Annotated in this window: 48 protein-coding genes, 8 tRNA genes and 1 pseudogene (2 of these 57 cut by a window edge); 40 read left to right on the top strand and 17 right to left on the bottom strand. The window is 61.3% G+C overall.

Annotated features, from left to right (window positions below; all coding sequences use genetic code 11):
- The 12 genes from gltX to HX855_RS06120 all read left to right on the top strand — a co-directional run.
- Positions 1-726, top strand: the final stretch of a protein-coding gene (gltX, locus tag HX855_RS06175; protein WP_177087682.1) for a glutamate--tRNA ligase. It extends 756 nt beyond the left edge of the window; the window shows 726 of its 1482 coding nt (coding positions 757-1482); its start codon lies off the left edge, out of view; it ends in the stop codon at positions 724-726.
- A gap of 147 nt (positions 727-873) precedes the next feature.
- Positions 874-949, top strand: a tRNA-Ala gene (locus tag HX855_RS06170).
- 79 nt (positions 950-1028) lie between these two features.
- A tRNA-Glu gene (locus HX855_RS06165) sits at positions 1029-1104 on the top strand.
- Positions 1105-1154: 50 nt separating this feature from the next.
- Positions 1155-1230 (top strand) — tRNA-Ala (locus HX855_RS06160).
- 79 nt (positions 1231-1309) lie between these two features.
- A tRNA-Glu gene (locus HX855_RS06155) sits at positions 1310-1385 on the top strand.
- Positions 1386-1569: 184 nt separating this feature from the next.
- Positions 1570-2109, top strand: a complete 540-nt coding sequence (locus tag HX855_RS06150) for a TetR/AcrR family transcriptional regulator (protein ID WP_177087684.1) — start codon at positions 1570-1572, stop codon at positions 2107-2109.
- Positions 2110-2137: 28 nt separating this feature from the next.
- On the top strand, positions 2138-2971 hold the full coding sequence (locus tag HX855_RS06145; protein ID WP_177087686.1) for an alpha/beta hydrolase: 834 nt from the start codon (positions 2138-2140) through the stop codon (positions 2969-2971).
- A gap of 50 nt (positions 2972-3021) precedes the next feature.
- Complete coding sequence (locus HX855_RS06140; RefSeq protein WP_177087688.1) at positions 3022-3471, top strand: thioesterase family protein; 450 nt, start codon at positions 3022-3024, stop codon at positions 3469-3471.
- A gap of 40 nt (positions 3472-3511) precedes the next feature.
- The gene (locus tag HX855_RS06135) at positions 3512-4489 is read left to right on the top strand and encodes a tRNA-dihydrouridine synthase (protein ID WP_177087690.1); all 978 of its coding nucleotides are present in this window, start codon (positions 3512-3514) and stop codon (positions 4487-4489) included.
- A gap of 568 nt (positions 4490-5057) precedes the next feature.
- Positions 5058-6224 carry a hypothetical protein gene (locus HX855_RS06130; RefSeq protein WP_177087692.1) on the top strand — a complete coding sequence of 389 codons (1167 nt, stop codon included), beginning with the start codon at positions 5058-5060 and terminating at the stop codon, positions 6222-6224.
- A gap of 158 nt (positions 6225-6382) precedes the next feature.
- Positions 6383-7249: a hypothetical protein gene (locus HX855_RS06125; RefSeq protein ID WP_256353044.1), complete on the top strand. Its 867-nt coding sequence runs from the start codon at positions 6383-6385 to the stop codon at positions 7247-7249.
- 180 nt (positions 7250-7429) lie between these two features.
- Positions 7430-9031: a hypothetical protein gene (locus HX855_RS06120; RefSeq protein ID WP_177087696.1), complete on the top strand. Its 1602-nt coding sequence runs from the start codon at positions 7430-7432 to the stop codon at positions 9029-9031.
- A 3-nt stretch (positions 9032-9034) separates the two neighbouring features.
- Here HX855_RS06120 and HX855_RS06115 read toward each other — a convergent pair whose 3' ends face one another.
- Both HX855_RS06115 and HX855_RS06110 read right to left on the bottom strand, forming a co-directional pair.
- Positions 9035-12313, bottom strand: a complete 3279-nt coding sequence (locus tag HX855_RS06115; RefSeq protein ID WP_177087698.1) for an EAL domain-containing protein — start codon at positions 12311-12313, stop codon at positions 9035-9037.
- 63 nt (positions 12314-12376) lie between these two features.
- The gene (locus HX855_RS06110; protein ID WP_177087700.1) at positions 12377-13267 is read right to left on the bottom strand and encodes a LysR family transcriptional regulator; all 891 of its coding nucleotides are present in this window, start codon (positions 13265-13267) and stop codon (positions 12377-12379) included.
- 145 nt (positions 13268-13412) lie between these two features.
- On the opposite strand from HX855_RS06110, the gene leuC reads away from it, so the two are divergent.
- From leuC to HX855_RS06015, 19 genes are all read left to right on the top strand, one after another.
- Entirely contained in the window at positions 13413-14831 is a 1419-nt protein-coding gene (leuC, locus tag HX855_RS06105) for a 3-isopropylmalate dehydratase large subunit (protein ID WP_177087702.1), read from the top strand.
- 10 nt (positions 14832-14841) lie between these two features.
- A complete protein-coding gene (gene leuD / locus HX855_RS06100; protein ID WP_177087704.1) occupies positions 14842-15486 on the top strand; it encodes a 3-isopropylmalate dehydratase small subunit in 645 nt (214 codons plus the stop codon).
- 133 nt (positions 15487-15619) lie between these two features.
- Entirely contained in the window at positions 15620-16384 is a 765-nt protein-coding gene (locus HX855_RS06095) for a class I SAM-dependent methyltransferase (RefSeq protein WP_177087706.1), read from the top strand.
- A 53-nt stretch (positions 16385-16437) separates the two neighbouring features.
- Entirely contained in the window at positions 16438-17520 is a 1083-nt protein-coding gene (gene leuB, locus HX855_RS06090) for a 3-isopropylmalate dehydrogenase (RefSeq protein WP_177087708.1), read from the top strand.
- A gap of 64 nt (positions 17521-17584) precedes the next feature.
- Complete coding sequence (gene asd / locus HX855_RS06085) at positions 17585-18697, top strand: aspartate-semialdehyde dehydrogenase (RefSeq protein ID WP_010175747.1); 1113 nt, start codon at positions 17585-17587, stop codon at positions 18695-18697.
- Between the two features lie 247 nt (positions 18698-18944).
- On the top strand, positions 18945-19955 hold the full coding sequence (locus HX855_RS06080) for an aspartate-semialdehyde dehydrogenase (protein WP_177087710.1): 1011 nt from the start codon (positions 18945-18947) through the stop codon (positions 19953-19955).
- A 162-nt stretch (positions 19956-20117) separates the two neighbouring features.
- Positions 20118-22664 carry a FimV family protein gene (locus tag HX855_RS06075; RefSeq protein ID WP_177087712.1) on the top strand — a complete coding sequence of 849 codons (2547 nt, stop codon included), beginning with the start codon at positions 20118-20120 and terminating at the stop codon, positions 22662-22664.
- Between the two features lie 207 nt (positions 22665-22871).
- Entirely contained in the window at positions 22872-23696 is an 825-nt protein-coding gene (truA, locus tag HX855_RS06070; RefSeq protein WP_017478802.1) for a tRNA pseudouridine(38-40) synthase TruA, read from the top strand.
- Between the two features lie 63 nt (positions 23697-23759).
- Positions 23760-24392 carry a phosphoribosylanthranilate isomerase gene (locus tag HX855_RS06065; protein WP_177087715.1) on the top strand — a complete coding sequence of 211 codons (633 nt, stop codon included), beginning with the start codon at positions 23760-23762 and terminating at the stop codon, positions 24390-24392.
- 243 nt (positions 24393-24635) lie between these two features.
- Positions 24636-25556: an acetyl-CoA carboxylase, carboxyltransferase subunit beta gene (gene accD, locus HX855_RS06060; protein ID WP_177087717.1), complete on the top strand. Its 921-nt coding sequence runs from the start codon at positions 24636-24638 to the stop codon at positions 25554-25556.
- Positions 25553-26860 (top strand): bifunctional tetrahydrofolate synthase/dihydrofolate synthase, encoded by a 1308-nt coding sequence (folC, locus tag HX855_RS06055; protein ID WP_177087719.1) that lies wholly within the window; start codon positions 25553-25555, stop codon positions 26858-26860. Before accD ends, folC begins: the two co-directional genes overlap by 4 nt.
- Complete coding sequence (locus tag HX855_RS06050) at positions 26844-27506, top strand: SPOR domain-containing protein (RefSeq protein ID WP_087693954.1); 663 nt, start codon at positions 26844-26846, stop codon at positions 27504-27506. Before folC ends, HX855_RS06050 begins: the two co-directional genes overlap by 17 nt.
- 288 nt (positions 27507-27794) lie before the next feature.
- Entirely contained in the window at positions 27795-28352 is a 558-nt protein-coding gene (locus HX855_RS06045; RefSeq protein ID WP_088422526.1) for a CvpA family protein, read from the top strand.
- 41 nt (positions 28353-28393) lie between these two features.
- A complete protein-coding gene (gene purF, locus HX855_RS06040; protein ID WP_003212683.1) occupies positions 28394-29899 on the top strand; it encodes an amidophosphoribosyltransferase in 1506 nt (501 codons plus the stop codon).
- A gap of 66 nt (positions 29900-29965) precedes the next feature.
- Positions 29966-31177: an O-succinylhomoserine sulfhydrylase gene (locus HX855_RS06035; protein ID WP_017478808.1), complete on the top strand. Its 1212-nt coding sequence runs from the start codon at positions 29966-29968 to the stop codon at positions 31175-31177.
- Between the two features lie 11 nt (positions 31178-31188).
- Positions 31189-31953, top strand: coding sequence for an SDR family oxidoreductase (locus HX855_RS06030; RefSeq protein WP_177087721.1), 765 nt, complete (start codon positions 31189-31191; stop codon positions 31951-31953).
- A gap of 107 nt (positions 31954-32060) precedes the next feature.
- Positions 32061-32136 (top strand) — tRNA-Val (locus HX855_RS06025).
- A gap of 55 nt (positions 32137-32191) precedes the next feature.
- Positions 32192-32268 (top strand) — tRNA-Asp (locus tag HX855_RS06020).
- Positions 32269-32373: 105 nt separating this feature from the next.
- Positions 32374-32450 (top strand) — tRNA-Asp (locus HX855_RS06015).
- A 163-nt stretch (positions 32451-32613) separates the two neighbouring features.
- On the opposite strand, the gene HX855_RS06010 is transcribed toward HX855_RS06015, so the two are convergent.
- Positions 32614-33897 (bottom strand): FAD-binding oxidoreductase, encoded by a 1284-nt coding sequence (locus HX855_RS06010; protein ID WP_177087723.1) that lies wholly within the window; start codon positions 33895-33897, stop codon positions 32614-32616.
- A 184-nt stretch (positions 33898-34081) separates the two neighbouring features.
- Here HX855_RS06010 and HX855_RS06005 point away from each other — a divergent pair.
- Positions 34082-34158 (top strand) — tRNA-Val (locus tag HX855_RS06005).
- 241 nt (positions 34159-34399) lie between these two features.
- Complete coding sequence (locus tag HX855_RS06000) at positions 34400-34822, top strand: hypothetical protein (protein ID WP_177087725.1); 423 nt, start codon at positions 34400-34402, stop codon at positions 34820-34822.
- A 346-nt stretch (positions 34823-35168) separates the two neighbouring features.
- Here HX855_RS06000 and HX855_RS05995 read toward each other — a convergent pair whose 3' ends face one another.
- On the bottom strand, positions 35169-35927 hold the full coding sequence (locus HX855_RS05995) for a hypothetical protein (RefSeq protein WP_177087727.1): 759 nt from the start codon (positions 35925-35927) through the stop codon (positions 35169-35171).
- Between the two features lie 111 nt (positions 35928-36038).
- Between HX855_RS05995 and HX855_RS05990 the strand changes: the two genes are divergently transcribed.
- Complete coding sequence (locus HX855_RS05990) at positions 36039-36416, top strand: Rap1a/Tai family immunity protein (protein ID WP_177087729.1); 378 nt, start codon at positions 36039-36041, stop codon at positions 36414-36416.
- Positions 36417-36686: 270 nt separating this feature from the next.
- Here the strand turns inward: HX855_RS05990 and HX855_RS05985 are convergent, their stop codons facing one another.
- From HX855_RS05985 to HX855_RS05955, 8 genes and pseudogenes are all read right to left on the bottom strand, one after another.
- Complete coding sequence (locus HX855_RS05985) at positions 36687-37310, bottom strand: recombinase family protein (RefSeq protein WP_177087731.1); 624 nt, start codon at positions 37308-37310, stop codon at positions 36687-36689.
- A 292-nt stretch (positions 37311-37602) separates the two neighbouring features.
- Positions 37603-37713, bottom strand: a pseudogene (locus HX855_RS33645) (site-specific integrase); the annotation flags it as partial.
- A gap of 232 nt (positions 37714-37945) precedes the next feature.
- The gene (locus tag HX855_RS05980) at positions 37946-39049 is read right to left on the bottom strand and encodes a carboxylesterase (protein WP_177087858.1); all 1104 of its coding nucleotides are present in this window, start codon (positions 39047-39049) and stop codon (positions 37946-37948) included.
- A 208-nt stretch (positions 39050-39257) separates the two neighbouring features.
- Positions 39258-40511: an FAD-binding oxidoreductase gene (locus HX855_RS05975; RefSeq protein WP_177087733.1), complete on the bottom strand. Its 1254-nt coding sequence runs from the start codon at positions 40509-40511 to the stop codon at positions 39258-39260.
- A gap of 3 nt (positions 40512-40514) precedes the next feature.
- Positions 40515-42086: an aldehyde dehydrogenase (NADP(+)) gene (locus HX855_RS05970; protein ID WP_177087735.1), complete on the bottom strand. Its 1572-nt coding sequence runs from the start codon at positions 42084-42086 to the stop codon at positions 40515-40517.
- 178 nt (positions 42087-42264) lie between these two features.
- Positions 42265-43212, bottom strand: coding sequence for a dihydrodipicolinate synthase family protein (locus HX855_RS05965; protein ID WP_177087737.1), 948 nt, complete (start codon positions 43210-43212; stop codon positions 42265-42267).
- Between the two features lie 38 nt (positions 43213-43250).
- A complete protein-coding gene (locus HX855_RS05960; RefSeq protein ID WP_177087739.1) occupies positions 43251-44177 on the bottom strand; it encodes a 4-hydroxyproline epimerase in 927 nt (308 codons plus the stop codon).
- A gap of 27 nt (positions 44178-44204) precedes the next feature.
- Entirely contained in the window at positions 44205-45821 is a 1617-nt protein-coding gene (locus HX855_RS05955; RefSeq protein WP_177087741.1) for an APC family permease, read from the bottom strand.
- Between the two features lie 211 nt (positions 45822-46032).
- Here HX855_RS05955 and HX855_RS05950 point away from each other — a divergent pair, with 211 nt between their 5' ends.
- Together HX855_RS05950 and HX855_RS05945 are read left to right on the top strand one after the other, a co-directional pair.
- A complete protein-coding gene (locus HX855_RS05950; protein WP_177087743.1) occupies positions 46033-46809 on the top strand; it encodes an AraC family transcriptional regulator in 777 nt (258 codons plus the stop codon).
- A 75-nt stretch (positions 46810-46884) separates the two neighbouring features.
- On the top strand, positions 46885-47361 hold the full coding sequence (locus HX855_RS05945) for a hypothetical protein (RefSeq protein WP_375140062.1): 477 nt from the start codon (positions 46885-46887) through the stop codon (positions 47359-47361).
- Position 47362: 1 nt separating this feature from the next.
- Here the strand turns inward: HX855_RS05945 and HX855_RS05940 are convergent, their stop codons facing one another.
- From HX855_RS05940 to HX855_RS05930, 3 genes are read right to left on the bottom strand one after another with little or no spacing between them, the layout of a single operon-like run.
- Positions 47363-48382: an SIS domain-containing protein gene (locus HX855_RS05940; RefSeq protein ID WP_177087745.1), complete on the bottom strand. Its 1020-nt coding sequence runs from the start codon at positions 48380-48382 to the stop codon at positions 47363-47365.
- A complete protein-coding gene (locus HX855_RS05935) occupies positions 48363-49391 on the bottom strand; it encodes an ROK family protein (protein WP_177087747.1) in 1029 nt (342 codons plus the stop codon). Before HX855_RS05935 ends, HX855_RS05940 begins: the two co-directional genes overlap by 20 nt.
- An 8-nt stretch (positions 49392-49399) precedes the next feature.
- Positions 49400-50803 (bottom strand): APC family permease, encoded by a 1404-nt coding sequence (locus HX855_RS05930; RefSeq protein WP_177087749.1) that lies wholly within the window; start codon positions 50801-50803, stop codon positions 49400-49402.
- A gap of 212 nt (positions 50804-51015) precedes the next feature.
- Between HX855_RS05930 and HX855_RS05925 the strand changes: the two genes are divergently transcribed.
- The gene (locus HX855_RS05925) at positions 51016-52218 is read left to right on the top strand and encodes an ROK family transcriptional regulator (protein WP_177087752.1); all 1203 of its coding nucleotides are present in this window, start codon (positions 51016-51018) and stop codon (positions 52216-52218) included.
- A 49-nt stretch (positions 52219-52267) separates the two neighbouring features.
- Here the strand turns inward: HX855_RS05925 and HX855_RS05920 are convergent, their stop codons facing one another.
- Together HX855_RS05920 and HX855_RS05915 are read right to left on the bottom strand one after the other, a co-directional pair.
- The gene (locus tag HX855_RS05920; protein ID WP_177087753.1) at positions 52268-53554 is read right to left on the bottom strand and encodes a CitMHS family transporter; all 1287 of its coding nucleotides are present in this window, start codon (positions 53552-53554) and stop codon (positions 52268-52270) included.
- A gap of 110 nt (positions 53555-53664) precedes the next feature.
- Complete coding sequence (locus HX855_RS05915) at positions 53665-54591, bottom strand: SMP-30/gluconolactonase/LRE family protein (protein ID WP_177087755.1); 927 nt, start codon at positions 54589-54591, stop codon at positions 53665-53667.
- Between the two features lie 324 nt (positions 54592-54915).
- Between HX855_RS05915 and HX855_RS05910 the strand changes: the two genes are divergently transcribed.
- The 3 genes in view from HX855_RS05910 to HX855_RS05900 are tightly spaced (at most 47 nt apart) and all read left to right on the top strand, a layout consistent with a single transcriptional unit that may run on beyond the window.
- Positions 54916-55857 (top strand): hydroxymethylglutaryl-CoA lyase, encoded by a 942-nt coding sequence (locus HX855_RS05910; RefSeq protein ID WP_177087757.1) that lies wholly within the window; start codon positions 54916-54918, stop codon positions 55855-55857.
- Positions 55854-57053 carry a CaiB/BaiF CoA-transferase family protein gene (locus tag HX855_RS05905; protein WP_177087759.1) on the top strand — a complete coding sequence of 400 codons (1200 nt, stop codon included), beginning with the start codon at positions 55854-55856 and terminating at the stop codon, positions 57051-57053. Before HX855_RS05910 ends, HX855_RS05905 begins: the two co-directional genes overlap by 4 nt.
- Before the next feature lie 47 nt (positions 57054-57100).
- Positions 57101-57671: the start of an MFS transporter gene (locus HX855_RS05900; protein WP_256353045.1), read on the top strand. Its footprint extends 749 nt past the window's final position; only the first 571 of its 1320 coding nucleotides appear in the window; the start codon lies at positions 57101-57103; the stop codon falls past the right edge of the window.

The raw sequence follows: 57671 nt of genomic DNA, 5'->3' as shown, positions 1-57671 counted from the left end.
TCCAAGCGCAAGAACCCGACCTCGGTGACCTTCTACGAGCGCATGGGCTTTATGCCGGAAGCGATGCTCAACTACCTGGGCCGCATGGGCTGGTCGATGCCGGACGAGCGCGAGAAGTTCTCGTTGCAGGAAATGGTCGATAACTTCGACCTGTCTCGCGTGTCCCTCGGCGGGCCGATCTTCGACATCGAGAAGCTGTCGTGGCTCAACGGCCAGTGGCTGCGTGACCTGCCGGTGGAAGAGTTCGCCAGCCGTGTGCAGCAGTGGGCGTTGAACCCCGAGTACATGATGAAGATCGCGCCGCTGGTGCAGGGCAGGGTAGAGACCTTCAGCCAGGTGGCACCGTTGGCGAGTTTCTTCTTTGCCGGTGGCGTGAACCCGGAGGCCAAGCTGTTTGAGTCGAAGAAACTCTCGGGTGATCAGGTTCGCCAGTTGATGCAGTTGATCCTGTGGAAACTCGAAAGCCTGCGCCAGTGGGAGAAGGATGCAATCACCGCGACCATCCAGGCGGTGGTCGAATCCCTGGAACTGAAACTGCGCGACGCCATGCCGCTGATGTTTGCCGCGATCACCGGGCAGGCCAGTTCGGTCTCCGTACTCGACGCGATGGAAATCCTGGGGCCGGACCTGACCCGTTTCCGTCTGCGCCAAGCCCTTGATTTGCTTGGTGGTGTGTCGAAGAAAGAAAACAAGGAATGGGAAAAGCTGCTGGGCGCTATCGCTTAAGCACGCTGTTGTAATGGCCAAACCCCGGTTTTCCGGGGTTTAGTCGGTAAGTGATTGTTATCTCGGCAAAAAATTTTTAAAATTGTTGAAAATAAATTTGACACGTTTCGAATACGCCATTAAGATTCGCCCCGTCCTCACCGACGAGGGGCTATAGCTCAGCTGGGAGAGCGCTTGCATGGCATGCAAGAGGTCAACGGTTCGATCCCGTTTAGCTCCACCAATTTACAGGTTCAAGGTCTGGCCACACCGTCCTTGAATTCGATCAGACTCAGCCTGATCACGTTGTATAGAAGGTTTGTGTCCCCTTCGTCTAGTGGCCTAGGACACCGCCCTTTCACGGCGGTAACAGGGGTTCGAGTCCCCTAGGGGACGCCAGTTTCAACAAGCAGCTCGCAAGGTCTGCTGCGCCGCGAGGCGAAAAATCCGGGGCTATAGCTCAGCTGGGAGAGCGCTTGCATGGCATGCAAGAGGTCAACGGTTCGATCCCGTTTAGCTCCACCAATTTACAGGTTCAAGGTCTGGCCACACCGTCCTTGAATCGATCAGTTCTCAGCGCTGATCAGTTGTACAGAAGGTTTGTGTCCCCTTCGTCTAGTGGCCTAGGACACCGCCCTTTCACGGCGGTAACAGGGGTTCGAGTCCCCTAGGGGACGCCACGATTACCCGCTCTGCGGGATTTTTAAGGGTCATTCAATTATTGAATGGCCCTTTTGTTTGTCTGGCGTTTGGCCAATCCCTCCTTTCTCTTTCCGCGCTGTTCTTCTGACCAATGGTCATGCCGGTGGCTTGCGAAATATTATTATGGTAATAATATTCGAAGCATGAGATTCGGAGGCAACGATGAACGATAAAAAAGCACAAACCCGCGAACGTATTCTGCAAGCTGCCGGCGCCGCCTTGATCCAGCGTGGCCCGGCCGAGCCGAGTGTCGGCGAAGTGATGGGCGCGGCGGGGCTCACCGTCGGTGGTTTCTACGCGCACTTTGAAAGCAAGGACGCGCTGATGCTGGAGGCCTTCACCGCGTTGCTGGCCCGGCGTCGCGCCGCTGTTGAAGACCTGGACTCGACGCTGACCGGCGAGGAGCGCCGTGCCCTGGTGGCCGCGTTCTACCTGTCACGTAAACACCGCGACTCCACTTCCCAGGCGTGCCCGATCCCGTCCACCGTGGGCGAGATGAGTCGCTTGCCGGACGAATTCCGCCAGGCCTTGAACGAACACTGCGAACTGATGGCAGCCCAGTTGGCCGCCAGCCCCGAAGACACCGACAAGGCCCTGGCCGACATGGCGCTGATGATCGGCGGCTTGTCGCTGGCCCGTGCCTTGGGCCCGGGTGAGTTGTCGGACCGTGTGCTGCGTGCGGCCAAATCTGCGGTGCGTTAAGAACGGCTTCTGGCCTGAGGAATGAGCGATGGGCACATTGAAATGGATCCGAGGCGTCAATGGCACCTTGGGCCGCCTGGCGCCACACAGCGTTGCCAGCAAGATGCGTCGGGTGTTTATGACGCCTCGCGGTCTGCCGCCCCGTGACTGGGAGCTGCCTCTGCTGGCGCAGTCCGAGCGCATCACCTTGCGCTTTGGCCTGTCGGCGCTGAAGTGGGGCCAGGGCCCGGCCGTGCTGTTGATGCACGGTTGGGAAGGGCGCCCGACGCAGTTCGCCAGCCTGATCACCGCGCTGGTGGATGCGGGCTATTCGGTGATTGCCCTGGATGGCCCGGCCCACGGTCGCTCGCCGGGGCGCGAGGCCCATGTGCTGTTGTTCGCCCGCGCCATGCTGGAAGCCGCCGCTGAACTGCCACCGCTGCAGGCGGTGGTCGGTCACTCCATGGGCGGCGCCAGTGCGATGCTCGCGGTGCAGTTGGGCTTGCGCACCGAGGCGCTGGTCAGCATCGCCGCACCGTCACGGTTTCTCGACGTGCTGCGTGGTTTTGCCGGCATGGTCGGTTTGCCGGCGCGAGCGCGTGCGGCGTTTATCCAGGAGGTCGAACTGAGCATGGGCATGCCCCTCAAGCACCTCGACGTGGCTCACTATCAAATGAATATCCCGGGCCTGATCGTGCATGCCGAAGACGATACCTTCGTCTCGGTCAAAGCCTGCCAGGTCATCCACGACGCCTGGTTCGACAGCCGCCTGCTGCGCCTGGAGCAGGGTGGGCACCAGAAGGTGCTGGCGGACCCGCGCGTGATCGACGGTGTACTGGCCCTGCTGGCCGGCCGCCACGTGCCGGAGCGCCAAACCGCCTGAGCCATGGGTTACACTGCTCGCCGCCGACATTAATCGACCGGGAGCAGCGCATGGGCTGGGATTTGGCAACGCCGTTTATCATCGATCTTCAGGTCGGTGCCGAAGACATCGACGGCCTGGGGCACGCCAATAACGCGGTGTACGTGTCCTGGCTGGAACGCTGCGCCTGGCGCCACTCCCAGCGCCTGGGGCTGGACCTCACCGAGTACCGCCGGCTGGATCGCGCCATGGCCGTGGTGCGCCATGAGATCGATTACCTCGCCGCCGGCTACGAGGGCGACGAGCTGCAGTTGGCGACCTGGATCGTCGACTGGGACCAACGCCTGAAAATGACCCGACGCTTCCAGCTGGTACGCCCGCGTGACGGTGCCACCTTGCTGCGGGCGCAAACCACCTTTGTCTGCATCGAGCTGTCCAGCGGCAAGCCCAAGCGCATGCCGTCGGAATTTCTTGAGGGTTACGGCCCTGCGCTGCAAGGCGAATTACCCGCCGGCGTCTGAAACCCGTAAACTGCGCCACGTTTTTCGTTGAGTGTTTTCCATGCAAATTGCTTTGGCGCCCATGGAGGGGTTGGTCGACAACATCCTGCGGGACGTGCTGACCCGGGTCGGCGGTATTGATTGGTGCGTGACCGAGTTCATTCGGGTCAACGACCGCCTGCTGACGCCTGCCTACTTCCACAAACTCGCCCCCGAGTTGCTGCACGGTGCCAAGACCGCTGCCGGCGTGCCCCTGCGTGTGCAGTTGCTGGGCTCGGACCCGGTGTGCCTGGCCGAGAACGCCGCCCTGGCCTGTGAATTGGGTTCCCAAGTGGTGGACCTGAATTTCGGGTGCCCGGCCAAGACCGTCAACAAATCCCGTGGCGGTGCGGTGTTGCTCAAGGAACCGGAGCTGCTCAACCAGATTGTCGAGCACGTGCGCCGTGCGGTGCCGGCGCATATCCCGGTCACGGCCAAGATGCGCCTGGGCTTCGACAGCCCCGACGGCGCCCTGGTGTGCGCCACGGCCCTGGCCGAAGGCGGTGCGGCGCATATCGTGGTGCATGCCCGCACCAAGGTCGACGGCTACAAGCCGCCGGCGCACTGGGAGTGGATCCCGCGGGTGCAGGAGGTGGTCAAGGTGCCGGTGTTCGCCAACGGCGATATCTGGAGCGTTGAAGACTGGCGGCGCTGCCGGGAAATCAGTGGCGTAGAAGACATCATGCTCGGCCGCGGCCTCGTGGCCCGTCCTGACCTGGCCCGGCAGATTGCGGCGGCGCGTGCCGGCGAAGACGTGGTGGAGATGACCTGGGCCGAGATGCAGCCGATGCTGCATGAGTTCTGGCGCCAGTCGGTGGAGCAACTGACCGAGCGCCAGGCGCCGGGGCGTTTGAAGCAGTGGCTGGCGATGCTGACGCGCAATTATCCTGAGGCGGTGGAGTTGTTCACTGCAATGCGCCGGGAGACCGACCTGGAGCAGGTTGGGCGCTTGCTGGGGCTGCCCGATCAGGCGCCTGAAGCATTGGCGTTGCAAGATTAAGTTTATATATAGAGAAGTTACACCGGTTTATTTAAGGGGCACCTCGGGTGCCCCTTTTTTATGCCTGAAATAACCTGCGTGTGCATCAAATGCTTGAAGTAGACGCGTCGTTATTCGGGGAACTAAATTATTCGTTGTGCGGTGTGATTTCTTTATATGTGTAAAAAGTAGTGTTGTTCTGGATTTAGTGATGCAAGGCTTTTAGTACCTGTAGGTGGGGTCAAATACTGTGAAGTATTTGCGCGCGCGGTAACTAGCATGGTTGCGTTGTTTTATTGCCGGGCAGTGATTTCATCACATTGCAGATTAGGCTGACTGTTGCTCTATGTCTCGACGTTATTTCGTACAGGGCAAGGCACGACACGACTTTTCTTTGGATGTCCAGAGGAGAAAGTCTCTGGTTGGCTTATGGTTTCCTTATGTTAATCGCGATTATCGGAACTCAACTGCCTCACGCTCCACGAAAGTAGGGCGTGACAACGCTCATGCAGGTTTTTACTTCCAATTGAAGGCAATAGTTTTCCGCACCGCCTGCCGGTTCAGGGAAGCGCCGAATAAGGATAAATCCATGTCTAATCTGTCGATTAATACTTCTGTGCCCATGAATACTGACTATCGTCCACTGGATCGAGAGACGGTGGTTAATAAGTCTTGCGATAACGCGGCGCCCAATGGTTTCTCCACTGCATCGGTCCGAGATAATAGCGCCGGGCCAAAAGACAGTAACGTTACCGTGAGCAAGGACGCTCTGGAGAAATTGTTTGAGATGTTTGATTATGCCTTCAGGGCCATACGAAGCATGTTGTCAGCCCAGGGCGGTCAGCCCAAGCCGGCGCTTGATACTGCCCCGTTACCTGGCGTGCTACCCGAGGCAGGCCCGCAGTCGAAGGTAATGCCACAGTCCAACCCTCAACCGAAAGTCGTCCCAGGCCCTGCGCCCAAGGCAGGGCCGGACGCCGGTGTAGAGCCGAAGGTGATGCCGGAGTCAAATCCACAACCGAAAATCGTCCCGGGCCCTGCGCCCAAGGTACAGCCGGACGCTGGTGTACCGCCGAAGGTGACGCCGGAGTCAAATCCACAACCGAAAGTCGTCCCGGGCCCTGCGCCCAAGGTGCAGCCGGACGCGGGTGTACCGCCGAAGGTGATGCCGGAGTCAAATCCACAAGCGAAAGTCGTCCCGGGCCCTGCGCCCAAGGTGCAGCCGGACGCGGGTGTACCGCCGAAGGTGATGCCACAGGTCAACCCTCAACCGGAAGGGGTTCCGGCCCCTTTACCCGCGATCAGGCCGGATGCAGAGCAGCAGAATAAACTGACAAATGATATTAACCTGACAGTTCAGGTGCTTAACTGCCACTGCCCTCACCCTGAGGCTAAAGTGGCCCCCCGCACCACCGTCACGCACGAAGTCGATGGCAACACCGTGGTAGTGCCGCACCTGCCGGTTACACCTCCTGTCGACGTCAAAATCCCGGTGGTGCTGCAGCCGCCGGTAAAACCCCCGGTCGATCACAAAACCCCAGTCATTCCCTCGCCGCCGATCAAGTCTGAAGTTGATCCGAAAACGCCCATCGTGCCGCAGCCCGAAGTCACCCCGGACGTGCGCCCCACACCAGAGCCGGATTTGACCTCTCCGGGGCCTGCCGAAGACCGTTCGGCCGAGGTGTTCAATCGGCGCAACCGGAATCGGTTTGACACTTATTGGCAGGGCGATACCGGTCGCCGGGTGAAAGCGTAAGCCCGTTGTTGCTTCATCACTAACTAGAGAGGATCGCTCCCTGTGCAGGTTGACGCCGGGGAGCACTGTCAATAAGAGGCGAGTGTATGTCTGGTATGACGATTAATAACAGTGTGACTATAAGGCCCGAATATTCGCGGTATGCAGCGGGTGTGGCAATGACCGCGAATAATGTTTCGAGGAACATCGACTTTTCGATCGACAGCGTTTTATCCAACGGTGATACAGCCCAGGGTGGTTTCCGTAATACAGAGCAGAACTCGCAACTCCTTAATAGCATGCTTGACATGTTTACCCGGTTCTTTACCCAGTTACAGAGCCTGCTGTCGGACAAGGGCGCCAACGTAGAGCCAGGTGCAGTGCCTTTACACAAAACACAGGTGCTGCCCAACGCCGACACGTCGACACCTGACCCCCACACAGAGCATCTTCCAGATCTTTCGAGCAAACGTAACGGGGCCAAGGCGGATGATATCTGGGGCGGGTTCCGCCAGGGGCCTGATGGTAACTGTGTGACGGTGTCGGCGATCAAGGCGTGCATGGTGAAGTTTGGCCAGAGCCCGACGGATATCTATAAAACGGTTAAAAAAATACCCGAGGGTTACCAGGTCACCATGCGTGACGGGTTTTCCCTCAAACTAAGCCATCAGGAGTTGGCCGAGGGTATCCGTGGGGCGAAGTTTGTCGGCCGTGATAAAGAGATGCTCAAGGATGCGCACTTTCTGTTTGCGGTAAGTGCCAAGCGCGCGCAGATGGAAAACAACGATGGCCGTGCTGCACGCAGTTATAGCGCGGCGGTGCGCAGCCTCAATGACGGTGAAGACGAAAGAGGGGCGGGGGAAGGGTTCCTGCGATTGGGGGTCAAGGCCCATATGAAAAAGGTGCCGGTCAGCGAACTTGCCAAAGGCACGCTCGGCATGGTCAACCGTACCGGGCACTCCGTGGCAGTGATCAACGGCATTGAAGAGTTGTATGGGAAAAAGGGTGGGGCACCAAGACGCGGCGATGCGATTGCGTTGGTGTGATGCCGGTTGCAGGTGTTGTCTGCCTTGAATGACTGACGTCTAAGTAAGTTTCCGTTTTTTATGCGCCCCCCGCGGTGAGGTATCGAGTCAACCTCCCCGGCAGGATAACTGTGCCTGGGAGTTGGCTCGATACGGTTGGGTCGTGGTCGCCTGTTAGTTATAAGTAGGGAGAAGTGAAAGATGGTTTATCCGGTTTCGGGCGGCTCTGTCTCTGCCATTGACGTTAAACACACTGAACAAACACAGGTACCTTTTTCGCAAAAGAGCCGTCAGACAATGACACTCGCCAATAGCACCTCAGGCATTCGAGGCGCTGCTGATAACACGGTATATGGCCCACGGGCGGTTGGAAATGATGCCTGGGCGCAGGTATTAACGTCGCTGAATGCGATTATGGACTGGTTACGGGAAGTGATCGGTCCCGCCCCCAAAACCGTCACTCCGGATACGCCACCGACCGTCACAGTGGTGCCCGACAAGCCGGCGCCGATCGATATTCCCAAGCCGGTGATACCTGATCCCTCGTCGGATCCTTTATTGAGAAAAAACAGCGGTAAACCCGAGAACATCGTTAACGGGTTCACGGCCACTGAGCGCCGCTTTGGCGAGCACTTTGATGTCAGTACTCACGCGGCGGTCATCAAGCTGATGATGCTCAAGTTTGGTCAAAGCCCTGCCGACGTGTTTGATGAAGTAAAACCGTCTGCCAATGGCTATGACATCACCATGAAGGATGGCTTTACCCTTCGACTGGCTCACGATGAGTTAAGCCTTGGCGCGCAGGCCGCAAGGTTTGGTGGCAATGATCCTGGTGCGATGCGCGATGCCAGTTTCATATTTGCCGCGTTTGTGAAGCGTAAGCAGATGGAAGCTTCCGGCCCCGGGGCGAACGCAAGCTTTAACGAGGCGCTGACAAAGACCTTGTCGGGTGAAACATCACTCCGGGCGTTGAAGGGAATGGGCATGGTTGGCTTCATGCAACACGTCCCTTCGACGCTGCTGCAAGGCAAGGCGGCGTTTGGTGTCATGGATACCCATAATTTTGGCGCGTCCCTGGTGTTGGAGGGGGTCAAGCATCACTACCAGAAGCAGGAGGGGCTTGATAAAACCTACGGCTACAGGCTTACCGGTGATGAAACCCTGTCGGATGAGGTGCTGGTTAATCCGGGTAAAGACACGCTGCAGCTTTCCAGTGTGCCGGTGGGAGTCAAGCCGGCCAATATATGGGGAGGCTTCTACCAGGGCGTAGAAGGCAATTGCGTGACCGTCTCGGCGATGAAAGCCGCCATGATGAAGCTGGGGCAAAATCCCGCCGGTATCTACAAGCACATCAGTGCAACAGAAGATGGCTACGGGGTCGTCATGCGCGATGGTTTCACCTTGCGCATTACCCATGAAGAGCTGAAAAAAGCCGAGCAGCATTCCAATCTCAACGGCACCGACAAGGTGCTGCTCAAGGACGCCAATTTTTTATACGCGGTGAGCGCCAAGCGGGCGCAGCTGGAAAACCACGAGTTCCGTGCCGCACAAAGCTTTGAGGTGGCGATGGACACCCTCAACGATGGCGAGGTGCCGGGCGAAGCATTCCGCCGTCTGGGGCTTTACGCGTTCATACGGCCAAGTACCGCCCAGGAATTGGCGGGTGGAGCGTTGGGCACCCTGGCCAATTATCAGCATTCGGTCGTGGCGGTCGACGGTGCCATCGACCTTTATGGTTCCAAAGAATCGCTGGCGTCGTCGATCTGGAATAACACCAACAGCGTCGCGATAAAGCTGGTCTAGGGCTTACAACAGCAGCTGCCTGAACGCCCCCACGGGCACTGGCCGACTGTGCAGATACCCTTGGTATAAATGGCAGCCCAGGCCCTGCAAAAACGCCAACTGTTCAGGGGTTTCCACGCCCTCGGCAATCACCTCCAGGTTCAGGCTGCGGGCCATGGCCACGATCGCGCGGATGATTTCCGCATCGTTCGGGTCATGGGTCGCATCGCGCACAAACGACTGGTCGATCTTCAGCGCATCCACCGGCAGGCGCTTGAGGTAGGTCAGTGACGAATAGCCGGTACCAAAGTCATCCATCGCAAAGCTGACGCCGAGCTTTTTCAGGCGGCGCATTTTGATGATGGTGTCGTCCAGGTTTTGAATCACGATGCCTTCGGTGATTTCCAGTTTCAGCAGCGTAAAGGGCAGTTGGTGCGTACGCAGGCTGCGTTCCACCCGCTCCACAAAATCGTTCTGGCGAAACTGCCGGGGGCTGATGTTGACGCACAAGCTGAAATTCAGCGGGTCCACCAGCCCTTCGCCGATCAGCGTTGCAAAGGCCCCGCAGGCTTCGTCGAGAATCCAGGTGCCCACCTCCAGAATCAGCCCGCTGTCTTCCAGCACCTTGATGAATTCTGATGGCGATTGCGCGCCCAGTTGCGGGTGCTGCCAGCGCACCAGGGCTTCCGCGCCAACAATCCGGTTGCCCCGGGCATCCACCTGCGGCTGGTAGTGCACGCTGAACTCACCGCGAGACAAGGCCAGGCGCAGGTCGGTTTCCATGCGCAGCCGCTCGCTGGCGGTTTTCTGCATGCTGTTGTGGAACATCTGGGTGGTGTTGCGCCCCGAATCCTTGGCCCGGTACAGGGCAATGTCGGCGCGCTTGAGCAAGTCTGCCGGGGTGGAGCCGTGATCGGGTATCAGCGCCACGCCAATGCTGGGGGTGACCTGCAAGCGGTGGCCGTCGAGGAACATCGGTTCCGACAATAGCTCCCGCAGGGTATCCGCCAACTCCTGGACCTGAGCGCTGACTTGCTGGCGCGAGCCGTCCAGCCCGCTGAGCAGCACCACAAACTCATCGCCACCCAGGCGTGCCACTGTGTCTTCCATGCGCACACTGGCCTCAAGGCGCGCGGTGACGATTTTCAGCACGGTGTCGCCCACCGGGTGGCCGAGGGAATCGTTGATGTGCTTGAAGTGATCCAGGTCGAGAAACAGCAGGGCGCCCCTTAGGTTATGACGCTTGAGCAGGGCGATCTGCTGGCTCAGGCGGTCCATCAGCAGGGCACGGTTGGGCAGGTTGGTCAGCGGGTCGTGATAGGCCAGGTGGCGAATCTGCGCCTGGGCGTTTTTCAGCAGGCTCACGTCCCGGGCAGTCAGCAACAGGCACGGGGTTTCATTGAGGGTGATGGGCTCCACCGACACTTCAACCGCCAGCACCTCGCCGCGCTTGTTGTGCCAGAGCATTTCCAGGTGATGGATCCGGCCCTTGATCTGCAACTCGGCCAGCAAGGCGGCGCGCTGGTTTTCATCGGCCCAGATACCGATCTGGTACAGCGTCAGGCCAATCGCCTCCTCGGCACGGTAGCCGGTCAGGCGGCAGAAGCCGTCGTTGACCTCCACGTAGCGCCCGGTATCGCGTTCGGTGATCGACACCGCGTCTGGGCTGGAATGAAACGCCTTGGCGAACTTCTCTTCGCTGGCCTTGAGGGCCGCTTCCGAGCGTTGCTGCTGGGTGATGTCCCGCAGGGTGGTGACGATGCAGGGTTGGTCGCCCACCTGGATCAGTCGGCTGGTGATGACGCAGGTCAGGGTGTGGCCGTTTTTGTGGTGGACGATAATTGCCACATTGCTCAGGGATTGTTCGCGAATCACCTGTTCGATGCGTTGCAGGCGCTTGGTGGGCTCGTCCCACAGGCCGATCTGTTCGGCGTTGTTGTTGATCACCTCGGCGGCAGTCCAGCCGAAGGTCTGGGTGAAGGCCGGGTTGATCTCGATGAACTGGCCGGTTTCCAGGCGCGTCACGCAAATCGGGTCGGGGCTGGCGAGGAACAGGCTGGCGAATTTTTCTTCTGAGGCGATCAGGCGTTGTTCGCGCTCGACCTGGTCGGTGATGTCGAGCAATGTGCCGGCCATGCGCAGCGGCGCGCCCAGTTCATCGCGGTACAGGCGGGCGCGGCTTTCCAGGTAGCGCGAACTGCCATCTTCCAGTTGCACCCGATAGGTCAGTTGGTAATTGCCCGCCGGGCCTTCCCGCAGGGTGCGGTAGGCGTTGCGCATGCTCTCGCGCTCGTCATTGGGCATGCCTTCAAAAAATGCCTCGAAGGATTCGTGGAACGGCTGGGGCTCCAAGCCGTGCAGTTGGGCGGCGCGGGCCGAGCCGTAGAGCATGCCACTGGGAATGTGCCAGTCCCAGGTGCCCAGTTGCGCCGAGTCCAGGGCCAGGTCCAGGCGTTCCTGGCTGTCCTTCAGGGCGTGCTCGGCATTCTTGTGTTCGGTGGTGTCGAGGAAGGTGCTGATCAGGTAGGCCTCGCCCTCCAGTTCGACTTTCTGGGCGCTGAGGGTGCCGTCATGGATTTGCCCGTTGCTGGCGCGAAACTGCACTTCCATGGTGATGGGCGTGCCTTTGCGCTGGGTGGCCTTGACCAGCAGTGCGCGTTGCTCGGGGTGCACCCACAGGCCCAGGTCCAGGGTGCTGCGGCCGATGGCATCAGCCAGTGGCCAGCCGAACAGGCTCTCAAAATACTGGTTGGCTTCGCTGATCAGTCCGTCGGCCTGGCGGGTCAGCAGGACCATGTTCGGGCACAGGTGAAACAGGGTGGCGAAGCGTTTTTCCGAATGGCTGAGGGCGTGTTCGCGCTCGCGCTGTTGGGTGATTTCGCGGATCACGCCGATCATCCGGCGGCGCCCGGCCTTGTCCGGCAGCAGGCTGCCGTTGATTTCCAGCCAGTGCAGGCTGCCATCCGGCCACTGGATGCGGTGATGCATGGCCTGGGCGAACGGCTCGCCCGCCAGCACCGCGTGAAACGCCCGTACCACCTTGGCCCGGTCGTCGGCGGGCAGCAGGTCGAGGTATTCCAGGTCCTTGGGCAGCGGGTGGCGCGGGTCGAAGCCGAACAACGCCTGGGTGCCCCGGGACCAACTGATCCGGCCGCTGTCGATATCCCAGCTCCAGGCGCCCAGCCGGGCAGCGTTGAGCGCCGCCAGCAGTTGCGGCGCGCTGTCCCAGCTTTGCTCCGCCTCCTGTGGGTCGAGGGCGTAGATGCGGGGCAGCGGTGGCACGGTATCGACGGGATTGCGCATTATCACAGGGCCTTGGCTCGATGGGCGTTCGGCGCGGGTTCACGGTCTAGGGGCCACGGCGATTCAAGCCTGATTCCCTGGCAGATCGACCTGTGCATCCAGTAGGCTCATGAAGGCCCGCGCAGCGTTCGACAGCGTCCTTTCGGTGTGCACGATATAGCCTAGCTGGCGACTGAGCTGTATGCCCGGCAAAGCGATGCGTGCCACCTGATCATCGAGCATGGTGCGCGGCAGCACGCTCCAGGCCAGGCCAATGGAGACCATCATCTTGATGGTTTCCAGGTAGTTGGTGCTCATGGCGATATTCGGCGTCAGGCCTTGGGCTTCGAACAGGCGCTGCACGATATGGTGGGTAAAGGTATTGCCGCCGGGAAACACCGCCGGGTGCCGGGCAATGTCGGCCAGGCTGACGGTGCCGTTGCTGATCAGGCTGTGTTCCGGCGCCACCACAAAATCCAGCGGGTCGTTCCACACCGGCGTGGCCCGCACCAGCGTGTGGGGCTCCGGGGCCAGGGTGATCACGGCCACTTCGGCGCGGCCGTGGAGGATTTCTTCGTAGGCCACTTCCGAATCGAGAAACTGAATATCCAGGGCGACGTTCGGGTATTCCCGGGTAAACGTACGCAGCACGGGCGGCAGGCGGTGCAGGCCAATGTGATGGCTGGTGGCCAGAGTGAGGCGCCCGCTGACCTCGCCGGTCAGGTTGGTCAGGGCGCGGCGAGTGTCGTCCAGCACGTTGAGAATCTGATAAGCGCGCGGCAGCAATGCGCGCCCGGCTTCGGTGAGGCCGACTTCGCGCCCCAGCCGGTCGAACAATCGCACCTTTAATTGTTGCTCCAAACCGGCGATACGCTTGCTGATCGCCGGTTGAGTGAGGTGCAGGCGCTCGCCCGCACCGGAGAAGCTGCCGGTCTCGGCGATGGCGATAAAGGCATTGAGGTTGGCCAGGTCCATGGTGCTATTCCAGTTGGTAATCCAAAGCATAAAAAATATGAATTTGAGTTATTTAATGTAGCGCCATACCATCAGCCTCACAAGCCAAAGGGTTATTGAATTGTTCAAGGCCCGGGGCATAGAAACACCTGATGAGGACCGCGTGATGGCCGGCAAAACGCTTTACGACAAACTTTGGGATTCCCATGAAGTGAAACGGCGCGATGATGGGTCGTCGCTGATCTACATCGACCGTCACATCATCCATGAAGTGACCTCGCCCCAAGCGTTCGAAGGCCTGCGACTGGCCGGGCGCAAGCCTTGGCGCGTGGACTCGATCATCGCCACCCCGGACCACAACGTGCCGACCACGCCTGAGCGTAAAGGCGGGATCGACGCCATCGTCGACACCGTGTCGCGCCTTCAGGTGCAGACCCTCGACGATTACTGCGACGAATATGGCATCACCGAATTCAAGATGAATGACGTGCGCCAGGGCATCGTCCACGTGATCGGCCCGGAGCAGGGCGCCACCTTGCCTGGCATGACCGTGGTCTGCGGCGACTCCCACACCTCCACCCACGGTGCGTTTGGCGCCTTGGCCCACGGTATTGGTACCTCCGAGGTGGAGCACGTATTCGCCACCCAGTGCCTCGTTGCCAAGAAAATGAAGAACATGCTGGTGTCGGTGGAGGGTGAATTGCCTTTCGGCGTCACTGCCAAAGACATCGTACTCGCCGTGATCGGCAAGATCGGCACCGCCGGCGGTAACGGCCATGCCATCGAATTCGCCGGCAGCGCGATTCGCGACCTGTCCATCGAAGGCCGCATGACCATCTGCAACATGTCCATCGAAGCCGGTGCCCGTGTGGGCATGGTGGCGGCGGACGAAAAGACCATCGCCTACGTCAAGGGCCGTCCATTCGCACCTGCCGGTGCCGATTGGGACGCCGCTGTCGAAGCCTGGAAAGACCTGGTGTCCGACGCCGACGCCGTGTTCGACACCGTGGTGGAACTCGACGCGACCCAGATCAAGCCGCAAGTCAGCTGGGGCACTTCGCCGGAAATGGTGTTGGCCGTTGATCAGAACGTGCCGGACCCGGCCAAGGAAACCGACCTGGTCAAGCGGGGTTCCATCGAGCGCGCCTTGAAGTACATGGGCTTGAAAGCCAACCAGGCGATCACCGACATCCAGCTGGATCGGGTGTTCATCGGTTCCTGCACCAACTCGCGGATCGAAGACTTGCGTGCTGCGGCCGTCATCGCCAAGGGCCGCAAGGTTGCCTCGACCATCAAGCAGGCGATCGTGGTACCTGGTTCGGGTTTGGTTAAAGCTCAAGCCGAAGCCGAAGGCCTCGACAAGATCTTCCTCGAAGCCGGTTTTGAATGGCGCGAGCCGGGCTGCTCCATGTGCCTGGCGATGAACCCGGACCGTTTGGAGTCGGGCGAGCACTGCGCGTCCACCTCCAACCGCAACTTCGAAGGGCGTCAGGGCGCCGGTGGCCGTACCCACTTGGTGAGCCCGGCCATGGCTGCTGCCGCTGCCGTCAACGGTCGTTTCATCGACGTTCGCGAATTGATCTGAGGAATCCCCGATGAGAGCTTTTACCCAACACACCGGTTTAGTCGCGCCATTGGACCGTGCCAATGTGGACACTGACCAGATCATTCCCAAGCAGTTCTTGAAGTCCATCAAACGCACCGGCTTCGGTCCGAACCTGTTCGACGAGTGGCGCTACCTGGACGTGGGCTACGCCTACCAGGACAACTCCAAGCGCCCGTTGAACAAGGACTTTGTCCTCAACGCCGAGCGTTACCAGGGCGCCAGCGTGTTGCTGGCCCGGGAAAACTTCGGGTGCGGCTCCAGCCGTGAACACGCGCCGTGGGCCCTGGAAGAATATGGCTTTCGCAGCATCATCGCGCCGAGCTACGCCGACATCTTCTTCAACAACAGCTTCAAGAACGGCTTGCTGCCGATCACCTTGAGCGATGCCGAAGTGGATGAGCTGTTCCAGCAAGTGGAAGCCGACGTGGGCTACCAGTTGACCGTCGACCTGGCCGCGCAGACCGTGACCCGTCCGGACGGCAAGGTGTACCACTTTGAAGTCGACGCCTTCCGCAAACACTGCCTGATCAATGGCCTGGACGACATCGGCCTGACCTTGCAGGACGGCGATGCGATTGCCGCGTTTGAAACCAGACACCGGGCCAGCCAGCCGTGGTTGTTTCGCGACGCTTGATTTGAGGTAGGCCGTGCGGCCCATCGCGGGCAAGCCCGCTTCCACTTTTTGATCGTGAACTCGGTCAACTGTAGGAGCTGGCTTGCCTGCGATAGCGCCCGTACAAACACCCCAAAACCCAAGGAAAATCACCATGACCAGCACCGCCCACACCCAAGTCGTGCAAAAACAATTCGGCGAACAGGCCTCGGCCTACCTGAGCAGCGCCGTTCACGCTCAAGGCACCGAGTTCGCGCTGCTCCAGGCCGAACTGGCCGGGCAGGGCGCTGCGCGACTGCTGGACCTGGGTTGCGGGGCCGGTCATGTCAGCTTCAACGTGGCACCGTTGGTTAAAGAGGTGGTGGCCTACGACCTGTCCCAGCAGATGCTCGACGTGGTCGCGGCGGCGGCGGTGGACCGCGGCCTGGACAACATCCGCACCGTGCACGGCGCCGCCGAGCGCCTGCCGTTCGCCGACGGTGAGTTCGACTTCGTGTTCAGCCGCTACTCGGCCCACCACTGGAGCGACCTTGGCCTGGCCCTGCGTGAAGTGCGCCGGGTGCTGAAGCCGGGCGGCGTGGCAGCGTTTATTGACGTCTTGTCACCGGGCAGCCCGCTGTTGGACACTTACCTGCAAACCGTCGAAGTGCTGCGCGACACCAGCCACGTGCGCGATTACTCCGCCGGCGAGTGGATGCACCAGTTGAGCGAAGCCGGTTTGCACGTGCGCAACAGCAGCCGCCAGCGCCTGCGCCTGGAATACACCTCGTGGGTTGAGCGCATGCGCACACCCGAGGTATTGCGCGCCGCGATTCTTGAGCTGCAAAAAGCGATGGGCCAGGAAGTGCGCGACTATTTCGAGATTCAAGCCGACGGCACCTTCAGCACCGACGTGCTGGTGGTGTGGGCCGAACGCTGATTAATTTTTCCCGACCTGCCTGCGGGCAGGTCGCCCGATGAAATGAGGAAAGCATGAGCAAGCAGATTCTGATTCTCCCAGGCGACGGCATTGGTCCGGAAATCATGGCCGAAGCGGTCAAAGTCCTGGAAGTGGCCAATACCAAGTACAGCCTGGGCTTCGAATTGACCCACGACGTGATCGGCGGCGCGGCCATCGACAAGCACGGCGTGCCCCTGGCCGACGAAACCCTGGACCGTGCCCGTGCGGCCGACGCCGTGCTGCTGGGCGCCGTGGGTGGCCCGAAATGGGACAAGATCGAACGTGACATCCGCCCTGAGCGCGGCCTGCTGAAAATCCGTGCGCAACTGGGCCTGTTCGGCAACCTGCGCCCGGCGATCCTTTACCCGCAACTGGCCGACGCTTCCAGCCTGAAGCCGGAAATCGTCGCGGGCCTGGACATCCTGATCGTTCGCGAACTGACCGGCGGTATCTACTTCGGCTCGCCACGGGGCGTGCGCGAGTTGGAGAATGGTGAGCGCCAGGCCTACGACACCCTGCCATACAGCGAGAGTGAAATCCGCCGTATCGCCCGTGTCGGTTTCGACATGGCTCGCGTGCGTGGCAAGAAGGTCTGTTCGGTGGACAAGGCCAACGTATTGGCGTCCAGCCAGCTGTGGCGCGAAATCGTCGAAGAAGTCTCCAAGGACTACCCGGACGTTGAACTGAGCCACATGTACGTCGACAACGCCGCCATGCAGTTGGTGCGTGCACCGAAGCAGTTCGACGTGATCGTCACCGACAACCTGTTCGGCGACATCCTGTCCGACCAGGCCTCGATGCTCACCGGTTCCATCGGCATGCTGCCGTCGGCTTCCCTGGATGCCAACAACAAGGGCATGTACGAGCCATGCCACGGTTCGGCGCCGGACATCGCGGGGCAGGGCATTGCCAACCCGTTGGCGACCATTTTGTCGGTGTCGATGATGCTGCGTTACAGCTTCAACCTGACCGATGCCGCAGACGCCATCGAGAAGGCCGTGAGCCTGGTGCTCGACCAGGGCCTGCGCACCGGCGACATCTGGTCCCAGGGTTGCACCAAAGTCGGTACGCAAGAAATGGGCGACGCAGTAGTCGCCGCGCTGCGGAATCTGTAATCTCTCGGGCCCGCTTGCAGATGTTGCTGCAAGGCGGCCCACTTTTGAACAAGGTGTAGTTGCGATGAAACGTGTAGGTCTGATCGGTTGGCGCGGTATGGTCGGTTCCGTGCTCATGCAGCGGATGCTGGAAGAGCAGGATTTCGATCTTATTGAGCCGGTGTTTTTCACCACTTCCAATGTAGGTGGTCAAGGGCCGTCTGTGGGCAAGGACATTGCTCCGCTCAAGGACGCCTACAACATTGAAGAACTGAAGACCCTCGACGTCATTCTGACCTGCCAGGGCGGCGACTACACCAGCGAAGTCTTCCCCAAGCTGCGCGAAGCCGGCTGGCAGGGTTACTGGATCGACGCCGCTTCCAGCCTGCGCATGCAGGATGACGCGGTGATCGTGCTGGACCCGGTGAACCGCAAGGTGATCGACCAGCAGCTGGACGCGGGCACCAAGAACTACATCGGTGGCAACTGCACCGTCAGCCTGATGCTGATGGGCCTGGGCGGCTTGTTCGAAGCCGGCCTGGTGGAGTGGATGAGCGCCATGACCTATCAGGCGGCCTCCGGTGCCGGCGCGCAGAACATGCGTGAACTGATCAAGCAAATGGGCGCGACCCACGCTGCGGTGGCCGATCAACTGGCTGACCCGGCCAGCGCGATCCTCGACATTGACCGCCGTGTGGCCGAAGCCATGCGCAGCGAAGCCTACCCGACCGAGAACTTCGGCGTGCCGCTGGCCGGCAGCCTGATCCCGTGGATCGACAAGGAACTGCCTAACGGCCAGAGCCGTGAAGAGTGGAAGGCCCAGGCCGAGACCAACAAGATCCTCGGCCGCTTCAAGAGCCCGATCCCGGTGGACGGCATCTGCGTGCGCATCGGCGCCATGCGTTGCCACAGCCAGGCGCTGACCATCAAGCTCAACAAAGACGTGCCGATCGCCGATATCGAAGGGCTGATCAGCCAGCACAACCCTTGGGTCAAGCTGGTGCCGAACAACCGTGATATCAGCATCCAGGAACTGAGCCCGAACAAGGTGACCGGTACCCTGAACGTGCCGGTTGGCCGTCTGCGCAAGCTGAACATGGGCACTCAGTACCTGGGCGCGTTCACTGTGGGTGACCAACTGCTGTGGGGCGCCGCTGAGCCGTTGCGTCGCATGCTGCGGATCCTGCTGGAGCGGTAATCGCTGCCTGTAATAAGAAACCCGCGTTCTGGTGACAGGCGCGGGTTTTTTATTGCCTTTCAGGGCCTCTTCGCGAGCAAGCCCGCTCCCACATTCGACCGAGTTCACCAGTGGAAATGCGATCCAATGTGGGAGCGGGCTTGCTCGCGAAGAGGCCATCCGCCATACCACAAGGCCCATCTCAATTGCCTCACCCCCCACCACCCGGTAAAGTGCCGCTCCCCCCGCAATGCCCGAGGCAGCCCCCATGACCCAGACCTTTGATATTGCCGTGATCGGCGCCACCGGCACCGTGGGCGAAACCCTGGTGCAAATCCTCGAAGAGCAGGATTTTCCGGTGGGCAACCTGCACCTGCTGGCCAGCAGCGAATCGGCCGGGCATTCGGTGCCGTTTCGCGGCAAGAACGTGCGGGTGCGGGAAGTCGACGAATTTGATTTCAGCAAAGTCCAGCTGGTGTTCTTCGCCGCCGGCCCGGCGGTCACCTTGAGTTTCGCGCCGCGGGCCACCGCCGCCGGCTGCACGCTGATCGACCTGTCGGGCGCCTTGCCGGCCGATCAGGCGCCCCAAGTAGTCCCGGAAGCCAATGCCCATGTCCTGGATGGCCTGAAAAAGCCGTACCAGGTCAGCAGCCCAAGCCCATCCGCCACCGCCCTGGCCGTGGTATTGGCGCCGCTGCGCGGCGTGCTGGATATCCAGCGCGTCACCGTCACCGCCAACCTCGCGGTTTCCGCCCAGGGCCGTGAGGCGGTCAGCGAACTCGCCCGCCAGACCGCCGAGCTGCTGAACGTACGCCCGCTGGAGCCGAAGTTCTTCGACCGGCAGATGGCCTTCAACCTGCTGGCCCAGGTCGGCAAACCCGACGCCCAAGGCCACACCGCCCTGGAAAAGCGCCTGGTGCACGAATTGCGCGCCGTGCTGGAAATGCCTTTGCTAAAGATTTCCGTCACTTGCGTTCAAGCCCCGGTGTTTTTTGGCGATAGCCTGACTGTGTCCCTGCAGTTGGGCGCTGCAGTGGATCTCGCTGCGGTCAACCGCGCGCTGGACTCGGCACCGGGTGTCGAGTTGGTGGAAGAGGGCGATTACCCTACAGCTGTTGGGGATGCGGTCGGTCAGGACGTGGTCTATGTTGGCCGGGTTCGCGCCGGTGTGGATGACCCGGCGGAACTAAATGTGTGGCTGGCGTCAGATAACGTACGCAAAGGGGCCGCACTGAACGCCGTACAGCTGGCGCAGTTGTTGATAAAAGGCCTTGTGTAAAAGATACTTGGCGGCAATTTGTAGATTGATTCTAGCCAAGCGCTATGCTTGGCCCCAAGCTGGAAAAGTTGCGCGTCGGTGACCTATCGGCTCGCCATGCCTTATGGCAGCGGTTACCAACCTTCTCGCAGGCCGGGGAGTGTTCAGACAAAGGATGAGGCTATGGTTCAAGTTCGCAAACTGGTGTTAGCAATAGCGGCCGCCTCGGCGCTGTCCTCCGGTATGGCGCAAGCCCTGCAACTTGGGGAGATGACCCTCAAGTCGAAGCTGAACCAGCCGCTGTCGGTGGAAATCGAGTTGCTCGACGTCGGTGGCCTGACCGCCTCCGAGATCACCCCCAGCCTGGCGTCGTCCCAGGCCTTTGTGGATGCCGGTGTCGATCGCCAGGCGTTCCTGAACGACCTGACCTTCACCCCGGTGGTCAATCCCAACGGCCGCAGCGTGGTGCGTGTCACCTCCAGCAAGCCGCTGCCTGATTCCTACGTGCGTTTCCTGCTGCAGGTGCAATGGCCCAACGGCCGTCTGATGCGCGACTACAGCGTGCTGCTGGACCCGGCCAAGTTCGATCAGTCCACGCCGGCCGCCAGTGCGCCTGCACCTGCGCCACGTCTGAGTTCGCCTGCGACGGCGCCGGCCATCAGCAAGCCCAAGGAAAACACCACGACGTCCCGCGACACCTTGTGGGAAATTGCCGCGAAGAACCGCAACGGCGCCTCGGTGCAGCAAACCATGCTGGCCATCCAGGCCCTGAACCCTGATGCCTTTGTCGACGGCAACATCAACCGCATGAAAACCGGCCAGGTCCTGCGCCTGCCGGATGCGGGGCAGAGCACCAGCCTGCCGCAGCCCCAGGCGATTGCTGAAGTCAGCGCGCAAAACGCCGCGTGGCGCGAGGGGCGTCACGCTGGCAACCCGCTCGCCGGCAAGGCGCAACTGGACGCCACCAAGCGTACCCAGGCGGGCAACGCACCGTCCCAGACCAACACCAAGGACAACTTGAGCCTGGTCTCGGCCGAAGCTGCCAAGAAGGGCGTGAAGGGCGGCGCTGGCGATAGCCGGGCCTTGAACAACAAGCTGGCGGTGACCCAGGAAAGCCTGGATTCGACCCGTCGCGAAAATGAAGAACTGAAAAGCCGCATGGCTGACCTGCAAAGTCAGCTGGACAAGCTGCAGCGGCTGATCGAGCTCAAGAACAATCAACTGGCCAAGTTGCAGACCCCGGGTGGCGCTGCGGCGCAGCCTGCTGCCACGACCGCGATGCCGGCAGAGGTGGCTGCACAACCGGCTGCGGCAACGCCGGCGGCTGCACCGGTCGAGACGCCGGTCAAGGCTGACGCGGCGCCTGCCACCACCGAAGGCAAATTCAACGACCTGCTGACGAACCCGATCGTGCTGGGTGTGATCGGCGGCGCGGCGGGGTTGCTGGTGCTGTTGCTTCTGCTGTTGTGGGCCCGCCATCGCAACGCGCGCCTTGAAGAAGAAAAGCACCTGCGCATGGCGCGGGCCCTGGCTGAAGAGCCGGAGTTTGCACCGAATATCGATCACGACTTGCCGTCCGACAGTTTCGAAGGCCTGGATGTACCACCGCCGAACGTCAAGCTGGCTCCAGCTCCAGCTCCAGCCCCGGCGGCAGTGGTGGCTCCGGTGATTGCTCCGGTTGTCGCCCCTATTGCGGTTGAGCGTCCAGCTGACGCCCTGGCGCAAGCCCAGTCGCACATCGACCGTGGTCACCTGAACCAGGCCGCTGAAGTGCTGGAGGATGCGATCAAGCAAGAGCCGGCCCGTAGCGACCTGCGTCTCAAACTGATGGAAGTCCACGGTTTGCAAGGCAACAAGGACGGGTTCGTCACCCAGGAGCGCCAGCTGGTTGCCAATGGCGAGAACCATGCCCAGGTTGCACAGCTGAAAAGCCGCTTCCCGGCCATGGCCGTGCTCGCGGCGGGCGTCAGCGCTGCCGTCGCGGCAGCGGCGCTGGATGCCCAGTACGTCAAGGATCTGCTTAAAGACGAACCAGCGCCGCCGGCCGCTGCCGTTGCACCAGAGCCTGAGCCTGAGCTGGACGCTTTTGACACCGACTTCGACCTGAGCCTGGACGATCTGGAAGCTGCTTCTCCGGCCGTGGTCAACCCGGAAGACGTCCTGAGCTTTGAATCGGTGCTGCAACAGCAGACCGAGGCCAAGGCCAGCGAAGAAGACCTCTCTGATTTCGACCTGGACCTGCAACTCGATCCGCCATCCACGGCACAGTCCGACGACGACTTCCTCTCCGGTCTTGAAGACCAGATGAAAGACCTGCCGCCGGTAGAGCCACCGACCCTGACGCCGACCGACCTCGACGACCTCGACCTGCCGGAAGATTTCGACCTGTCCCTGGCTGACGAGCCCGAGGCGCCTGTGGCCGCCAAGCCGGACGCGTTCGCCTCGGAGCTTGACGACGTCAATGCCGAGCTGGATCGCCTGTCCCAAAGCCTCGAGCATCCGCCGGTCGAGCCGTCCTTCACCGCCGAAGATGCGGCGTTGGGTGGCGATGAGCCGGAATTCGACTTCCTTTCCGGTTCCGACGAAGTGGCGACCAAGCTCGACCTGGCCCAGGCCTACATCGACATGGGCGACGCCGACGGCGCGCGGGATATCCTCGCCGAAGTGCTCAGCGAAGGCGACGACGGCCAAAAAGGCGAAGCCAAGGAAATGCTCAGCCGACTGGCTTGATCCCTTCCCTTGTAGGAGCGAGCTTGCTCGCGAAGAACGTCCAGCACCGCGTTGATCCTGGACGGTCGCGTTATCGTTAACGACCTTCGCAAGCAAGCTCGCGCCTACAAAAAGCCCCACGCACGGCGCGCGGCCTTATAATGGCCGCCTTTGCGCAACTCATCAGGCTCTCAGTTCTTGGCAAATATAGATAACGCGGCCGCCGAAATGGCGGCCGCAGGCTTTTTCAGAATCGCCCTGGGCGTGGAATACAAAGGCTCGCGCTATCGTGGCTGGCAACGCCAGGCCTCCGGCGTGCCGACGGTGCAGGAAACCCTGGAGAAGGCCCTGTCGAAAGTCGCCGACTCACCGGTCTCGCTGATGTGCGCCGGGCGTACCGACGCCGGCGTGCACGCCTGCGGGCAGGTGGTGCACTTTGACACCCAGGCCGAGCGCTCGATGAAGGCGTGGGTGATGGGCGCCAATATCAACTTGCCCCACGACGTGAGCGTCAGTTGGGCCAAGGTGATGCCGGCGGACTTTCACGCGCGCTTCAAGGCCATCGCCCGGCGTTATCGCTATGTGATCTACAACGATCAGATCCGCCCGGCCCACCTCAACGAAGAAATCACCTGGAACCACCGCCCGCTGGACGCCGAGCGTATGGCTGAAGCGGCTCAGCACCTGGTGGGCATCCATGATTTCAGCGCGTTTCGTGCCGGCCAGTGCCAGGCCAAGTCGCCGATCAAGGAAGTTCATCACCTGCGGGTGACGCGCCACGGCAAGATGATCGTGCTGGATATCCGCGCCGGCGCCTTCCTGCACCACATGGTGCGCAATATCGCCGGGGTGCTGATGACCATCGGTACCGGCGAGCGCCCGGTGGAATGGGCCAAGGAAGTACTGGAAAGCCGGATTCGCCGCACCGGTGGCGTCACGGCGCATCCGTTCGGCCTGTACCTGGTGGATGTGGAGTACCGCGACGAGTTCGAATTGCCGCAGCGGTTCATCGGGCCACACTTCCTCACAGGTTTCAGCGAACTTGGCGGCTGACGCCCTCAAAAGCATTTGTTACCATCCGGGACTTTCCCGGACACGCCCTGAGGTTTCATCGACATGTCTGCCGTTCGCAGCAAGATTTGCGGGATTACCCGCATAGAAGACGCGTTGGCGGCGGTCGAGGCGGGGGCCGATGCCATCGGTTTCGTGTTTTATGCCAAAAGCCCGCGGGCGGTGAATGTGGTGCAGGCGCGGGCAATCATTGCCGCGTTGCCGCCGTTCGTGACCACGGTCGGGTTGTTCGTCAACGCCAGCCGCTGCGAGCTCAATGAAACCCTGGATGCCGTGCCGCTCGACATGCTGCAGTTCCATGGCGATGAAAGCCCTGAAGAGTGCGAAAGCTATCAGCGCCCGTATATCAAGGCGCTGCGGGTCAAGGCCGGCGACGATATTGCTGGGGCGTGCGCTGCTTACACTGGCGCCCGCGGGATTCTTCTCGACACCTACGTCGAAGGCGTTCCCGGCGGCACCGGCGAAGCGTTCGACTGGTCGTTGATCCCCGAAGGCTTGAGCAAGCCGATCATCCTCGCGGGCGGTCTGAATCCTGGCAACGTGGCCAGCGCCATCCGGCAGGTTCGGCCCTATGCGGTGGACGTCAGCGGCGGGGTGGAGCAGGGCAAGGGCATCAAGGATCACGCAAAGATTCGCGCATTCATGCAAGCCGTGCGCGACAGCAGTGGCACGATGTGACGGCTGGCAGTCTGCCGCCGTCCATAACTACCACTGTGTAAAACAGCCCGGCGCCGCCTGTGGGAGGCCCGGAAATGAAGTGGCAACCCTGCACGGCAGGTTGTCTGGAAGGCTGAGGGCACAGGCAGGAAATGGCAGGTCGAACGTCTGACCCCGTCCAGCTTGTGTCATCGCCACATATGAATTTAGCTCAAGGGCATACGCGGGGCTGTGTTCAAGCCACCGGTACTGGAGAAAGAAAGCATGAGCAACTGGTTAGTAGACAAACTGATCCCTTCGATCATGCGTTCCGAGGTGAAGAAAAGCTCGGTTCCTGAAGGTCTTTGGCACAAGTGCCCTTCCTGCGACGCGGTGCTGTACCGCCCGGAGCTGGAAAAGACCCTGGACGTTTGCCCCAAGTGCAACCACCACATGCGTATCGGCGCCCGCGCCCGCATTGATATCTTCCTCGACGCCGATGGCCGCTCCGAACTGGGCGCTGACCTGGAGCCGGTTGACCGTCTGAAATTTCGCGACGGCAAGAAGTACAAGGACCGCCTGACCGCTGCCCAGAAGCAGACCGGTGAGAAGGATGCGCTGATTTCCGTCAGCGGCAAGTTGCTGGGCATGCCGGTGGTGGTTTCCGCCTTCGAATTCTCCTTCATGGGTGGCTCCATGGGCGCTATCGTCGGTGAGCGTTTTGTACGTGCCGCCAACTACGCCCTGGAAAACCGTTGCCCGATGATCTGCTTCGCAGCGTCCGGCGGCGCGCGGATGCAGGAAGCACTGATCTCCCTGATGCAAATGGCCAAGACCTCTGCGGTACTGGCGCGCCTGCGTGAAGAAGGTATTCCGTTCATCTCCGTGCTGACCGACCCGGTCTACGGCGGCGTTTCCGCTAGCTTGGCGATGCTGGGTGACGTGATCGTCGGCGAGCCAAAAGCCCTGATCGGCTTTGCCGGCCCGCGTGTGATCGAGCAGACCGTGCGCGAAAAACTGCCGGAAGGCTTCCAGCGCAGCGAGTTCCTGCTGGAGCACGGCGCGATCGACATGATCATCGCCCGTTCCGAACTGCGTCCACGCCTGGGCAACCTGCTGGCGCAAATGATGGGCCTGCCGACGCCTGTGTACGTCGCCCCTAAAATCGAGCCGATCGTCGTGCCGCCGGTGCCTGCAAACATATGACCCAACGTACCCTGGGCGAATGGCTCGCCTACCTTGAGCAGTTGCATCCGTCAGCCATCGACATGGGCCTGGAGCGCTCGCAACAGGTAGCGGCCCGCCTCGGGTTGGGCCGGCCGGCGCCGCGTGTGATCACGGTCACCGGCACCAACGGCAAGGGCTCCACCTGCGCCTTTGTCGCCGCCTTGCTGCAAGCCCAGGGCCTGAAGGTCGGCGTGTACAACTCGCCGCACCTGCTGCGCTACAACGAGCGGGTGCAGCTCAATGGCGTCGAAGCCACTGACCAGCAACTCTGCGAAGCCTTCGCCGCACTCGATGCCGGGCGTGGCGAGATTTCCCTGACCTATTTCGAGATGGGCACCCTGGCGGCGTTCTGGTTGTTCGAGCGTGCGCAACTGGATGTGGTGGTGCTGGAAGTCGGCCTGGGCGGGCGTCTGGACACGGTCAACGTGGTGGATGCCGACCTGGCGCTGATCACCAGCATTGGTGTCGACCACGCTGACTACCTGGGTAACACCCGGGAATCCGTGGCCTATGAAAAGGCCGGGATCTTCCGCCAGGGCAAGCCTGCACTGTGCGGCGACCTCGATCCGCCCCATACCTTGCTGGACAAGGTGCGTGAGCTGGATTGCCCGTTCTTCCTGCGTGGGCGTGAATTCAACCTCGACATTGGCGACCGGCATTGGCAGTGGCGCGGGCTTGACGCGCGCGGCCAAACCGTTGAATTGCGCGACCTGCCGCTGCTGAACCTGCCGATGGAAAACGCCGCGCTCGCGCTGCAAGCCTACCTGTTGCTGGATTTGCCCTGGCATGCCGAGCAGATTGCCGCTACGTTGCAGGCTACCCGCGTGGTGGGGCGCCTTGATCGGCGCAGTTTCGACTGGGACGGCAAGCGTCTGAACCTGCTGCTGGACGTGGGGCATAACCCTCACGCGGCCGAGTACCTGGCCAAGCGCCTGGCTCGCACGCCGCCTGTCGGTCGCCGCCTGGCGGTGTTCGGATTGTTGTCCGACAAGGACCTGGATGGCGTGGTTGCGCCGTTGCTGGGCAATGTTCAGGCCTGGGCGGTTGCGCCGCTGGATACACCGCGCAGTCGTCCTGCTGTCGAGTTGCAGGTCGCCTTGCAGAACCTTGGTGCGTCGGTGACGTCCCATGCAAGCGTGACGGCCGCCCTGGAAGCTCAGTGCGCGATTGCGACGCCAGAGGATGAGATTCTGTTGTTCGGATCATTTTATTGTGTTGCCGAGGCGCTTGAGTGGTTGGCCCGGCGCTCCACGGAGGAAGCTGCACATGGCATTACTGGATAGCGCATACAAGCAGCGAATGGTCGGGGCCCTGGTTCTGGTGGCATTGGCGGTGATTTTTCTGCCGATGTTGTTTTCCCGTCAGGACGAGCAGCGCCAGGTGACCGTCGAGGCCCCGGCTGCGCCACAGGCGCCAGCGGTACCTCAGGTTCAGGTTGAGCCGGTGGTGGTGCCCGAGCCGCAAGCGCTGCCGGAAGAAGAGCCGGTGCCGACCGACGATGAGGTCGCCGCACAGCAAGCGCCGTCGATGCCGGTTCAGCCGAGCGTACCGGTGGTCAAGCCTGCACCGGCTGCGCCTGCCGTTGCTGCCAAGCCTGCCGCGCCGGCGCCCGCGCCAAAACCGGTGGCACCGCAACCCGCCGCACCGGGCAAGCCGGACGTGGGGCAGAGCCGTATTGATCCGAATGGCTTGCCGATCAGTTGGTCGATCCAGCTGGCCAGCCTGGCTAACCGCGAAAGTGCCGACGCCTTGCAGAAAAAGCTGCGCACCCAGGGTTACAACGCCTATATCCGCAGTGCCGATGGCAAGAACCGGGTCTTTATCGGGCCGTTGATCGAGCGCGCTGAAGCTGATCGCCTGCGGGACTTGCTGGATCGCCAGCAGAACCTGAAGGGTTTTGTGGTTCGCTTCCAGCCCGAAAAAGGCTAAGGCTGCAAGGGTTCAAGCTGGAATGCGGTCAATGTGGGAGCGGGCTTGCTGTGCCGAGCGGGCTTGCCCCGCGTTGGGCTGCGAAGCAGCTCCATCAATCTGTGGTGAACCCGGCGGGGGACAAGCCCCCTCACCACAGCAAGCCCGCTCCCACAAGTGTTTTGGGTGTGCCGCGACAGGCTGGTTTCCCCTATAACCCATTGATTTCAAATGCACTGCCAATCACAGCTTACCGATAGCCCGGCGCTCTGCTAAAATGCGCCGCCTTATCCGCATGTAGGCTGAACTGTGCCATTTACCTGGGTTGATTGGGCGATCGTTGCAATCGTCGCCATCTCCGCTTTGATCAGTCTAAGCCGCGGCTTCGTTAAAGAAGCACTCTCGCTGCTGACATGGATCATCGCAGGGGTAGTAGCCTGGATGTTCGGCGGTTCACTGTCTGTCTACCTGGCCGGATACATCGAAACACCTTCGGCTCGCGTCATTGCGGGCTGCGCCATCATGTTCATCGCCACGTTGTTGGTGGGGGCAATGGTCAATTATCTTATCGGCGAATTGATACGTGTCACCGGCCTCTCCGGGACCGATCGATTTCTCGGCATGGCCTTCGGCGCCGCGCGTGGCGGGTTGCTGGTGGTCGTGGCGGTCGGGCTCTTGAGCCTGGGGCCGGTACAGCAGGATTCGTGGTGGCAGGAGTCTGTACTCGTGCCAAAATTTCTATTGGTTGCAGATTGGTCCAAGAACCTTATTTTGGGGTGGAGCAGTCAGTGGCTGGCCAGCGGGATCAGCATACCCGCTGATCTTCCGTTCAAGGAACACCTCTTACCGGCCAAAACGCCTCAGTAAGTTGGGTTCAGTCAAGATTCATTAAGTAGGGGTTGCGTCGCATGTGTGGCATCGTCGGTATCGTCGGTAAGTCGAACGTGAATCAGGCGCTGTATGACGCGCTAACCGTCCTCCAGCACCGCGGCCAGGATGCTGCCGGTATTGTGACCAGCCACGACGGCCGGTTATTCCTGCGCAAGGACAATGGTCTGGTGCGTGACGTGTTCCATCAGCGCCACATGCAGCGCCTGGTCGGGCACATGGGCATTGGCCACGTGCGCTACCCGACTGCGGGCAGCTCGACCTCGGCCGAAGCCCAGCCGTTTTACGTCAACTCGCCGTATGGCATCACCCTGGCGCATAACGGCAACCTGACCAACGTTGAACAGCTGGCCAAGGAGATTTACGAATCTGACCTGCGCCACGTCAACACCAACTCGGACTCCGAAGTCCTGCTGAACGTGTTCGCCCACGAGCTGGCCCAGCGCGGCAAGCTGCAGCCAACCGAAGAAGACGTGTTCGCCGCCGTGACTGACGTGCACAACCGTTGCGTCGGTGGCTACGCCGTCGTGGCGATGGTGACCGGCTACGGCATCGTCGGTTTCCGCGACCCTCACGGCATCCGCCCGATCGTGTTCGGCCAGCGTCACACCGACGAAGGCGTCGAGTACATGATCGCCTCCGAAAGCGTGTCCCTGGACGTGCTGGGCTTCACCCTGATCCGCGACCTGGCGCCGGGCGAAGCGGTCTACATCACTGAAGACGGCAAGCTGCACACCCGTCAGTGCGCACTGAACCCGAAACTCACCCCGTGCATCTTCGAACACGTCTACCTGGCGCGTCCGGATTCGATCATCGACGGCGTTTCGGTGTACAAGGCGCGCCTGCGCATGGGCGAGAAGCTGGCGGACAAGATCCTGCGCGAGCGCCCGGACCACGACATCGACGTGGTGATCCCGATCCCGGACACCAGCCGCACCGCAGCGTTGGAGCTGGCGAACCACCTGGGCGTGAAATTCCGCGAAGGCTTCGTCAAGAACCGTTATATCGGCCGTACCTTCATCATGCCGGGCCAGGCGGCGCGCAAGAAGTCGGTACGCCAGAAGCTCAACGCGATCGAGCTGGAATTCCGCGGCAAGAACGTGATGCTGGTGGACGACTCCATCGTGCGCGGCACCACCTGCAAGCAGATCATCCAGATGGCCCGTGAAGCCGGGGCGAAGAACGTTTACTTCTGTTCCGCCGCGCCTGCCGTGCGTTACCCGAACGTGTACGGCATCGACATGCCGAGCGCCCACGAGCTGATCGCCCACAACCGTTCGACCCAGGACGTTGCAGACCTGATCGGCGCCGACTGGCTGATCTACCAGGACCTGCCGGACCTGATCGAAGCCGTCGGCGGTGGCAAGATCAAGATCGAGGAGTTCGATTGCGCGGTGTTCGACGGCAAGTACGTCACCGGCGATGTCGACGAGGCCTACCTGAACAAGATCGAGCAGGCCCGTAACGATTCCTCGAAGATCAAGACCCAGGCGGTCAGCGCGATCATCGACCTGTACAACAACTGAGTAGACACCGGCCCTGAGGGGCCGGTTTTGTATCTTTGATAAAGCATTCGAGTTGAGGAGTAGAGCATGAGTCAGGAATGGGATGCCGGTCGCTTGGACAGCGACCTCGACGGCGTAGCTTTCGATACCCTGGCTGTGCGCGCCGGCCAGCACCGTACCCCGGAAGGTGAGCACGGTGACCCGATGTTCTTTACCTCCAGCTACGTGTTCCGCACCGCGGCCGACGCTGCTGCGCGTTTTGCCGGTGAAGTGCCGGGCAACGTGTATTCGCGCTACACCAACCCCACCGTGCGCGCGTTCGAAGAGCGTATCGCCGCGCTGGAAGGCGCCGAGCAAGCCGTCGCCACGGCCACTGGCATGGCTGCGATTCTTGCGGTGGTCATGAGCCTGTGCAGCGCCGGCGATCACGTGCTGGTGTCGCGCAGCGTGTTTGGCTCGACCATCAGCCTGTTCGAAAAGTACTTCAAACGTTTTGGCATTGAAGTCGACTATGTGCCGCTGGCGGACCTGTCCGGCTGGGACGCAGCCATCAAGGCCAACACCAAATTGCTGTTCGTCGAGTCGCCGTCCAATCCGTTGGCCGAACTGGTGGACATCGCTGCATTGTCCGAAGTGGCTCACGCCAAGGGCGCGATGCTGATCGTCGACAACTGCTTCTGCACCCCGGCACTGCAGCAACCGCTGAAGCTGGGCGCGGATATCGTTGTGCACTCGGCCACCAAGTTCATCGACGGCCAGGGCCGTTGCATGGGTGGCGTGGTGGCTGGCCGCAGCGAGCAGATGAAGGAAGTGGTGGGCTTCTTGCGCACCGCCGGCCCGACCCTGAGCCCGTTCAACGCCTGGATCTTCCTCAAGGGCCTGGAAACCCTGAGCCTGCGGATGAAGGCCCATTGTGCCAATGCCCAGGCCCTGGCCGAGTGGCTGGAGCAGCAGGACGGCATCGAGAAAGTCCACTACGCCGGCCTCAAGAGCCACCCGCAACACGCGTTGGCCCAGCGCCAACAGCGTGGTTTTGGCGCCGTGGTGAGCTTCGAGGTCAAGGGTGGCAAAGAGGGCGCCTGGCGCTTTATCGATGCGACCCGCCTGATTTCCATCACCGCCAACCTGGGTGACAGCAAGACCACCATCACTCACCCAAGCACCACCTCCCACGGTCGCCTGGCGCCCCAGGAGCGTGAAGCGGCCGGTATTCGCGACAGCCTGATCCGCATTGCGGTGGGCCTGGAAGACGTTGCCGACTTGCAGGCCGACCTGGCCCGTGGGTTGGCTGCCCTGTGATCGAGTGGTCCATGGAGGCGGCATCCGCCAGTAACGGACGGGTCGCGCTGGTGACCGGCGCGGCGCGGGGTATTGGCCTGGGGATCGCGGCCTGGTTGATCAGCGAAGGCTGGCAGGTGGTGCTCACCGACCTGGACCGCGAGCGCGGTTCCAAGGTGTCCAAGGTGCTGGGCGACAACGCCTGGTTTATCACCATGGACGTGGCGGATGAGCGGCAGGTTGCCCTGGGCGTGGCCGAGGTGCTCGGCCAGTTCGGGCGCCTGGACGCCTTGGTGTGCAACGCTGCCGTGGCCGACCCGCGCAACATCACCCTGGAAAGCCTCGACCTGGCTTACTGGAACCGCGTACTGGCGGTGAACCTCAGTGGGCCGATGTTGCTGGCCAAGCACTGTGCGCCGTATCTGCGGGCCCACGGTGGCGCCATCGTTAACCTGGCGTCGACCCGGGCCCGTCAGTCGGAGCCCGACACCGAGGCCTACGCCGCGAGCAAGGGCGGTTTGTTGGCCCTGACCCACGCGCTGGCCATCAGCCTTGGGCCGGAAGTGCGGGTCAATGCGGTGAGCCCGGGCTGGATCGACGCACGTGACCCGGCTGCACGCCGTGCCGAGCCGCTGACGGAGGCTGATCACGCGCAGCACCCGGCGGGCAGGGTGGGCACTGTGGAGGACGTGGCGGCGATGGTGGCGTGGTTGCTGTCGCGCAATGCCGGGTTTGTGACGGGCCAGGAGTTTGTGGTCGACGGTGGCATGAGCAAGAAGATGATTTACAGCGAGTAGGGGGCGTCACCGTCTTGCAGTGATTTTGTCTTTTTCAGAAAAACTTCAAGCGGGCTATTGACTTAGGTCCGCTACCTGCGTAAATTTCGCGGCCTCAACGAAGCAAAGGGTGATTAGCTCAGCTGGGAGAGCATCTGCCTTACAAGCAGAGGGTCGGCGGTTCGATCCCGTCATCACCCACCACTTCTTGAGAGTTTTGCCTTCGGGCAAGACGCAACGTTAAAGGTTGCACCGACGCGCAGCGGTAGTTCAGTCGGTTAGAATACCGGCCTGTCACGCCGGGGGTCGCGGGTTCGAGTCCCGTCCGCTGCGCCATATTTTCCAGGTCTGATGTTTCAGATTTGAGATTGAACAACCCTGGTTGCTCAGTCCGATGTTTGAAGGCGGTTGAAGGTGACACTTCAGCAGTCTGAGCGATACGCAGCGGTAGTTCAGTCGGTTAGAATACCGGCCTGTCACGCCGGGGGTCGCGGGTTCGAGTCCCGTCCGCTGCGCCATATCTGTTCCAGGGCCCACTGAACGCCCTGAGACGCCAAAGCAAGCCGCTGGCTTGGTTGGATCGATAGCAAAGACCCTGGTCGAAAGACCGGGGTTTTTTGTGTCTGAAATTTGGCGCGGTGCTTGATAGGCGGGGCGGCAAGCCAGCCCCGCGATCCGGATCTAGAAGCCCAGCTTGTCCCGCAGCCCGTAATACCACGCCCCCAGCGCCGCAAACGGCGTGCGCAACAATTGCCCACCCGGGAACGGGTAGTGGGGCAGGTCGGCAAACGCATCAAAACGCTCAGCCTGGCCCCTCAGTGCCTCTGCCAATACCTTGCCCGCCAAGTGGGTGTACGTCACGCCATGGCCGCTGCAGCCCTGGGAGTAGTAGATGTTATCTCCCAGCCGCCCGACCTGCGGCAGGCGCGACAGGGTCAGCAGGAAATTGCCGGTCCAGGCGTAGTCGATCTTCACGTCCTTGAGCTGCGGAAACGCCTTGAGCATCTTTGGCCGGATGATTGCTTCGATATTCGCCGGGTCCCGTGCGCCGTACACTACGCCGCCACCGAAGATCAGGCGCTTGTCGCTGGTCAGTCGGTAGTAGTCCAGCAAATAGTTGCAGTCTTCCACGCAGTAATCCTGTGGCAGCAGCGTCCTCGCCAACTCATCACCCAGTGGCGCAGTGGTAATGACTTGGGTGCCGCATGGCATCGACTTGGCTGCCAGCTCCGGCACCAGGTTCCCCAGGTAGGCATTGCCCGCGACAATAATGAACTTGGCCCTGACCTTGCCGTGTGCCGTATGCACCACCGGGTTAGCGCCGCGCTCAATGCGAATCGCCGCCGACTGCTCATAGATCGTGCCGCCGAGTGACTCCACGGCCGCCGCTTCGCCCAGTGCAAGGTTCAGCGGGTGAATGTGCCCGCCGCTCATGTCCAGCAGGCCGCCCACATAGTTGTCACAGGCAACCACTTCACGAATGCGCCGCTCGTCCAGCAGCTCCAGCTGAGTATGGCCGTAGCGCTCCCACAAGCGCTTCTGCGACTCCAGGTGACCCATGTGCTTGCTGTTCAGCGCGGCGAACACACCGCCGTCCTTCAGGTCGCACTGGATCTGATACTTGGCCACCCGCTCCCGAATGATCCTGCCGCCTTCAAACGCCATCTCTCCCAACAATTGCGCCTGCTTGGGGCCGACACTGCGCTCGATCACATCAATGTCACGGCTATAGCTGTTGACGATCTGCCCGCCGTTGCGGCCCGATGCGCCGAAACCCACCTTGGCCGCTTCCAGCACCGTCACGCGAAAACCGTTCTCCAGCAGAAACAGCGCGCTGGAAAGCCCGGTGTAGCCCGCACCAATCACACACACATCGGTTTCGACTTCACCTCGCAGCTCCGGGCGAGGAGGGACCGCATTCGCAGACGCGGCGTAATACGACTGGGGGTAGGGGGTGTTCGCCATCCTGGAACCTCTGTTTTATATTTTTTACGAGTGCGCCGATCCTACCTGAGTTGAAAATCCGCTGCCAGCCACCGGAAAAATACCGTTGTGCCAGCCACCAATAAAAAATTCGCATATTCATAGGCTTAGCTGCAAAAAAGGTGTTGACACCCCTCGGGAATTCCGTAGAATGCCGCCTCACAGCAGGCACGTAGCTCAGTTGGTTAGAGCACCACCTTGACATGGTGGGGGTCGTTGGTTCGAGTCCAATCGCGCCTACCAAACAAAATCCGCTCTGCTGGGCGGTCTAGAAGGGCTCACCGAAAGGTGGGCCCTTTTTTGTTGCCCGGGATTCCTACAAAACGTTCACGAAATATCGGGTTCGTTCACACTGGGCAATGTGAACGCCGTTGATCGGTCGTCTTGGAGTACGGCGAAGCGCTTGAATTCTGGTGGGAGGTGTTGGCAAAACGGTCCGACGTAGATGCGGTAAGCTTGATCATCGGTCACAAGGATGTATCGCATGAAGCCACCCTCTGATCTCAAGATTCTCAACGTTATCTACAAGCTGTACTACGAAGAGTTTAAGAACTTCGCGCAGGAGTCCGACGTTCAAAACGGGCGGGTGAGTAAAATCCATGTTCCCATCGACTGCAAGATGATTGCTAGGGAGCTGGGCGTGGATAGTGACATCGTTTTTGGAAGGCTCTACTACCACTTGGAGCAGAGGTACGGCTACAAAAGAGATGATGATAGTAAGGTCGTATTCTTCTCGTTGGGTGTTGGTCCTGACAGGCACTGCGTGAACTTCCCGCTTCTTGCGTCTGTGTTGGCAGGGCTGCAAGAGGAAAGCAGTAAATTCAAATGGGCGACCGTCCTATCCTTCATAGCCGTCCTGATTTCAATCGTAGTGCCATTGGCTACCGCATTGCTAGGCAAGTCATGAGTGAGCTATCGCGGAATGTATCCGCGCCCGCTACGGCACCAGTTAATAGTCAGCGCCGTTGACAAGTGATCACCTTGACCGAAGGTCACGGTCTGTTATCGACCATTACCCTGTACCCAAAGATCCAGCTGTTGGCCTTTGACCTTGATCTATCTATTGGGCATGACTGATAGCGAAGCGCTATCGTTGGTTTCATTTTCGACGGCGCGTCGAAGGGTATCAAATTGAAAGCTCGCGCTTTCGGGTAAGGCTCCAGCAATGGACGCACTGCGTGCCTTTATATATTACAACGCTATATCGGCACTTATAATTACGCTCACTTGAATGCGCAAATACTATAATTAAATCAATTGGTTATACCAACACATGACTGAGCAAGGTGAGGTAGCGTAGTAGCGAAGAAATTCATGTCGTACCACTTCCACAAGGCAAAGGCCGTGCTGGTCAAGCCAAATGCCAGTGGAGCGATATGGTCGGTAAACCAAGGGGTGACGAATGCGCCTGCTACTGTCGCATATGACTTCACTGCCCAACTGAATGCTCTATTGGGAACATAAGCATCCAGCCGAATGTTATCCCCGAACTTCACCCATTCTCCGCCCTGGGTGTATTTATAGTTTGCCGAAAGCTTCATCTCCGTGCGCTTCTCACGAGAATAATGATGCAGCTCAATCTCCTCTTCTGGCTGGTCCCTACGATCTTCCTTCATCCGCTCGTAGCACGTGAGATATCCGTAACTACGGACATACTTCGCGCTTTCACCGGGAGGATGCTTATTGATGAGCGTGCTTTTGACACACTTCCTCAGCTCAAAGTGTTTTACACACAGAGCGGCCCTTACTAGGGCACGGTTGTAAAGATTGTTCATCGCGTTATCAAAGCGAAAGCCTCCAGCTGGAACGTGCTGTACAAACCGAAGCCAGAAATACGCATTGAGGGCTGCGAGCACCAGCCAGACACTTTCGGTACGTTGGTGAAGCTTGATCTCGTTGCCCATCAGCTTGAACTGGGTCAGGTCTGCCCCGAAATACCATAGCGCCAACACCAGTGCCGAATACGTGAGCAGGAAGCCACGTGCCTTTTTGAAATCCCCTTCATCATCCATTGCAAACACCACATCCCATTGAGTGGGAGGATGCTAGCAGGTCTCCCAGCGTGATGGCACCGGGCTATTTCAAGCGGTAGTATCGCCAGACCACACAGACAGGACGCAACCATGAAAGCAGGGATAGCAGCAGCATTGGCACTAGTAGCAGCGCTCGGAGATAACGAGGCAATGGCTGGGAGCGGGGATGGGAACCAACTCATTACTGCATGCCAAACAGTTGTCAAGTACATGGACGGCACTAAGAATGTTGACTCTTACGACTTTGGATACTGCATTGGTATCGTCGAGGCGACAGAGGGGTCAATGATAATCCTCAATGACTCGCTCCCGGCAAAGCTCAAGACTTGCTTTCCAGAGGACGGAATCACAAATGGCCAGAAGGCCCGCATTGTCGTGAAATCGCTCCAAGAGAACCCCGCAATACTGAATCAACCGGCGACGTACTTAACGATGCTTGCATTTAAAACGGCATACCCCTGCAAATAATCCAGCCCCCATTGCCCGCGCCAAAATTTTCGAGGCTCACCGAGGGTGATCTGGGTGTTGCTGGTTGGAGAATAATCTGGTCTGGCAGAGATACTTACTACCGGTATCAAACAACCTGCAACAGGCCAAACTGTAAGCCGTTGCTTTTCGAAAATAACCCTAGCGTTGGGTGCCGCTGGGTTCGATTCTGGCAGGCGTTGAGCCGAGTGCTGTCACTTGGTGTCAAATGCAACGAAGCCCGCTCAAGGCGGGCTCTGTGGGACGTTACAGTTAGGCTTTCAGTTCACGCTTGATCCTGTACACCGTGGCAATGCCGCAGTCTGCCAGCTTGGCAACATCATCCGCCGACAGGGTTGGATTCTTCACGATCAATGCCTCTACCTTCTTCCACAATTCGGCATTCTTGCCCTTACCGGCTGGCTTCCAGTTGGGATCTTCTGCTCGCTTCTTGGCTAGTCCTTGGTTGATCCGTTCAACACGCTTTTCTTGGTCGAGGCGGGCCATGGTAGCCATCAGGTCAAGCAACATGTTGTTGATCACCTCCATGATTTGCCCAGTGATGCCTTTGTCCTCAACCATCATGTGTGAGGTGGGCAGGTCAGCGATCACCAAGCGAAGACCTTTCGCCTTAATAGCGGCTCTTAGCGTGTCCCAGTCGCCCGTGGAAAGACGGCTGAGGCGTTCAACAGACTCGCAAAGGAGGATGTCTCCCGGTTGAGCTACATCGAGCAGCCTGATCAGTTCAGGGCGGTTGAGCTTCGTCCCACTGATGTTCTCGGAGTAAATGCCTGCAATGGTGAGGGCCTTCTCAACGGCGAATGCTTCAAGCGATTCCTTGTCACGATTGGCGTCCTGATCCTTGGTGCTGGTCCTCAAGTACAAATGTGCGTTCAAGGCTGGCTATCCTTTGGTCTATTGATTTGATAGATCAATGATAATGTATCCGATAGCCAAGAGTGGATAGGTATTTGATAGTGGATTCACCTATCGGACGGCGGTTATCCGACTACTGGAGAAGTAGAGGTCTTTGATAGAGGCTAACCCCTAAGCTTGAGCATGTCTGCGGTAATGGCTGCGGCATTTCTATCGAGGGTGCTGAGGGCGCCGATCACGTCTTCATGCGTATCAGGCGAACCGTTTGTCCTTACCCATAGGCGAGTTCCTCGATGCTCGCGGCTAGAGCTCGCCATTGCTCTGCTTCAGCTTTGGTGCTGAAGGTTTTCGACTGGGGAGATTTACCTTTTACGCGTACCTGAGCGTTCCAGTTGCCGGATGGAAGGGCGCGGAAAGTAGCCATTGTTGACGCCTCATAATTTGAATGGGCGTTCTGCGAAGTCCAAGAGCAGCAGGGCTAGGAGCTTGCTCCTAGCAGACCTTGACATGGTGGGGGTCGTTGGTTCGAGTCCAATCGCGCCTACCAAACAAAATCCGCTCTGCTGGGCGGTCTAGAAGGGCTCACCGAAAGGTGGGCCCTTTTTTGTTGCCTTGGATTTGTGAGCCCGCGGCGAACCCCTCAATCAACGCGCGATTCAGCGCTCACCGTTCCCTCCCGCCACGGCAAGGTTGCCCAGCACCTCATCAATCACCCCAAGCTGCCAGTTGAAATACGGGTTGAACGTCAACCGCGCATGCATCTTGCCCGCCTCACGGTACCCCCAGTCCGAATACCACACCTCTGACCCCTGTTCGCAGGCGCGGGTGGCGTCTTCTGTCTGGCCGTTCCAGCAAAAGCGCAGGCTGCCGTGTTCGCCGTAGAGCGCGTTGTCGGGTGAAAACATTAACCCCATGTGGGAAAACTGGCTGATCCGCAAATCCGGCAGGTAGTCGGTGCGGGCTTTTACACGGGAGGTGTCCCAGGCACCTTCAGGCAGTGCGCCGTACCAGGCGAGGCGGCTGTGGGGGTTGCTGAAGCGCTGCTGGAAGGTGTGCAGGATGTAGTTCGTATCCAGAACTGAATCGTGGGCTGCAACGGCAATGAACACCGGCTTGTCGTAGGTTCGATGGTCCAGGTCCTGGCGGGCCACCCGGCTGCTGCGGTAGAACTGGGCGAAGCCATTGGTGGGGACGGTCATGTAGCGCACCAGGCTCTGTTGTGGCCGGCTGGCGTCGGGCGCCAGCAGCCAGGGGCGCGCCCAGCTGATCAGCGGCGTCAGCCAGTCGTAGGTCATGCTGGACTGGAAAGCGGGGGAGAACAGCAGCAACCCGGCGACGTCGTCGTGTTTGTAGGCGTAGTCGAGCACCAGGTTGGCGCCGGTGGAGAAGCCGCCAAGGTAGATTTCACCCACTTCTGCACGGAGGATCGCGGCCTGTTCGTCGACCACCCGGCGCCAGTCTTCCATGCGCACGTGCAGCATGTCGGCCGGTTGTGTGCCGTGGCCGAGCAGCAGTACGGTCCTTACCAGAAAGCCGCGGGCGGCCAGTGCGCTGCCGATATCGTGGAAGGACCAGGGGGAGTCGCCCAGGCCGTGCACGAGAATGATCCCGCGTTTGGGGACGCCCGCCGGGCGCCACTCCTGGGGTGCGTTCCAGTTGAGTTCGGCTTCCCTGTCGGTGCCCTGGAAATCGCGGTGCTCCCGTAGCCACTGCAAGGTATCGAGGCGGTAGGACTCGAATGACTTCTGGCCCAAAGGCATGCTTTGGTCGGCGAAGGCTGCATGGCCGAGCAGAAGGGCGAGGATGCCGCACACAACGCTCCAGAGCGCTGGATGGGCAACAGGCTTTACGTGGGGTGTGTTGTTCAAGGCAGGTTCTCAGCGGGGCGTAACCCTAAGGTCATGCACGATAATTACCTGCCAGGTATCGCCGATAGTGCGAAACAGTAGCAAGACGTTTCTTGTGATCTCAGAAACGATCCAGCCGATAGGCCTCGAGTGCCGGCAGCCCGGTAGTCAAAGGCGCCGCCAACTGTGCAATCCACTCGGCGGTTACCGCCGCCTGCGTCAGCCCCAGATGCTGATGCCCAAACGCCAGCAACACCTTGCCCCCGCACACCTTGTCGATGATCGGCAGCGAGTCTGGCAACGAAGGACGAAACCCCATCCACGGCGTCGCGTCCTCGGCACTCAAATTACGCCGAAACACCCCGTGACTCAGTCGGTGCAACTGCCACGCGCGCGCCATGTTCGGTGGTCGATCAAGGCCCGCAAACTCCACCGTGCCGGCCAATCGCAGCCCGTCGGCCATGGGCGTCATGATGAACTTGCGCTCCAGCGACGTGACGGCAAACGGCAGTCGCTCGTGCTCATGGGGCAACATCAGGTGATAGCCACGCTCGGTGTCCAGCGGGACTTTCTTGCCCGTCAGTGCGGCGGTCAATTTGGCCGAGTGCGCGCCGCAGGCGATCAATACTTGACGCGCCGCCACCACGCCTTGACCGGTCACCAACGAGACACCGTGCTCGTCCAGTTTCCCTCCCAGTACCTGCCGCTTGAGAAATTGCACCCCGCAGGCCTCGGCCGCTTCCATCAGTTCGCACACCACCCGGTACGGATCGAGAAAATGCCCGGTGCGTGGAAAGAACAACCCGCCCTGAATCCCTTCGCTGAGTTGCGGCGCCACCTCCTGTACCGCGCTGGCTGGCCAGTAATCCACCGGCACGGCTTGCTGGCGCATGCGAGCCTGCAAGGCGTCGATGGCCTGCCGCGAGTCGGGGCGTTCGAAGACCAGCAACGAGCCGTCTTCGCGCATCAGCCCGGGGTGATCGATAGTGTCCAGCAGGCGGTGCCAGGCGCCCAGGCTGCTTTCATTAAGGGCGCGGATGCCGGCGACGGTGCGCTGGAACGCCGCCGGGCGCAGGTTCAACAGCAGCCGGGTGAACCAGGGCAGTGCGCGCGGCAGGTATTTCCAGTCCAGGCGCAGCGGCCCCATCGGGTCCATGAGCATGGCCGGCAAGCGCGTCAGGATCGACGCGTCGGCGATAGGGAATACCTGCTCGGTCGCCAGGTGACCGGCGTTGCCGAACGAGGCGCCGTGGCCGGGTTCCTGTTGGTCGATGATGACCACTCGCCGGCCTTGACGTGCCAGTTGCAATGCACAGGCGACGCCAATGATGCCGGCGCCCACCACGGCGATGTCCGGAATGACGTGATCGGTCATGGCCTAGGCTTCTCTCTGGCCGTTAAGCAAGCGCCGCAACAGCAGTGGATTGCCGTGCTGAAGTGCGTCCGGCAGCAAACCCTCCGGGAAATCCTGGTAGCACACCGGCCGCAGGAATCGCAGGATCGCAGCCGTGCCCACCGAGGTGGTGCGCGAGTCCGAGGTCGCCGGGAAAGGCCCGCCGTGCACCATGGCATCACTCACTTCCACCCCGGTTGGCCAGCCATTGACCAGCAGGCGTCCGGCCTTGCGCTCCAGGGTTGGCAGCAATGCGCGAGCGGCTTCCAGATCATCGTCATCCAGGTGCAGGGTGGCGGTCAATTGGCCTTCCAGGTGCTCACTGACCTGGCGGACTTCATCGGCGTTGGCACATTCCACGATCAGGGACGCGGCGCCGAACACCTCGGCCTGCAAGGTGCGATTAGCGATAAAGTCCCGGGCCTTGGCAACGAACAACTGCGCCCGCCCTTGGTTCGGGCCTTTCGCTGCCAACCCGGCACCTGCGACCCGAGCATGCTTGGCCAAGGCGCTGATGCCGTCTTCATAAGCCTTGAAGATCCCCGGTGTCAGCATGGTCTGAGCTGCGCTGCGTTGCAGCAAATCGGTAGCAGTCTCGATGAACGGGTCCAGCGCCTTCCCGGCCACGGCAATCACCAGCCCGGGGTTGCTACAGAACTGGCCCGCACCCTGGGTCAAGGACGCGACAAACCCTTGCGCCAGCGCTTCACCGCGCGCGCTCAAGGCGGCCGGAAACAGATAAACCGGATTGATCGAACTCATTTCCGCATACACCGGGATCGGCTCGGGACGCGCCGCCGCAGCCTGGCACAGGGCGATCCCACCGCTGCGCGAGCCGGTGAACCCCACCGCCTTGATACGCGGGTCGCACACCAGCGCGATACCGACTTCACGACCCGAGCCATACAGCAGCGAAAACACACCCTCAGGCAGGCCACACTGCAGAACGGCCTTGGCCACCGCACGTCCGACCAGTTCGCTGGTGCCGGGATGGGCGCTGTGGGCCTTCACGATCACCGGGCAACCGGCCGCCAGTGCTGACGCGGTATCGCCGCCCGCCACCGAGAACGCCAGCGGAAAATTACTCGCGCCGAACACCGCTACCGGCCCCAACGGCACGTGGCGCTGACGCAGGTCCGGGCGGGGCAGCGGTTGGCGATCAGGTTGCGCAGTATCAACCCGCACATCCAGCCATTCACCCGCGCGCACTGTGCGGGCAAAGGTGCGCAACTGCTGGCAGGTGCGTCCGCGTTCGCCCTGGATCCGTAGGCGCGGCAGGCCTGTTTCAGCCATTGCCCGTTCGATCAACTCATCGCCCAGGGCTTCGATTTCGTTGGCGATGGTTTCAAGGAATTCGGCGCGAGCCGCCAGCGGCGTTTCGCGATAACGATCGAACGCGCTCCAGGCCAGTGCGCAGGCGTGTTCGACATGCTCGGCGGTGCCGCCGGCGTAGGCGGGGTCCAGTGCAACGTTAGTGGCAGGATTGATCGCCCGGATGGCCTCGCGGCTGCCTGGAATGGAGTGCTGACCAATCAGCATGGTGCCCGTCAGAGTCATGGCGTAGTCCTGAAAGTAAAGATAGGCCTGGCAAAGAAAACCCACTGTGGGAGCTGTCGAGCCCGAGCAAGGCTGCGATGCAGGCGCTGCGGTCTGGCAGGCACTGCGCGGTGATCCCATCGCAGCTTCGCCTGGGCTCGACAGCTCCCATATTGGTTCTTTGCTGCCTTGAATAGTGTTAAGCGACGTTCTGCTCGGCCGACCAGTTGGCGTACCACTGGCGGAACAGCGCGTACTGGTTCTCGGCATACCGCCGCTGGGCATCGCTGAGGGCATCGGTTTCGTTGAAGTGCAGGGTGTATTCCTGGTCGCCGTTCAGCACCATCAGGTGCTTGTAATACAGCACCAGGTCGCAGCCTTCGTCGAAGGACGACAACACGGCCAGTGCCGACTCCAGCTCCCGCGCCTGGCGGCGTGCGGTGGCATCGCCCTGGGCGGCTTTCTTGCTCAGGGCCACCAGTTGCAACACTTCCCGTGGCAGCGCGTTGCCAATGCCGGTGATCGCGCCGGTGGCGTTGCAGTTGACGAAACCGTGGACCACTTGGGTATCCACGCCGACCATCAGGGTCACGCCATCGTCCTTGGAGGTGATGTGCTCAGCCGCATAACGCAGGTCGGCAGCGCCGCCGAACTCCTTGAAGCCAATCAGGTTCGGGTACTCGCGGCGCAGTTCGAAAAACAGGTCGGCGCGGGTGGCGAAGCCGTAGTAAGGGCTGTTGTAGATCACCGCCGGCAGGTTCGGTGCCGCCTTGAGGATGGCCGCAAAGTGGTCCTTTTGCGCCGTCGCCGAGGCGCCACGGGACAGCACGCGCGGGATGACCATCAAACCGTGGGCACCGACCTTGGCCGCATGCGCCGCGTGGGCCACGGCCTCCCGGCTGTTGACCGCGCCGGTGCCGACGATGGTCGGCACGCCGGCCGCCACCAGGCGCGCCACGCCTTCCTGGCGCTCGGCTTCCGTCAGCAACGGCCAGTCGCCCATGGAGCCGCAGTACACCACCGCGCTCATGCCGATATCGATCAGTTCGCGGCCCTTGGCGACGAGCGCGTCGAAGTCCGGTTGGCGCGCGGCGGTGCACGGGGTCATCAGGGCGGGGATGCAGCCGGTGAAGATCTGGGTGTTCATGGTTTCAGCTCCAGTTTGATTGAAGGGGCGGGGGCGGTTCAGATGCCCCACGCGAAGGGGTCCTGTTCGTCGATCAGCAATACGCTGTCGGCGGTCATGTAGGCGCGGCCGGTGATGGAAGGGCGCACACGTTCGCCTTCCCATTCATAACGGCCTTCGAATTGGCTGCCGGTGATGCTGGCTTGTACCCACGGCGCCCCGGCGGCGAGTTTTCCGTCGGCCGCCAGGCACGCCAGCTTGGCGCTGGTGCCGGTGCCGCAGGGCGAGCGGTCGTAGGCTTTGCCGGGGCACATGACGAAGTTGCGGCTGTCGGCGTGGTCGTCGTCTGCGAACAGTTCGATATGGTCGATCAGGGCGCCGTCTTCGCCGTGGATACCCTGGGCCTCAAGGGCCTTGAGCATCGCCCAGGTGTAATCGGTCAGGGCGTCGACGTTGTCCATGTGCAGCACATGCCCGTGCTCGGACACCAGGAAAAACCAATTGCCGCCCCAGGCGATATCGCCGTAGACCCGGCCATGCCCGGGCACGTCCACCGGCACCTGCTGGCGATAGCGGTACGCGGGCACATTGTGCAGGGTCACCGCGCCGTCTTCATGCAGGGTGGCGCTGACCGGGCCGACCGGTGTGTCGATCTTGTGCACGCCCGGCGCGATCTGCCTCTGGTGATGCAGGGAGGCAACCAGGCCGATGGTGCCGTGGCCGCACATGCCGAGGTAGCCGGCGTTGTTGAAGAAAATCACGCCGCAGGTGGCATCGGGCGAGACCGGCGCGCAATACAGCGCGCCCACCAGCACATCGTTGCCGCGAGGTTCCAGCAGGCATGCCCTGCGCCATTGGTCATGGTGCGTGCGCAGGTCGTGAAGCTTGTCGACCAGGGTCTTGCCGGCCAACTCGGGAAAACCGGTCATCACCAGGCGCGTGGGTTCGCCGCCGGTGTGGGAATCAATGATGTGGACTCGTTTCATCGCGCTATCCAGTGAGGGGGCTCGGGATCAGGAAGCCAGCTGGGGTTGACCCATGGCGGGTTCAGGGGCTTCGCTTTCGTCGTCTTCGGTTTCCAGGCGAACCAGGTGGGCCGGTACGCCGGTGGCCGCGCCCCAGTAATAAATGCCCAGCGCGCAAGCGGCCACGACCAGGGTGTCGAACGGATGGCTGAGGATGCCCAGGCCACCGAAGCTGCCGAGTTTCGACAGGATAATGGTCACGGCGTAGAAGCCGATCAGCCAGGCGGATGAACGCACTTGGCGGCCCAGGCTCAGGTGCAGGGTCGGCACAAAGCGCCCGCACAGCAGGTACACCACGAACATCAGGATTTGCAGGCCGAGCAGCCACGACACGGTGCTCCAGCCGGACCAGTAGACGATCAGCGCGGCGATGATGAATGACAGCGGGCCGAGCAGGCCCATCCACTTGACCCGGAACGGGCGCGGCAGGTCAGGCGCATTGCGGCGCAACGCGGCAACGGACACCGGCGCCACGGCGTAGCTCAATACCAGTGCGGCAGACACCACGTTGATCAGCGCCTCCCACGACGGGAAGGGCAGGGTCCAGAACACCGACAGGCCAAAGGTCAGCCACAGCGCGGGGCGCGGGATGCCGGACTTTTCGTCGATGCGCGTGAACACCTTGAAGAAGGTCCCGGTTTGCGCCCAGCCGTAGATTACCCGTGGCGTGGCGTTCATGTAGATGTTGCCGCAACCGCTGGGGGAGATCACCGCGTCGGCGACCACCAGATACGCCAGCCAGCCCACCCCCAGCGCGAGGGCGATATCGCGGTACGGCAGGGCCAATTCCTTGGCGACGCCGGCCCAGCCGTTGGCGAGCATTTCGGTGGGGATGCCGCCGAGGAAGGCGGTCTGCAACAGCACGTAGATCGCGGTGGAGAGCAGCACCGACAGGATCAGCGCAATGGGAATGGTGCGTTGCGGGTTCTTCACTTCGCTGGCCACCGAGATGATCGGCGTCAGGCCCAGGTAAGCGAAAATCACCCCGCCGGCGGACACCGCCATTTCAATGCCCGACAGGCCAAACGGCGCGAAACCCTGGGTGTGAAAATTTTCCGGCTTGAAGAAGGTGAACAGCACGCCGATCACCAGCAGCGGCACGATGAACTTGAACACACTGACCAGGTTATTGGCCATGGCGAAGGTCTTCACGCTGCGGTAGTTGAGGGCGAAAAACAGCGAGAGCAGCGCAAACTGCACGAACCAGCCGAGGACGGTGGGGTTGCTGGAACCCGCCTGCGTCAACTCGGGAAACCACGCTGCCGCATATTGGCGCGAGGCGACCACTTCAATTGCCACCAGGCTCGAAAACGCGATCAGCGTGATAAAGCCCATCAGGTAGCCCAGCAGCGGGCCATGGGAGTAAACCGGGTAGCGCACCACGCCACCGGCCCTGGGCAAAGCCGCCCCCAGTTCGCAGTACACGATGCCCAGCAGCAACACGGCGAACCCGCCCAGCAACCAGGAAAAAATCCCCGCCGGACCGGCGATGGCGGAGACGTGACTGGCCGCGAACAGCCAGCCCGAACCGAAGATCGCTCCCAGTCCGATAAAGGTGAGGTCGATCAATGAAAGCTGTTTCTTGAACTTGCCTTGGGCTGACATAGCGGCGCCTTCTTGTGGGTTATTGGATAGGCATGCAGTGCCCATACAGTGAACCCATCACTGGCGCCGCGATTGATGTTTTGCGCAGGCAGCGATGACGAAATCGGCACAGTTTCGAGCACTCGACACGCCGGCGTTCATGCGGCAATCTGCTCGCCAGGCACCGCCCGCCGGGCGCCGGGCCTATCCGCTGAATGCAGGAGAGAGCGTCATGATGCAGAGCGCGTTCGCCACCCTATGCCAAGGGCGCGAGGCCCATCGCCCGCACACCATTGAAGAACTACTGGCCGGCGTGGGGCTGTTGTTGCCGATGCTCGACGTGATTCCCAATGCCGCGATCTTTATCAAGGACGTGCAGGCGCGCTATGTATTGGCCAACCGCACCCTGGTGCAGCGATGCGGGTTGAAGCACCTGCAACCGTTACTGGGAAAAACCAGCGCCGAGGTATTTCCCGCGCAGTTGGGCCCCGGCTACACCGAACAGGACCGACGGGTGCTGGAGCAAGGGTTTGTCCTGGAAGACCAACTGGAACTGCACCTGTACGGGACCCGCGAGCCGGGTTGGTGCCTGACCCACAAATGGCCGCTGTATAACCGCGACGGTGCGATCATCGGCCTGGCGGGGATCTCGGTCGACCTGCAAACCGCCAGCGAAACCCACCCGGCCTATCAACGACTGGCGGCGGTGGATGAGTACATTCGGGCGCATTTCAACCGGCGTGTCACGTTGGGTGAGCTGACGCGAATTGCCGGGATTTCAGTGGCGCAACTGGAGCGCTACTGCAAGCGCGTGTTTCACCTGACGCCGCGCCAGATGATCCAGAAGGTGCGCCTGGAACATGCGCACCTGTTGCTGCCTACCGAGATGCCCATCACTGAAGTGGCGTTGCAGTGCGGTTACACCGATCACAGTGCGTTTACCCGGCAGTTCAAGGCGTTGACCGGGTTTACGCCGCGCCAGTATCGGCAGGCGACGAGTGTGCAGTGATGTCTAAGTGACATTACCCGGGTACAATCGCCACCGGCCAACGTTGGCCGGGCGGTTCTACAGGGAGGTTTGTCTTTGAAAAAGATGTTATTGGCACTGTGCTGCGGCCTGACCACCGGTTGTGTCGGTTTCTACCAACAACCAGCCCCCACCGCTCCCCACGCAACCCTCGAAGCCATCCAGGGCGCTAACACCCTGCTGAACGGTGGCGTGCAAATGTACTGGGCCTACTACGACCCGGGCTGCAACGACACGGCAGAGACCGGCGTGCTGGGCACTCGCAAGGGCGAGGCCAGCGAGCGGTTTCTGCTGATCCCCGATCGACGGATCTACGTAAATGTCATGAGCGGCGGTGCGGCCAACAAGGAAGGCGCAAACTACCCGCGCTACTGCGCCAACGTGGCCAGTTTTGTTCCTGCCGTTGGCGCGACGTATCAAATCGTCCAGGCGGTTCCCGTGATCGGTTGTGTGGTGGAGATCACCGACAAAAGCACCGGGCGGGCACCTGAATCGTTCAGGAAAGAAGCCGTGGTAGGCGGTTGTTCGCCTTGACTCAATGGGTCTGCGTCACCTTTTTCAAGAACCTCGGCTGATCCGGATTCCGCCCGCGCGCCACGGCCAACTGCGCCGCGATCAGGTAAAACCCCTGGATCATGGTGAACGGCTCCAGCAAGGCATGCGCAGTCGGAACGCTGGGCAGCAACCCCTTGCAAGCGGTGCCCCGTGGCGCCACCACCATCACCTTGGCGCCCCGTGCGCGCATGTCGTCGGCGAAGGCCAGGGTACCCGCCTGCTCCGGGCCGGAAGGGGCGAACACCAGCACGGGATAACCCTCTTCAATGATTTCCATCGGCCCATGGCGAACCTCGGCGCTGGAGAACGCTTCGGCCTGGATGCCTGAGGTTTCCTTGAGCTTGAGTGCGGCTTCCTGGGCAATCGGCAAGGCGGCACCACGACCGATCACGATCATCTTGTCGGCGTGTTGCAGCACCTCGAGCACCTGGGACCAGTCCTCGCTCGCGGCTTCATTCATCTGCTGTGGCAGCGAGAGCAGCGCTTGACCCAAGGTGTTATCGGCGGCCAGGCGGGCCACGATTTGCGCGCTCGCCATCAACATTGCTACATAACTTTTGGTCGCCGCCACGCTTTGTTCCAGGCCGGCGGGCAAGAGGATTTCATGCCCGCTGATGGCCGCCAGTGGCGAGTCTGTGGTGTTGACCAGCGCTGCCGAGGCCGCACCCCGTTGTTGCAGGTACCTCAGGCTGTCGATCAAGTCCGGGCTTTTACCCGACTGGGAAAACGCCGCCACCCAGCATTTTTTCAAGTGCAGCGGCGGTTGTTGCAGGCTGACCAGTGACAGGGGAATCGACAGGCAGGGCACGCCCACCAGGCTCATCATGGCGTAGCTGAAATAAGCGGCCGCGTGGTCTGAACTGCCCCGCGCGACGGTGATGATCAGATCCGGCAAGTCGCCGGCCAACTGCGCGGCCAGTGCCCGCACGGCGTGGTCGTCGTCGAGCATGCGTTGCAGGATCGCCGGGATCGACGCGGTTTCAGTCTGCATCAAGGACATGACTCAGCTCCTGATAAAGGGTGTTGCCGGCAGTGAGTACCTGCTGGGCGATGGCGTTCAGGCCGACGGCCTCCATGGCCATGCTCAGGGCGCCCCACAGCGGAGCGTCGTGGGTGAAATGCGCGGCGGCAATGGTGGGCGGGAAGGGCACCACGCGGCGGATCAGCTGTTCGAGGATCGGTGCCAGCGTCGAGGCCTGGCGGTACAGGCCGCCGCCTATCGCGATGCGTTCCACATCCAGCGCCACCGCCAGGTTGGCCACTTGCACGGCGCACGCGGCGATGCGCCGTTCCAGGGCCTGGCGCACTGGCGGATCCACGCTGGAAAACAGGTCCAGCGCCTGATGCCCGTGACCGAGCATCTGCACCGCCAACTCGCTCAATGCATGACCGGAAAACAGCTCTTCCAGCGGTGCGCCGCCGTGCTCGTAGGTGCGCCACTGATCAGGCTGGGCCGGGTCGAGAAACGGTGACAGCAGGTAGCCGATTTCCATGGCGGCACCGTTATGGCCGCGAATCAGTTTGCCGTTGGCAATCGCCGCCGCCGAAAGGCCGGTGCCCAGGTTCAGGTAGATCGCGTTGTCGACACCGGCCAGCGAACCCCAGCGGACTTCGGCCAGGGCGCCGGCCTTCACATCGTTGTCGAGGGCCACGGGGGCATTGCCAAACGCCTGGGCGATCAACCCTTGCAGGTCGAGGTGTTCGAAGCCCGGGGTGTTGGGCGCCATCAGCAAGGTGGGCCCGCGCACCACGCCGGGGAATACCGCCGCCACACTCAACACCGGCAGGTTGCCGAACTCGGCGACGCAGGTGTGCGCCGCCTCCAGGATGCGTTGCAGTGCCGGCGCGCCGGACAAACCGTCGGCGTGGGTGGCGAGAATCCGCGTGTTCATGCGCTGGCGTGCAATGTCGTAGCACGCCACCTGAGTCTTGGTGCCGCCCACATCAATCGCCAGCAACAGCCCTTGCGGGGGCGCCGCAGCGCCCGTTGTTTCCAGTGGTTCGTGCATAACGCTCATCACTTATCGAAAGGCCACAGTTTTTGCACCCGCGCCCACAGCAGGTAGGCCACGCTACCGGCTGCTACCCACACCAGCGACCATTGGATCGGGTAAGCACCGGGGGCGTTATGGTTGGACGCCATATAGATATAAACCCAACCCAGCAGCGCGATGATCGCCGGCACCGGGTACAGCCACATTTTGTACGGGCGGGCCAGGTGCGGCTTGGTCTTGCGCAGCACCAGCAGCGAGATGATCTGCGCCACCGACTGCACCAGGATCATCACCGTGGTCAGCAACTGAATCAGGGTGTTCAGGTCGGTCAGGCGTCCAATCATGAACCCCACGGACGTCAGCAGGCCCATGCTCAGGATGCCGTAGGTCGGGAACGCATGCTGGGGGTGGACCTTGCTGAAGGCGTTGAAGAACACCTTGTCTTTCGCCGCCTCGAACGGCACCCGGGAACCGCCCAGCAGCCCGGCAAACACCGAGGCAACGGCGGTGATCAGGATCAATACAGTGACGATTCCGGCGGCGGTGCTGCCCCAGGTTTCGCTGAGCACCACCGAGGCCACGGATTTGTAGGCGGGCGATTCGGGGTCGAGCATGCGGTGCCAATCCACCACGCCCAGCACGCCCACTTGCATTAACAGGTAGACCGCGAGGATGCCGAGGATCGAAAACACGATCGACTTGGGAATCACCTTCCCGGGTTGCTCGACTTCACCGGCCAGGTACGCCGAGGTGTTGTAGCCCAGGTAGTCATAAATGCCGATGGTCAGGCCGCCGGCCATGCCCAGCCAGAAGCTGCTGTCGCCAAGGTTGAAGGCGCCCTCGGGGAAGCTGAAGGCCAGGTCGGCATGGAAGTGGGTGAAGGCGGCGGCGATCAGCGCACCGATGCTGATCAGCATGATCACCCACAGCACGATGCTCAATTTGGCGATGGACTCGATCTTGCGCCACAGCATCACGATCACCAGCCAGATCACGGCGAGGCCGATCAGGTTGCCGGCGGTCTGGCTCATGTTCGGCCAGAACCACGTCAGGTACTGCACGAAGCCGATGATGCCGGTGGACATGATCAGCGGGATAAACAACATGGCCGTCCACACAAACAGGAACGGCAGCAGTTTGCCCGTACGCTTGCCGAAGGCTTCCCGCAGGTAATTGTAAGTACCGCCCGCGCCCGGCAGGGAGGCGCCGAGTTCGGCCCACACCAGCCCGTCACACAGGGCCAGCAGGGCGCCGAGGATCCAGCCGAGGTAAGCCTGGGGGCCGCCCATGATCACGATCATGGTGGGAATGGTGATAAACGGGCCCACGCCGCACATCTGACTCATGTTCAGGGTGATAGCGGGGAACAGACCGATTTTGCGTTTGCCGTTGGGCAAGTCCGGATCGACGGGTGTCAACGTGCTCATGGGGGAACGACCTCTTAATCGAGTGACAGAAGGGGTTGGGGGCAGTTGCAAAGAGGTTGCGTGCCATCAAGGGCTTCTATCGACCCGTCATTGTTTTTATGGGGCGTAATCGGAAATCGCTGTAGGCGCAATCGTCCGAGGTGCTAAGAAAAGCACGCCGTGAGTATTAATTCAACTTGATTTAATTAATCGCCGCGACGGATTATCAGCCCATGAAAAATCCCAAGCTCAAACGTGCGGTGACCACCGGCACCAACGCCGAACATGCCCGACAGCACAACCGTCGGGTGATCCTGGAAGCCATTCGCCAGAGCGGTCGGTTAACCCGTGCCGACCTCACGCGGCTGACCTCACTGACGGCGCAGACGGTCTCGAACATTGTCACCGAGCTTCAGGAAGAGGGCGTGCTGCTGGTCCATGCGGCCGAGAAGGGCGGGCGTGGCCAGCCGCCGGTGCCGCTGTCGCTGAATCCCGAAGGTGGCTATTCGATCGGCTTTCACGTCGAACAACATCGCATCATTGCCGTGCTGCTCGACCTGCTGGGCGAGACGGTGGCGCAGGTGACGTTGACGGTCAGCTACCCGACATTCGAGCAGGCACTCCCGCTGATCGTGGGTTGCGTAAAGGATTTGCGCGAGCAACGCCCGGGTGGCCGCTTCCTGGGTGTGGGCATTGCGTTGCCCGGTCCTTTCAGCGTTGAAGGCATGACCTGCGTAGGCCCCACGGCGATGTCCGGCTGGGATGACCCGGGCATCCCGCTACGGTTACAGCAGGCCATCGGCTTGCCGGTGCTGATTGAAAACGACGCCACCGCGGCGACCATGGGCGAGCGCCTGTATGGCATCGCCAGCGGCCTGCATCACTTCGTGCATCTGTTTATCGGCAGCGGCCTGGGCGCCGGGCTGTACCTGGATAACCGCCTGTATTCCGGGCATTGGCACAACGCCGGGGAGATCGGCCACATGACCGTGGTGCCTGACGGCAAGGCCTGTTATTGCGGCAATCACGGCTGCCTGGAACGCTATATTTCCATTGCGGCGCTGCTGGAGCATTTGGGGCATCCGGCCGAGCAGGACCTGGCGGCGTGGGACATGAATGACCAGGAACTCAACGAAGGCGTCGATGCCTGGCTCGACGAGGCGGCGCCCGCGTTGAAGCAGGCCATCAACATCCTTGAGTCAGTGCTCGACCCGCAGACCATCCTGATCAGCGGTTTTCTGCCGCCAGCGATCCTGGTCCGGCTGATCGCCCGTCTCGAACCCCTGAGCCGCTCCATCAGCAGCCGCTCGGATCGCCTGCACCCGCGCATCCAGATGGGCACCGCCGGGCACGACGCCGTGGCGCTGGGCGCTGCGGCGTTGATGATTTTGGCGGAAATCAGCCCGGACTATGAGGCGTTGCTCAAGCCGGAATAAAAGCGGCGGGCACATGACTCAAGCCCGCCGTGCCCGCGACAGTCGTCCCTCAGTTGATGACGGTGATTGCGCCAATCGCAATCGCCGCCAGCAACATCACCATCACCGTGCCCACCGTCCATTTCAGCGAGACGCGCTGGTTGTCGCCGTAGTCGAGGTCCAGCAGGCCGCACAGCAGGTAAGTCGAGGCCACCAGCGGGCTGAGCAGGTGCACCGGCTGGCCGATCAGCGAGGCAATCGCCATCTCCTTTGCATCAATTCCATAGTGGGCCGCGGTCTGCGCCCAGATGGGCAGCACGCCGAAATAGAACGCATCATTGGACAGCACATAGGTGAACGGCATGCTCAGCAGTGCGGTGATCAGCGACAGGTAGGGCCCGGACTGTTGCGGCAACAGCGCGATCAGGTTGTCGGAGATCGCCTTGACCATGCCGGTGCCGCCCATGATCCCGACAAAAATCCCTGCGGCGAAGATCAGCAAGGTCACCGCCATCACGTTATCAGCATGCCGCGCGATCACTTCTTTCTGCTGCTTGAGGGACGGGAAATTGACCAGGCAGGCCAGGCCGAAGGCGATCATGAACAGGATCGGCAAGGGCATCAGGCTGATCATCATGCAGGTGATCAGGGCGATGGTCAGCACCCCGTTGAACAGGAAGCGCGGATCGCCCAGGCGAATATGGGCATAGCCCTTGAGCACTTCATCCTCGCTGATGCTCACGGTGCCCAGGCGGCGAAACTCCATGCGCCCCAGCCACCAGGCGGCGAACAACACCCACACGGCACCGGCCACCATGATCGGCACCATGCTCACGAACAGTTCGGTGATGTCCACGTGCATGGCACTGGCCGCCCGGGAAAACGGCCCGCCCCAGGGCAGGATATTCATCACGCCTATCGACATCAGCAGCACGGTGGCCATGACTTGCAGGCGAATCCCGGTCAGCCGGTACAGCGGCAAAAACGCAGCGGTGGCGATGATGTAGGTGGTGGCGCCGTCGCCATCCAGGCCCACACACAGGCCGAGCACGGCGGTGCCGACCACGATCTTGCGCGGGTCACCTTTGACCAGCCGCAGAATCACTTTGATCAGCGGGTTGAACAGGCCCGCGTCGGTCATCAGGCAGAAATACAGGATGGCGAACGTCAGCATAATGCCGGTGGGGGCGAGCATCTTCAGGCCGTCGTACATCATGCCGCCCAGCTGCGGGGCGAAGCCGGCCAGGCAGCCGAAAACGATCGGGACCAGCAGCAACGCCACCAGCGGTGACAGGCGCTTGCTCATGATCAGGTACATGAAGCAGACGATCATGGCGTAGCTCAGGAATATCAACATGGGTGTGCCTTTTTGTTGGTCTTATAGGGCGCCAGGCGAGTAACGGCCGGCTTTTTCCAGGGCGAACGAAGCCCCTGCGTGCTGCTCGCAGCGTTCAGTGCCGGGTTAATTCAGCGGTGGGAAAACATCGGTTGGCCGGCGTGTTCCAGGTCGGCGACGAGGATCGAGCCGGTCGACGAATCGGTGATGAACAGTTGCCGGTTGCCCTCGCCGCCGAACGCCAGGTTGGTCAGGGTGCGGCCCTCGGTGCAGGTGCGAATGCGATAGAGCGGCACGGCGTGGGGATCGAACACCCAGACGCAGGCATTGCCGGCATCGCACACATAGAGGTTGCCGAGTACGTCGAGGGCCATGCCGTCGGCGCCGCTCACGCCGCCCGCGAGTGCGGTGAAGATCCCGACTTTGCTGGTGCCGCCGTCACCCTGGATCGGCAGGCGCCACACCGCGTTGCCCCGGGTCATGGCGACGAACAGCGCGTTTTGCGCCAGGTCCATGACCAGCCCGTTGGGGCTCGGGCCGTTGTCGATCAGACGGGTGAGCCTCTGGTTTTCCAGGTCGTAGGCGAACACGCGCCCGGTAGGGTCCTGCTGGCCGGTTTGCCCCTGGTCGGTGAAGTAGAGCGTGCCGCCGGCGTCGAAAAACAAGTCGTTCACACCCTTGAAGCCTTCGCTGCGGTGGTGAGTCAGAAACGGCGTGATGATGCCACTGGCAGGGTCCAGGGTCAGGATGCCGTGCTTGTAGTCGGCAATGAAAATGCGCCCGTCGCGGTGGATTTTCAGGCCGTTGGGCCAGCCATCGTATTGCACCACCAGCGTCCAGTTGCCGTGGGGGTCGATGCGGAAAATCCGGCCGTAGGGGATGTCTGTGACATAGAGATTGCCCTGCACATCGAAGGACGGTCCTTCGAGGAAGCTGTTCACCCGCTGGCCGGGCTTGTTGGCGCGCACCCAGTCGGACGCTGTGTCCTGCCAGAACATCGGCGGCAAGGTGCTGAAGACGCGAGTGGGCAAATCACGAGGCGGGGCATACAGGCTCACAGGATCAACTCCTACGGGGGCGGGTAAGGCATCCCCAAAGGGGAGGGACCTTGTCACCTTGTTGTTGTTTTTGTTCTGCTAGATAGAACGATGTGCTTTCTAATAGAACAAATGTCGAGGTTATTTCTGAGACTGTCAACCCTGTCTTTTGCATCGACGTATGGATCGCGATCGATTCGTTCGGCAAGTGATCCACCAATTATCAGTAAAAACCGCTGACTGCTTTTCGGCCGTTGACAGCGAAAATTAACGCGCTCATTATTTATTTCAGAACGATGTTCTATTAGATAGAACGATTATGGATTGACCTTCAAAGGCCTGGTGATGACCCCAAATAAAAACATCGACATTCTGATCAGCGAGGTAGGCCCGCGTGACGGCCTGCAAAGCGTCGCCGCAACGATGCCCACCGCGCTGAAACTGCAATGGCTGACAGCCCTGGCCGACGCCGGCCTCCAGGAAATCGAGATTGGTTCCTTCGTCTCCCCCAAGCTGCTGCCGCAGATGGCCGATGCTGCGCAACTGGTGGTGCATATGCGTCAGCGCCCGGAGGTGTTTGTCACCGCGCTGGTGCCGAACCTCAAAGGTGCACAGGCGGCCTTCGACGCCGGCGTGCAGAAAATCACGCTGCCCATTTCCGTCAGCGAGCCCCATTCCCTCGCCAACATCCGCAAGACCCACCAACAGGTGTTTGACGAGGTGCGCCAGGTCATTGCCCTGCGCAATGAACACTTCCCGCAGGTGCAGGTGGAAGCCGGTTTGTCGACGGTATTCGGTTGCACGATCCAGGGCGAAGTGCCTGAAGACGATGTGATTCGCATGGCGTTGCGCATGGCCGAGCTGGGGGTGGACGAGGTCGGGCTGGCGGACACCGTCGGCTACGCCAACCCGGCCCAGGTGCGTCGGGCGTTTATCCGTTTGCGCAGCGAAATCGGTGCCAGGGCCGGCAGCGCTCACTTCCACAATACCCGCGGCCAGGGGCTGGCGAATGTGCTGGCGGCGCTGGACGTTGGCGTCACCACCTTCGATGCCTCCCAGGGCGGGATTGGCGGCTGTCCTTATGCGCCGGGGGCGTCGGGCAATATCGTCACCGAAGACCTGGTTTACCTGCTTGAGTCCATGGGCCTGCGCACCGGCGTCGATATCGACAAGCTGGTGGCGGCACGTGAGTGGCTGCAAAAAGGCCTGCCTGGCGAACCGCTCTACGGGTTCATCCCGGACGCCGGCGTGGGCAAGAACTTTCACTACGCAGGGGCCGCACGATGAGCACACGGAATCAAAACATCCAGGCGCTGCCGCTGGCAGGCATTCGGGTGGTCGAGTTTGTGCACATGGTCATGGGCCCGACCTGCGGGCTGGTACTGGCCGATCTTGGCGCGGAAGTGATTAAGGTCGAGCCGACGCCGGCGGGCGACAACACCCGGCGGTTGACCGGCTCGGGCGCCGGTTACTGGATGACCTACAACCGCAACAAAAAAAGCTTCGCCGTCGACATCAAGACCGAGGAAGGTATGGCAGCGGTGCGCAAGCTGATCGAAAGCGCCGATGTGGTCACCGAGAACTTTCGTCCGGGAGCGATGGAGAAACTCGGCCTGGGCTTTGAGCAGGTCAAGGCGATCAAGCCCGACATCATCTACAGCTCCATGAAAGGTTTCCTGCCGGGCCCCTACGAACACCGCACCGCGCTGGATGAAGTGGTGCAGATGATGTCCGGGCTTGCCTACATGACCGGCCCCGAAGGCCGTCCGCTGCGCGCCGGTGCGTCGGTGAACGACGTGATGGGCGGCATGTTCAGCGCCATCTCGATCCTGGCTGCGCTGTGGCAACGCAAGGCAACGGGGGAGGGGCAGTTTGTGCAGACCGGCCTGTTCGAGAATTCGGCGTTCCTGGTGGGCCAGCACATGATGCAGATGGCGACGACCGGCCAGCCCGCTGCGCCGATGCCCAGCCGTCTTTCGGCATGGGCGATCTACGACGTGTTCAACACCCGGGATGACGAGCAAGTGTTCATGGGGGTGGTGAGTGACAGCCAATGGCTGAGCTTCTGCCAGGCGTTTGGTTTTGAGCAACTGGGCAGCGATCCGGAACTGGCGCGCAACACCCAACGTGTGCACGCCCGTTCGAAAATCCTGCCGCAAGTTCGTGAGCGGCTGGCCACGCTGCCCAAGCAGCAAATCATGGACATGTGCGAACAGGCTGGCTTGCCGTTCTCACCGATCCAGCGGCCTCAGGATTTGTTTGATGATGTGCACCTGAATGCCTCCGGCGGCCTGGCGCACCTGACGCTGGATAACGGCCAGGAAGTGAAGGTGCCGATGCTGCCGTTTGAAATGAATGGCCGGCGTTTCGATACGCGCCTGAACGTGCCGCAACTGGGCAGCCATTCCCAGGCGCTACTTGAAGAGCTGGGGTATGCCGCCAGGGATGTCGACGCCTTGCGTGCGCGTGGCGTGGTCCGCTAGGCCCCGCTGTCGCCATTCCAATAACAATAATGTCGAGGAAACCGGTCATGGCAATTGTCACGACACCTGCATCCGGCACCCCAGCCACCACCGCCGTGGTGCTGGACGCCGAGCAAACACGCGTGTTGCACAAGGCCGCCTGGCGCCTGATCCCGCTGCTGGCCCTGGCGTATTTTTTCAACTACCTGGACCGCACCAGCGTCGGTTATGCCGCGCTGCAAATGACCGGGCAGCTCGGCCTGACCGCCACGCAATTCGGCCTGGGTGCGGGGATCATGTTCGTGGGCTACTGCCTGTGCGAGGTGCCGAGCAACCTGGCGATGTACCGCTTTGGCGCCCGGCGGTGGATGGCGCGCATCATGATTACCTGGGGGATTGCAGCGGCGGCCACGGCGTGGGTCGTGGGTCCTTATAGCTTCTACGCCATGCGCCTGGTACTGGGTGTGGCCGAGGCCGGGTTCTTTCCCGGGGTGATCTTTTTCCTCACCCTGTGGTTTCCGGCGCAGTACCGCACCCGGGTGCTGGCGTGGTTTACCGCGGCCACGCCGATTTCGTTCCTGGTGGGTGGCCCGCTGTCGGTGTGGCTGCTGCAAATGCATGGCATCTGGGGGCTGGCGG

Origin of the sequence: Pseudomonas sp. IPO3778, from assembly GCF_013386825.1 — a bacterium.
Lineage (GTDB): Bacteria > Pseudomonadota > Gammaproteobacteria > Pseudomonadales > Pseudomonadaceae > Aquipseudomonas.
The sequence above is the reverse complement of the archived record's forward strand: the minus strand, read 5'-3'. Positions and strand labels throughout refer to the sequence as shown.

Excerpts from the sequence above, each read along its gene's own strand:
- HX855_RS06150 (WP_177087684.1), top strand. The coding sequence starts at position 1,570 with ATGAACGATAAAAAAGCACAAACCCGCGAACGTATTCTGCAAGCTGCC.
- HX855_RS06145 (WP_177087686.1), top strand. The coding sequence starts at position 2,138 with ATGGGCACATTGAAATGGATCCGAGGCGTCAATGGCACCTTGGGCCGC.
- HX855_RS06140 (WP_177087688.1), top strand. The coding sequence starts at position 3,022 with ATGGGCTGGGATTTGGCAACGCCGTTTATCATCGATCTTCAGGTCGGT.
- HX855_RS06135 (WP_177087690.1), top strand. The coding sequence starts at position 3,512 with ATGCAAATTGCTTTGGCGCCCATGGAGGGGTTGGTCGACAACATCCTG.
- HX855_RS06130 (WP_177087692.1), top strand. The coding sequence starts at position 5,058 with ATGTCTAATCTGTCGATTAATACTTCTGTGCCCATGAATACTGACTAT.
- HX855_RS06125 (WP_256353044.1), top strand. The coding sequence starts at position 6,383 with ATGACCGCGAATAATGTTTCGAGGAACATCGACTTTTCGATCGACAGC.
- HX855_RS06120 (WP_177087696.1), top strand. The coding sequence starts at position 7,430 with ATGGTTTATCCGGTTTCGGGCGGCTCTGTCTCTGCCATTGACGTTAAA.
- HX855_RS06115 (WP_177087698.1), bottom strand. The coding sequence starts at position 12,313 with ATGCGCAATCCCGTCGATACCGTGCCACCGCTGCCCCGCATCTACGCC.
- HX855_RS06110 (WP_177087700.1), bottom strand. The coding sequence starts at position 13,267 with ATGGACCTGGCCAACCTCAATGCCTTTATCGCCATCGCCGAGACCGGC.
- leuC (WP_177087702.1), top strand. The coding sequence starts at position 13,413 with ATGGCCGGCAAAACGCTTTACGACAAACTTTGGGATTCCCATGAAGTG.
- leuD (WP_177087704.1), top strand. The coding sequence starts at position 14,842 with ATGAGAGCTTTTACCCAACACACCGGTTTAGTCGCGCCATTGGACCGT.
- HX855_RS06095 (WP_177087706.1), top strand. The coding sequence starts at position 15,620 with ATGACCAGCACCGCCCACACCCAAGTCGTGCAAAAACAATTCGGCGAA.
- leuB (WP_177087708.1), top strand. The coding sequence starts at position 16,438 with ATGAGCAAGCAGATTCTGATTCTCCCAGGCGACGGCATTGGTCCGGAA.
- asd (WP_010175747.1), top strand. The coding sequence starts at position 17,585 with ATGAAACGTGTAGGTCTGATCGGTTGGCGCGGTATGGTCGGTTCCGTG.
- HX855_RS06080 (WP_177087710.1), top strand. The coding sequence starts at position 18,945 with ATGACCCAGACCTTTGATATTGCCGTGATCGGCGCCACCGGCACCGTG.
- HX855_RS06075 (WP_177087712.1), top strand. The coding sequence starts at position 20,118 with ATGGTTCAAGTTCGCAAACTGGTGTTAGCAATAGCGGCCGCCTCGGCG.
- truA (WP_017478802.1), top strand. The coding sequence starts at position 22,872 with ATGGCGGCCGCAGGCTTTTTCAGAATCGCCCTGGGCGTGGAATACAAA.
- HX855_RS06065 (WP_177087715.1), top strand. The coding sequence starts at position 23,760 with ATGTCTGCCGTTCGCAGCAAGATTTGCGGGATTACCCGCATAGAAGAC.
- accD (WP_177087717.1), top strand. The coding sequence starts at position 24,636 with ATGAGCAACTGGTTAGTAGACAAACTGATCCCTTCGATCATGCGTTCC.
- folC (WP_177087719.1), top strand. The coding sequence starts at position 25,553 with ATGACCCAACGTACCCTGGGCGAATGGCTCGCCTACCTTGAGCAGTTG.
- HX855_RS06050 (WP_087693954.1), top strand. The coding sequence starts at position 26,844 with ATGGCATTACTGGATAGCGCATACAAGCAGCGAATGGTCGGGGCCCTG.
- purF (WP_003212683.1), top strand. The coding sequence starts at position 28,394 with ATGTGTGGCATCGTCGGTATCGTCGGTAAGTCGAACGTGAATCAGGCG.
- HX855_RS06035 (WP_017478808.1), top strand. The coding sequence starts at position 29,966 with ATGAGTCAGGAATGGGATGCCGGTCGCTTGGACAGCGACCTCGACGGC.
- HX855_RS06030 (WP_177087721.1), top strand. The coding sequence starts at position 31,189 with ATGGAGGCGGCATCCGCCAGTAACGGACGGGTCGCGCTGGTGACCGGC.
- HX855_RS06010 (WP_177087723.1), bottom strand. The coding sequence starts at position 33,897 with ATGGCGAACACCCCCTACCCCCAGTCGTATTACGCCGCGTCTGCGAAT.
- HX855_RS06000 (WP_177087725.1), top strand. The coding sequence starts at position 34,400 with ATGAAGCCACCCTCTGATCTCAAGATTCTCAACGTTATCTACAAGCTG.
- HX855_RS05995 (WP_177087727.1), bottom strand. The coding sequence starts at position 35,927 with ATGGATGATGAAGGGGATTTCAAAAAGGCACGTGGCTTCCTGCTCACG.
- HX855_RS05990 (WP_177087729.1), top strand. The coding sequence starts at position 36,039 with ATGAAAGCAGGGATAGCAGCAGCATTGGCACTAGTAGCAGCGCTCGGA.
- HX855_RS05980 (WP_177087858.1), bottom strand. The coding sequence starts at position 39,049 with ATGCCTTTGGGCCAGAAGTCATTCGAGTCCTACCGCCTCGATACCTTG.
- HX855_RS05975 (WP_177087733.1), bottom strand. The coding sequence starts at position 40,511 with ATGACCGATCACGTCATTCCGGACATCGCCGTGGTGGGCGCCGGCATC.
- HX855_RS05970 (WP_177087735.1), bottom strand. The coding sequence starts at position 42,086 with ATGACTCTGACGGGCACCATGCTGATTGGTCAGCACTCCATTCCAGGC.
- HX855_RS05965 (WP_177087737.1), bottom strand. The coding sequence starts at position 43,212 with ATGAACACCCAGATCTTCACCGGCTGCATCCCCGCCCTGATGACCCCG.
- HX855_RS05960 (WP_177087739.1), bottom strand. The coding sequence starts at position 44,177 with ATGAAACGAGTCCACATCATTGATTCCCACACCGGCGGCGAACCCACG.
- HX855_RS05955 (WP_177087741.1), bottom strand. The coding sequence starts at position 45,821 with ATGTCAGCCCAAGGCAAGTTCAAGAAACAGCTTTCATTGATCGACCTC.
- HX855_RS05950 (WP_177087743.1), top strand. The coding sequence starts at position 46,033 with ATGATGCAGAGCGCGTTCGCCACCCTATGCCAAGGGCGCGAGGCCCAT.
- HX855_RS05940 (WP_177087745.1), bottom strand. The coding sequence starts at position 48,382 with ATGTCCTTGATGCAGACTGAAACCGCGTCGATCCCGGCGATCCTGCAA.
- HX855_RS05935 (WP_177087747.1), bottom strand. The coding sequence starts at position 49,391 with ATGCACGAACCACTGGAAACAACGGGCGCTGCGGCGCCCCCGCAAGGG.
- HX855_RS05930 (WP_177087749.1), bottom strand. The coding sequence starts at position 50,803 with ATGAGCACGTTGACACCCGTCGATCCGGACTTGCCCAACGGCAAACGC.
- HX855_RS05925 (WP_177087752.1), top strand. The coding sequence starts at position 51,016 with ATGAAAAATCCCAAGCTCAAACGTGCGGTGACCACCGGCACCAACGCC.
- HX855_RS05920 (WP_177087753.1), bottom strand. The coding sequence starts at position 53,554 with ATGTTGATATTCCTGAGCTACGCCATGATCGTCTGCTTCATGTACCTG.
- HX855_RS05910 (WP_177087757.1), top strand. The coding sequence starts at position 54,916 with ATGACCCCAAATAAAAACATCGACATTCTGATCAGCGAGGTAGGCCCG.
- HX855_RS05905 (WP_177087759.1), top strand. The coding sequence starts at position 55,854 with ATGAGCACACGGAATCAAAACATCCAGGCGCTGCCGCTGGCAGGCATT.